Below are 51,875 nucleotides of genomic sequence, written 5' to 3' on the forward strand. Positions count from 1 at the left end.
TCAGGAAAATGACGACCAGGATTGTGCCGACATGCCCATAATTGAAGATGTCATAGCGCCCCTTCAGCTCCTGACCGATGCCGCCGGCGCCGACCAGTCCCACGACCGTCGCCATGCGCACATTACGGTCCAGGATATAGAGCGTGTAGGCGATGTATTGCGGCAGCACCTGGGGCAGCACGGCAAGCCAGAGAACCTTCACCTTGTTGCCCCCGATGGCCCGGAGTGCCTCTTGCGGCTTGTCGTCCGCGTTCTCGATGTCCTCACCGTAGAACTTGCCGAGGAAGCCCGCAGCGTGAATGCCGAGGGCAAGGATGCCGGCGATCGGCCCGAAGCCGTAGGCAAGCACGAGGAACAAGGCGCTGACCAGTTCCGGCACCGCACGGAACAGGCTCACGGCGCTGCGGGACGCAACATATGTCAGCCGATTCCGCGTGTAGTTCCTGGCGCCATAGAAGGCCAGCGGAATGCTGAGTGCAACCGCGAGAATGGTCCCCCAAAGGGCGATCTCCAGGGTTTCCAGCATCTTCACGAGGACATGTCGGAGATATCCGACCGGCTCGACGAGGTATTCCCTCGTCTCGACGGACTCCTCCATGGCGAGCGTCGTCGGATTGAGAGTCCGTTCCCGGTGCTCGACCGTTTCGATATAGGAGAGCCACGGTAGATCGGTTGGGTCGAAATTTTCGATCCGAGCGGTTTCCGTACGCTCGGATATCTGCAGCGGAAAGAGCGAGCTTCCGATCTTCGCGAGACCCGAGCCGACCTGCGAATGCTCCCGGAGCCCGACCGTCGCGAGGACGCCTTCGGCGGTCAACGCCACCATGCGGTCGATTTCGACTCTCTTTCCGGTGTACCACAGCAACAGCGCGGCGAGCATGACGACAAGCACCGTGCGGGCGCCGTAAGGCGGGTCGAGGCGCCATGCCGATGCCGGGCGCGCCGTCTGCTGCATGGTTTGAATATCGGCCATCGTGAGTCCCTACGCCCTGGCGACGATCTTGGGGCGGTCCCTTTGGATCAGGAGATCGCCCGCGATGATTTCCCCATAGATCGAGTCCGTCGCCGCCTCGTCGAGGTCGGCCGGTTCGCCGTCGAAGGCCACCTCGCCTCCCCGCAACGCCACGATCCGGTCGGCGAACTCGCGGGCAAGATCCATCTGATGCAGACTGCAAAGCACCGTTGTGCCGCGGTCACGCGACTCGCGCTTCAACAGTGAAAGAATATCGCGGCTGATCTTCGGATCGAGGCTTGCGACCGGCTCGTCGGCCAGAACAATGGCCGGATCGAGCATGAAGGCGCGGGCGATTCCGACCCGCTGCTGCTGCCCGCCGGAGAGACCGCTGACACGCCGCCGCAAATGCTCCTCGCCGAGCCCGACGGCGGCGACAAGCTCGCATGTCCTGCGCCGATACCGTTCCGGGAACAGGTGCGTAACGGCGCGCCAGGTGGAAATCGCCGGCAGCGCGCCGGAAAGAATATTCGTCGCCACGGACGAACGCAGGACCAGGTTGAACTGCTGATGAATCATGCCGATGCGCGGTCGGATACGCGGAAGCGTCTTCTCCTCGACCGGAATGCCGTCGACGACGATGCTTCCGCCTGTCGGCGCCACGAGTCCGTTCACCATGCGAAGCAGTGTGGACTTGCCAGCACCCGACGGACCGAGAATGACGCAGAACTCACCCTGAGGAACCTGCATGGACACGCTCCTCAGGGCCACCGTTCCGTCCGGGTACCGCTTTTCCACGCTGTCGAACGCCAGCATCCTCGGGTCCCGGACACCATTCATCGCTCAGACGCCTTCTTGAGGATCTCGCCCTTGAGCTCGTTGCTGATCATGGCGAGCTTTGCGGCCGCGACGCTGAACTCGTCGTCGGAAAAATTGGCGTCATAGGCGTCGACCATCTTTCCGCCGTAACCACGGATCATTTCCGGGGTGATGCCGGGTGCCTCGTGAACCGAATTGAAGGCCGCCTTAAGCTTGGCTTTCAGCTCCTCTGGCAGCTTGGTGTTCATCGCCAGGGGCGGATTGGGAATGGGAATGCTCTTGACCAGGACCTTGATCTGTTCCGGATCGACGGCCCCTTCGCGCACGGCCTTTTCATAGGAGTCGAATGAGAGGCATGCGACATCGACCAGCCCCTGGGCCAAGGCAGCAATGCTGTTGGCGTGGCTTCCGGTCATCCGGATTTCAGCAAGATCCTTGATCGGGTCCAGCCCGGAATCGAGGATCATGGCCATCTGGAACGTGAAGCTGGAGGTCGAGTTGATATCGCCGAAAGCGACCCGTCGACCCTTGAGGTCCTTGACCGCCGTAATGGGCGCATCGGCCTTCGCGAACATGCCCGCGTAATAGACGGACTCTCCTTTCTGGACGGCGACCGCCAGGAGCTGGGCACAGCCACGTTCGTTCGCCTGGATGTACGAGACAGGCCCGAAGAACGCGATATCGGCCAACTGATTGCACATCGCCTCGACGACGGCGCCGTAGCTCTGACCGACCTTGATGTCGAAGTTGAGTCCGGTCATGCGCGAGATCGCATTGAAGACCGGCTCGTAGTCCGCCCTTGTCCCCGATTCGGTCCCACCATCGGCGGGGATGAGCATCACGCGCAATGGACGGTCCTTCGTACCATCCTGCGCAAATGCAGGCGTCGCCAGCATCAGCGCGACGACGAGAAGCAGCAGCCTTTTCATTTTCACATGTCCTTTCCAGCAGCGGCAGATCCAACCGGCAACGGCACCGCTCTCGTCTCAAGTCCGTTGCGCCCGAACATCAGGAGGGCGGCCCGGGAGGAGACTAGCCGCGACATGTGACAGTGAAATGAATCTTTCTCAACTTTTACTCGGATAATAAATGAATTATCTTCAACGCCCCGACACACCATCATGAACCGTATGCAGGCTAACATCCGCGATGACCGAATTCGGAAGAGCTCAAAACCGAAATGCCCCCCGGAACGCCGCCACCCGGGCCACGAGCGCCTCCGTCCGAGCGCGGGCGTCGTCATGGATCGACGATACCCAAGGCTTCATCGTCGATCTCGACGGAACGCTCGTAAGAGGGAACTATGTGATCGCGGGTGCGGTCGAACTGCTCGAGCGGATCAAGGACCGCTATGTGATCCTGTCCAACAATTCTACGGACACTGCCTTCGGCCTTGCAACGACGCTGCGCAAACTCGGGCTGCGCGTGGAAGCGGATCGACTGATTCTCGCGGGCGAACACGCGATTCGCTTTATGGCCGAACACCATGCACAGGCGCGCCTCAAGGTGATCGCAAGCCCGGCCATTCGGAAATTTGCAGAACGGCAGGGTCTCAGATTGGTAGACCGCGACGCCGACTTCGTGGTTCTCGGCCGGGACCGGCGATTCAATTATGCGAAGCTCAACGAGATCGTAAATGAGCTTCATAGAGGCGCCAGCCTCGTCGTCACGAATCCCGATTTGAGCCATCCAGCCGAGGACGGCGGCTTGATCCCGGAAACGGGGGCGCTGATGACGGCGGTGACCGCATGCGCCGGCATCCAACCCGATCGAGTCGTCGGGAAACCCGAAGACACCTTGTTTCTTGAGGCACTGAAGCGACTCGGCACTCGCCCTTCCGACACACTGGTCATCGGTGACAATCCGGCTACGGACGCCATCGGAGCCGTCCGACTAGGCATGCGATATCTGCTGGTCGGAACGACGCCCTACGCCGACGCGACGTCACCAAAGGGGCTGCTCAGTAGCCCCTGTCTTGGGCACGCGCAGGTCCCGTTCGCCTCACCGGTGGCGAGATCGTGGAGCGATTCGCTCGACGATTCGGTCAGAACCGCTTGAGCGAGAGAACGTCGAAGGTGTGCTTTATGGTATCGACGGCCTTGTCATAATCGGTCAGCGCGAGACAGGCGATAAGGACATCGATAATCGCGAGTTGGGCCAACCGGCTTGTCATCGCCTCGGTGCGAAAATTCGTTTCGCGCGCCATCGTGAAGAGCACGACATCCGCGAATGCCTGGATTGGCGACTTCCCGAAATTGGTGATGCAAATCGTCTTCGCGCCCGCTTCCTTCGCCAGTCGCGTTGCGGTCACGGTTTCATGCGTGCTGCCCGAATGTGAAACGGTGAGTACCGCCACACTCGGCCCGGTCAACGAGGCGCTGATCGCCTGAATGTGGGAATCGATCACGGCCTTGGCGTCTAATCCGATTCGCAACATCCGGTAATGCGCATCTTCGGCAATCGGGGCGGCGCTTCCGATTCCATAGATTTCCACCCGTTTCGCCTTCTTGATGACGCGAACTGCGCGCGCCAGCGCGCCGACGTCGAGCGTGGATTGGGTGTCGTGCAGCGTCTGAACGTTGCTCTGGAAGATCTTCCGAATAACGGTCGCCGCATCGTCGCGAGGCTCCAGATCCTCATGGATGAACTGGACAGGGCGAACCGACTCCTGGGCCAGGACGATCTTCAGCTGTTGAAAGCCTGTTGCACCGAGACTTTTGCAGAGCCCCACCACGCTGCCCTCGCTGGCACCGGTCCGTTCCGCGACCTCGCTGACGGACATATGGACCACGTCCTGCGGATTCTGAACGATAAAGTCCGCGATTCGCTGGCCGGCAGGGCCGAGCGACGGACGCACGCTTTGGATCCGGGACAAGACGGCTGAAACGGAGGGCGACACATCCGGGCCAATTCGCTTTCCCGCCATCTTCATCCGGCTCTTATTGGAAAATCCCCAGCGGCTCGACATGCGGGCCGACGTGATCTGATTCAATTCCAAATTGCGCTTCGTGTCGAGAGAGGACCCGTCTACAACGATACCGGCCCATACAGCCAGACCAGCCAAGTGCCAAGGGCGAGATAGCTTCCGAACGGAACCCGGTCCATGGCCGAGATGGATCCGCCTGCAAGCGATTTCGCCAAAACCGCAGAAAGGGCGCAAAGTGCTGCCAGGAGCACTACGCTCGGCAATCCGCTCCAGGATACCCAGGCGCCGGCGCCGGCCAATAGCTTCGCATCGCCCATGCCCAGGCCATCGCGCCCGCGAACATACCGATAGGCTGAAGCCAAGCCGGCGAAAGCCAGATAGCCGGCGAGTGCGCCGATCAGATGCTCCGCCAGGACCGTCGGCTCCACCAGATGAGCCACGGCAAGACCGGTGGGCACGAGCGACAGGGTCAAGGCGTCGGAGAGCACGAAGGCGCGCCAGTCCATGACAGCCAAGGCAAGCAGCAGCCAGCCCAGCAGGCAGGTCGCCCATAGCAGCCAGCCCGAGAGGATACTCACCGACCAGACTGCGACTCCCAACGCGGCCAACTCGATGAGCGGATAGAATAAGCCGATCCGCTCGCCGCAATATCGACAGCGGCCGCGGTTGCAAACCCAACTCAGAAGAGGAGCAAGATCGCGGGCGCCGAGTTGGCGGCTGCAATATCGACAGGCCGAGCGGCCGAAAACCACGGCATCTCCCGCCGGAAGCCGCAGCACCAGCACGCCGATGAAGCTGCCGACGAATGGACCGGCCAACAGCGGCATGATCCAGATGGACATCGTCTCTTGCATTGGTTTCCCCAACAAACCGAACCCGGCGCGGCAGCGCCGCCCCTGTAACGGATCAGAAGCGGGCGGCGTTTTCGGTCCGCTTCTGTCACAGGCCTATATTGCAATTGTTGCCGATTTTCGGGTGCGGCCTTCGATTTCCGGAGCGTGGGCGTTCCTCGAAGGACGCCGTCGTGAAGGGGCAATCAGGCGCTGGATGCGCTGCTCGAAAGCGGCGGCATCGAACGGGCCTGCCTCTCGATCGGCAGAGGGTCATTCGAACACACCCGAGTAATTTCAGAGCCTTCTCTGAATGCCTCCGACGCCGATCCGGGCCATTAAGCGAATGTGTGGAAGCGGCCCGGGCACGTATCGATCGTTCGGCGCCCCTCACCCGCTTCGGGTCCGGTGGTAAGCCCCTATAATTCGGCAACCAGGGCGCATGGGCGCGCGTTCCAGCGTCTCCTCAAGAACGGGCCCCCGCCCGCGAGGCGGCGACGCCCTTGATACGTTCGACTTGGGCTTCGCTGATCAAGTAATGATCTGACATAGACAGGTCCTCAGGTCCTCCTACCCACTTGAATCACGACTTGCGCGAGAAGGGAATCCTCAAGGTGATGATGACCGGATTGCGGGCTTAGCCGCCACTTGACATGCAGGCATTTACCTGCATATTGTATTCTCACATATGAGTGAGACCGATGCACGCTGACAAGGTTTTCAAAGCGCTAGGCGACCCGACACGCAGAAAGCTGCTCGACCTTCTCTGTGAAAGGAACGGGCAGACGCTCGGCCAGCTTTGCGAAAACCTGGACATGGCCCGGCAATCCGCCACGCAGCACCTCGGGATATTGGAGGCGGCCAATCTGGTGAGCACGGTTAGGCGTGGCCGGGAAAAGCTGCATTTCATCAACCCCGTGCCTCTCCACGAGGTCTACGAACGGTGGGTGCGGAAATTCGAACGTCAGCGGCTCAGCCTGCTGCACGATCTGAAGAAAGAACTCGAAGGAGAGTAACAATGACCAAAGAGACGACCAGCTTTGTCTACGTGACCTATGTTCTCTCGACGCCGGAAAAGGTGTTCGAGGCCATAACGAAACCGGACGTCGCAAGGCGCTACTGGGGCCACGAGAACGTCTCTGACTGGAATCCCGGATCGAAATGGGAACATATCCGTGCCAATGATGAACGGACTGTCGAACTCGTCGGCAAGGTCATTGAGGTCTCGCCACCCACCCGTCTCGTCATCACCTGGGCGAACGCTTCGCAGGCCTCCGATCCGGCAAGCTACAGCCGGGTGACGTTCGAGATCGAGGAATACGAGAACATGGTCCGGCTGACCGTCACCCATGACGAACTCGAAGCCGGCAGCGGGATGGCGAACGGCGTCAAACAAGGTTGGCCGGCCGTCCTCTCCAGCCTGAAATCCTTCCTGGAAACCGGCCGCGGCATTGACCTTTTTGCCAAGCCAAAATCGGCCTGATCCCTTGCCGTGCCAATTGAGAAGTCTGCCAGCGGGAGAATGACAATGACCACCCCCTATACCGGCGGATGTGCGTGCGGCACGATCCGTTATGAAACGAGCAGCGAACCCATCGTCGAGAACCACTGCCAATGCCGCGATTGCCAGAAACGAAGTGGCACGGGACATGGATCCTATCTGACCTTCCCCCAGCGAGCCGATGTGACAATTACGGGCGAAGCGAAAAACTGGCGGGTAGCGGACGACAGCGGGAACGAAAAGGTCCACGCCTTCTGCCCGACCTGTGGAACGCCGGTCTACCTGACATTCGTCGCAATGCCGGAACTGGTAGCGGTCCACGCGACCAGCCTTGACGACCCAAGCCAATTCAATCCGCAGATGGTCACATACAGCATCCGCGGCCATGCGTGGGACACGATTGATTCCTCGTTGCAGAAATTCGAGCGAATGCCGCCCGGATAAATTCCGCTGAGAGCAATACGAAACTGCCGACAATGTTAGCGGGTCGGCTAAGGGCTCGAAGCGGTCGTGAAGTGCTGCAGGGTTAATGGGCCCTTAGCCTAGGCCTTCGTCGTTGTGAGTGACGGCCGCTTCCGGGCCCGGGTTGCGCTAGCCAACCTGAGCATGCGCTGGAATGTCGGGCATTCCATGTGGCTCGGTGCCGGACACGCGGCGGTGTGGCGCAAGGCGTCTCGCATCGCGCCGAGCCTACGGATAACGCGGTTCAGCTCATCGGCCTTGGCCGCAAGCTGGGCCCGATCGATCCGGGGGCGCCCGCCCTCGGTGAACATGTCGGCGATGTCGTCCAGCGAAAAACCCGCGCTGCGCCCAAGCGCGATGAGCGACAGACGCTCCAGCACGCTGTGCTCGAACACCCGGCGCAGGCCGCGGCGGCCAGCCGACTGAATGAGGCCTTTCTCCTCATAGTACCGTAGAGTCGAGGCAGGCAGACCCGACCTCTTCGAGACTTCGCCGATATCCAGAATCATGGCTTGACTTCAAGTTGACTTGAAGTGGCAAGCTCTCATCGAACAGCGACGGAATCAAGCGCAAACGTCTTCCTGGCGCCCGCCGCGATGCGAGTTCCGGGCGGCAGGGAAGCCCCGCACGGAGAGGTTTTTCGCGCAGGAGGCCGCGCTGGTTCTTTCAGGAACGATGGGAAACGATTATGTCCGATGTGACGGTCATCCTTGCTTTTGCGATCCCGGTCGGGATCATCGCCACACTGTTCATGGACGGCGTGGTTTTTCTCCGCCAACGGATTTGGGGCGCAGCCGTGCTCGACTACCGCATGGTCGGACGTTGGATCGGCCACTTCCCTAAGGGCCGCTTTTCGCACACCCCCATAACGGCTTCCTCGCCCATTGCAGGCGAAGCAGTCATTGGGTGGACCGCGCATTATCTCATCGGCATGACCTTTGCCTTGGGGCTTATTGCCAGCAGCGGGTGGCCACCTTCCTTCGGCGGGTGCCTGCTGACGGGTCTTTTGACCAGCGCCGCGCCATTTTTGATCATGCAACCGGGCATGGGCAGGGGCATCGCCGCCTCGAAAACGCCGCAGCCAAACACCGCCCGAAAGAACACGCTGGTCACGCATCTGAGCTTCGGCATCGGGCTCTATCTCGGCGTGCTGATTTGGTCAGCGTTTTCCTGATCATCATCAAACAACCCGAGCGCGGTCCAACGGCAAGCTGCGTGTTCAAGTGGTCGACCGTTCGGCACCGTTCCTCGAGGTGGCTGCGGGAGCTCGGCCGCCTCGACCTTGAACCGCCGAACCGGGCGCGCGGCGCGGCGCGCCTCCGAAACCGTCCCGGACAGGTCCTGTTTCAGCCGTGACCATTTTCCCGACTCCTGAAATTATCCCGTAGCACCGCTCGTCGACAGTCGCAGTCCGGCCAAACCATGCATTGGCCAAAAAGCGCAACCGGTGAAAGGAGGTGGCAGCCTGTGCCCGGGCCGCTTTCAGGCATTCGCTTAATGGCTCGGACGCCGCGGGGGCATTCGGACGCACTTGTTCCCAGCATCGCAGATATCAGAACAATCGGCCGGGCCCTCTCACGAGCGCGGCGCGCTGCTTCCAGCCGTCTTCCTGAACACGCGCGCGTCCCCGGAATGCCAACACAGTGTTAGCGCCGCTCCGGTGCCGGCGTGCGACAGCGCTTCGGCATCGCCGGTCTGGCGTACCATGAGGCATTGGCCCCATGGCGTTACGACTTCGCGTTGAAGGCTATCACCGAGATAGGTGCTGTCGCGTAAGGTCACGTCGACACGACAATCGTAATTTGCGTCCGGAGCATCTCGACCATTCACTAGAAACAGCTTCTCAGGCCGGATCATGAGACTCGCCTCACCGCCGCTCGCAAGCGCGGAGTCGGTCCGACCGGCGACCACCGCACCATTCGGCAGCTCCACCGCGGTCCGCTCCGCGTCCACGCCTCTCACCCTTGCCGGCAGGAAGTTTGAATTGCCGATGAAGCCTGCGACGAAGGCATCGGCTGGCCGTTCATAGAGATCGGCCCCGCTGCCGACCTGGACGACGCGCCCATGACTGAAAACCGCGATCCGGTCGGAAAGCCGGAGCGCCTCCTCCTGGTCGTGCGTGACGTAGAGGATTGTGACACCCAGCTCTCGGTGAATACGCCGGATCTCGATCTGGATCTCCTCCCGCAGCTTCTTGTCGAGGGCCGCGAGAGGTTCGTCCATCAGGAGGATGCGCGGCTTGTAGACGAGCGCCCGCGCGAGCGCGACACGCTGTTGCTGCCCTCCCGAAAGTTGACCAGGCTTGCGGGCTGCGAACTCCTCAAGCCGGACCAGGGCCAAGGTCTCCTTAACCGCCTGCTCGATCTCGTGGCGCGGACGGCGGCGTACGGCAAGCGGAAAGGCCACATTGTCGAAGACCGAAAGATGTGGAAACAGCGTGTAGCGCTGGAAGACCATCCCGATATTGCGCTTGTTCGGTGCGACGGACAGCACCGAGCGCCCATCGATCAGAACGTCACCGCCGGTCGGATCCTCGAATCCGGCGACGATGAACAGTGTGGTGGTCTTGCCGGACCCGCTCGAGCCGAGAAAGGTCAGGAATTCGCCTTGCGCGACGTCGAGAGAAACACCGTCGACAGCCGTCGTCGGGCCGAAGCGTTTGACCAGATCCCGGATGCTGACGAGGACGGGAGCGGTGCTGCTCATGGCTCGGACCTCCGACGAATGAAGGCGGCCAAAGCCATAACGGCCATGGTCACCACGATGAGAAGCGTCGACGCCGCCGCGATCACAGGAGAGAGGTCCTGTCGCAGCGTCGTCCACATCTTGACTGGCAAGGTTTGAAGAGACGGGCTCGCCATGAAAATCCCGAGTACCACCTCATCCCACGAAATGAGAAAGGAGAACAACGCGCCCGCGAAGATCCCCAGCCGGATCGACGGCAGAGTGATCCGGCAGATCGCCTCCAGCTTCGAGGCGCCGCAGACGATCGCCGCCTTCTCGATTGCCTCGTCGAACCCCTCAAGGGCATTCACGATGCAGATGATCGAGAACGGCAGCGCCAGGATCAGATGGGCGGCGACGAAGCCGATGAAGGTACCGTTGAGGCCGAGGCGCAGGAACACGGCATAGAGCGCGATCGCCAGGATCACGATCGGCACGATCATCGGGCTGGTGAAGAATGCCCGGAGCGCCACGCGTCCCGGGAAGCTGCCGCGCACCAGGGCGAAGGCGGCCGGAAGCCCGAGCGCGATCGACAGGGCCATGACGCAAAGACCGACCTTCAGACTCGTGAGGATGGCCGCGATCCAGCGTGGATCGTCGAAGAAGTCCCGGTACCACTTCAGCGTCCAGCCGGGTGGTGGAAACTGCAGCCACTGCGAGGAGCCGAACGAAAGGAGGGCAATGAACAGGATGGGGAACAGGAGGAACAAGGCCACCAGCACGCCGATGCTGTAGAGGGCGTATCGTCCGGGGCCCATGCGGTTGAGCGAGAGCAGCATGCGGAACTCCTACTGCGGCCGGCCGAGACCAATCGCCCTGACATAGATCGCGTACAGGATGAGGGTCACCGTCAGGAGGATGAACGCGGCGGCGCTGCCGAGCCCCCAATTGAGAAGCGACTGGACCTGCTGCGCGATGAGTTCGGCCAGCATCGTCGTGGACGCGCCGCCAAGCAGCGCCGGCGTGACGTAATAGCCGAGCGCCATGACGAACACCATCAAGCAACCTGCCCCGATACCGGGTAGGGAGAGCGGCAGAAGGACCCGGAAGAAGATCTGCCGGGGCCGGGCTCCTGCAATGGACGCGGCCTGCATGATGGCCGGATCGATGGCCGACAGGGTCGCGTGCAAGGGCAGGATGATGAACGGCAGCATGATATAGGTCATGCCGATGGTCACGCCGGCAAGGTTGTTGACCAGCGGCAACGGCTCGCTTATGAGGCCGAGATCCATCAACGTGCGGTTGATCACGCCTGTGCGCTGCAGCAGCACCATCCACCCGTAGGTGCGAGCCAGGAGATTCGTCCACATCGACAGAAGGATGATCGCGAACAGCCATCGCGCCACGCGGCTTGGCAGAATCACGAGCAGCCATGCGACGGGATAGCCGAGCGCCAGCGTGACCACCGTCACGACGGTCGCCACGGTGAAGGTATTGAACAGCACACGACCGTAAGTCGCATCGCCGAGTAGCTCGGCGTAGTTGCCAAGGCCCAGCGTCGGCTCGGTCACACTGCGTAGAAACAGGACCGCAAGCGGCGCTACCATGAACACGAACAGGAAGACGAGCGCCGGGAGAGCTGGGCCGAAGCCGCGCAGCGGCCATGCGCGCCCTCGCCTCAGGGTCGATCGCATGGCAGGCAGTTCGTCCGGTTGGGCTATTTGCGCCTGACTCGTCACAACTCGATTCCGAAATGGCTTCGGGGCAGCCGCAAAGGCTGCCCCGATACGGTCGTCATGGTCTCACTTTACTTGCCAGGCGTACCACCGCTCGCCGATGGCATCCCGGTTCTCGGCCCAATACTGCATATCCGGCGTGATCTGCGTCTCGGTATGCTCGAAGGGCATGAGCGGCAACATGCCCTTGTCGAGTAGCGGCACCGCAGCGGTGTTGATTGGCGCATAGGCGGTGGCGTTGGCGAATGCCGCCTGACCTTCGGGGCTGGAGGCCAGGGCGAGAAACTTCATCGCCGCGTCCTTGTTCTTGGTGCCCTTCGGAACGACGAGGATGTCGGCAAGCGCCAGGTTCTGATTCCAGGAGATGCCAATATTGTCCATCCCCGACTGCTGAATGGCGTAGATGCGGCCGTTCCAGAAGCTGCCGATCGGCGCTTCGCCGGAGACGAGAAGCTGCTGCGACTCCGCGCCGCTTCCCCACCAGAGAATGTCCTGCTTGATCGTGTCGAGCTTCGCGAACGCCCGATCGAGATCGAGCGGATAGAGCTGATCGGCCGAAACCCCATCGGCGAGCAGCGCCACCTCGAGCACCCCGGGGCTGGACCACTTCCAGAATGTTCGCTTGCCGGGAAACTTGGTGGTGTCGAACAGGTCGGCCCAGGTCTCGGGCGCCTTGTCGCCGAACGCATCCTTGTTGTAGCCGAGCACGAAGGAATAATAGAAGCTGCCGACGCCATGGTCGAAGCTGAACCGCGGATCCAGGTTCTCCTTCTTCACGATCGAATAGTCGATCGGCTCCAGGAGTCCCATCTGTGCGGCCTGAAAGGCGTAGTCGCCTTCGACGTCGACGACGTCCCAGACCGCGTTGCCGCTCTCGACCATCGCCTTGAGCTTGCCGTAGTCCGTCGGGCCGTCCTGCAGGACCTCGATGCCCGTCGCCTCCTGGAAGGGATCGGCCCATGCGGCCGCTTGGGCATCCTGCGTCGTACCGCCCCAGCTTGCAAAAGTAAGCGGACCGGAGGCCGCGAGCAGCCGACCCGTTGATGCTGCGCCGAGGGCCAGCGCGCTGGCGCCGACCCCAACCGTCCCGAGCAACCGTCTGCGTGTGATCATGAGTGAAGCTCCTGTTTCTGGTTGTTGGTTGGACAACTCGATCTCCACTGTTTCAGCGAAGCGGCGAGAACGAAGCAGGCTTGAGAATCTTGCATTCCATTGTCTCGATCAGCGCCTGGATCTTCGGCAGAAAGGCCTGCCAGACCGGGTCCTGCAGCAGTGCGGCCCGACGCTGGTCGCGGTCTTCGAGGCTTTCGAACGCCCAGATATGCACGATCTGGTTCAGCGGCCCGATGTCCGTCGAGAAATAGCCGACGAGCTGGCCGAGATAGCCCCGCTGAATCGCAATCCCCTCCTGCTCGACCAGCCGGAGATATGCGGGCACGGTGCCTGTCTTCAGCCGATAGGTCCGCTCTTCGTAGATCATCGCCCCCTCCTCACCGCATCACGAACGGGTCGCCCATCGGCGCGTCGGAGGTGTTGATCCACACCGTCTTCGTGCGCGTATAGTCGAGGAGCGTCTCCTGCCCCGCCTCACGCCCGTAGCCGCTCGATTTGTAGCCGCCGAAGGGCGCCACGGGAGACACGGCACGGTAGGTGTTGATCCAGACGACGCCTGACCGGATTCGGCGCATCACCCGCAGGGCGCGCGCCACGTCCCGCGTGAAGATTCCCGCGGCAAGGCCGTAATCGGTATCATTGGCGGCGGCAATGGCCTGTTCCTCGTCATCGAACCGGAAGGCGCTCAGCACCGGCCCGAACAGCTCCTCGCGCGCGGCGGCGATGTCCGCCGTGGGACAGGAGAGGATCGTCGGCTCGTAGTACCAGCCCCGCAGCCCCGCCGGGCGGCGGCCTCCGGTCACGAGCGTCGCGCCGGCGTCGAGGGAGCGAGCCACCGCGCTCTCGACATGCTCGAGCTGCGGCGCGGTGGCGAGCGGCCCCATCTCCGTCCCGTCGTCGAGCGGGTCACCTATGCGGATGCTCCGCGCGCGCGCGGCGACCCGCTCCATAACCGCATCGAAGACGCGTGCATGGACGAATACCCGCGATCCGGCAACGCAGCTCTGACCGGTGGCGCCGAAATTGCCGGCGATGATGCTGTTTGCCGCGGTATCGAGATCTGCATCCTCAAACACCAGGATCGGCGACTTGCCGCCGAGCTCGAGCGATACGACCGCCAGATTCTCGGCGCTGTTGCGGATCACGTGCCGCGCTGTGGCCGGCCCGCCGGTGAAGGCAATACGGGCGACGAGGGAATGGCTCGTCAGCACCCGCCCGCATGGCTCGCCGAGTCCGGTCACGACATTGACGACGCCGGGCGGGAAGCCGGCCTCGTCGCACAGCTTCGCAAGCTCCAGGAGGGGCGCCGGCCCCTGTTCCGATGCCTTGAGCACCACTGCGTTGCCCGCGGCCAGGGCCGGGCCGATCTTGACCGCCGCCAGCATCAATTGCGAGTTCCAGGGCACGATGGCGGCGACGACGCCGATCGGCTCGCGCACCGTCATGACGAAAAGATTGGGCTTGTCGATCGGCAGCGTCGCCCCTTCGAGCTTATCCGCGGCGCCGGCGAAATAGTGGAAATACTCGGCGACATAGCGGATCTGGCTTCGGGTCTCGCGGATCAGCTTGCCCGTGTCGGTCGTCTCCGCCCGGGCGATCATATCCGCCCGCTCGGCAACGAGATCGGCGAGCCGCCGCAGCAGCTTGCCGCGCTGGGTTGCACTCATTTGCGCCCAGGGACCTTCCGTCATGGCGCGATGCGCCGCGCGCACGGCGCGATCGACATCGCCCGCCCCGGCATTGGGAAAGCGCGCCCACGCCTCCCCGGTCGCCGGATTGACGCTCTCCAGCCGCGCTCCGCCCTCGGCATCGATCCAGGCGCCGTCCACGAACATCTGATATTCGGTGAGTGTCGTCATGACGCAGCCTTCTTGTCTGGCGCTCCGTTCTCCGCGGACAGGAACGCGTCGATAAGCGCCGCCACCTCGTCCGGCACCTCGATCGGTGTGAGGTGACGCTGACCATCGATGATCCGGCAGATTGCGTGGGGCACGCGATCCGCCAATCTCCGGGCCATCTCCGGCGTGGAGCGCTGATCGTCCGCACCGGTCGCGACCAGCGTCGGCACCCGGATCTCCTCTACTTTCTGCGAGAGCTCACGGTCGGCCGTCGCGAACACCGTATAGGCGGCGGCGTAGGCAGCCACGTCGTTGGCGCTCATATGCCGCCGGACGGCAGCAACGATTTCGGGATGTGCAAGGCGGAATGAGGGCGTGAACCAACGCTCCAGCGCAGCTTCGACGCCGGCCACATAGCCACCCGCTCGCACGTCGCGGACCCGCGCCTCAATCGCGGATCGCTCCGCCGGGTTTCGGTCGAAGACCGTATTGAGCAGCACGAGACGGCCAAGCCTGCCGCCATGCGCAATGGCGAAGGCCTGCGCCACCAGACCGCCCATCGAGAAACCGACGAGGTCGAAACGCGCAAGCCCCAACTCGTTGGTCAAGGCCGTAAGCTGCGCGACGAAATCATCCAATCGGTACGGGCCGGGCGGTTTCGTGCTGCCACCATGGCCGAGCATGTCATAGCGTAGGATGCGGTACCCGTGGCCAAGCCGCTCCACGACCGCTTCCCACATCCCGAGATCCATCCCGACCCCGTGTACCAGCACCACAGGCGCCCCCTCGCCGGAGACGCGGTAGCGCGTTCCGTGGGTCAGGCCATCCCGGGCAGGCGCGGCGAGATTCATGCCCCACCCTTCTCGGCCGCCATGTCCTTCATGTCCTGATAGCGGTCGCCGATACGCGGATGAAGGCGACCGCCGGTGGCGGCCCCGAGCGCCACGACGATCTCGTCCGGGCCCGGCGCGTCATTGATGGTGAACTCGACGGTCAGGTAGTGCGAGCGCATGCCCTCGTCGAGCTTGTGCATCATGGGGATGGCGATGGCACAGCCCGGTGCCCCGCGCTTGTTCGTAAAGCTCAGATAGGATTTTCCGCCGACCGCCTCGCGATAGATGTTGCCGAAGCGCAGCGTGTGGATGAGCGCCGAGGCGTGCTCGACCTCGCCCGCCGTTCCGACCACCGCGGCCTTGCCATAGGCCTCGACTCCGTCACCACCGCCGCAGGCTTCCAGAATGATCGGAACGAGGCGGCGGCCAAGCTCCGGCGCGACGGACAGGATGTCCGGCCGTAGATCGTCGACGAAACCGCGCCCGGCCCAGGGGTTGCGAACCACGGCCGCCGCCGCCGCCATCCGGACCGGACTGCCCCCAGGCTTGCCCCCCTCGACATGGGTGTCCTCGACATAGCGGACGATCTTGCGGATTTCGACGGTCATGATGCCCTTCCCCGATTTATGTATGCCATAATCTATAATACAATCTGTTTGAGGCTGCCAGTGAACTGATGCCAGCCGGGATCCTTCCTTGGTTACTGCTGGGCCTCGGCGCTGCGCTGATGCAACACATCCAACGCTGCCGCGCAGGCCCGCCGGACATGGTCCTTACAGGCCTCCTCCGCCGCGTCGGCATCGCGCCGGCTGATCGCCTCCATGATCCGGTGCATTTCGGCAAGGCTGCCGGGAGCCCGCCCCGGCTGAGACATCGAGGTGGCGCGCAGATAGACCACCCGCGCGTGCAGCGAACGGATCATGTCGCGGATCAGCGCATTTCCGCAGCCATCGAGGAAGACGTCATAGAAGCGCGTCGCCTCGGCGACGATCTCGCGCGTGTCCTTTGTCGCGAAAGCTCTTTCGAGGCGCTCGGTCGCGGCTCTCAACTCTGCGATCTGGTGATCCGTCGCCCGTTGCGCGAAAAGCCGCCCGGCCACGCCCTCCAACGCCTCGCGCACCTCATAGATGCGCTGCGCCTCCTCCGCACCCACCGTCGCGACGATCGGCCCTTTGTTCGGGACGTTGTGGACCAGCCCCTCGGACTCGAGGTGACGCAATGCCTCGCGCACGCTCGTGCGGCTGACGCCCGTCAGTTCGCACAACTCGCGTTCGATGAGGCGGTCGCCGGGCTTGAAGCGGAACTCCAGGATCGCGTTGCGCAAGGCATCGAGCACCTGCTGGCGCAACGTCACCTTGCTGCGATTGATGCGCAACGACTCGAGGTTGTCGCGCGCCGCCGTCCCCTGGGCCATGGCCCGATCTCTCCCGTAATACGGTATTAGCGATTAGCGCTTCTATCCTGAAAGAGTGGTGGGCTCAAGGCTGCCTCGGCACACCACTCTCTGAAGAGCGACGGTCCCGCCTTTCATCCATTATGCAACCGCCACGCGCTCCTTCGAACTCGGTTCGGCGAAAGCGGGCATGACCTCATTGATGAACAGCTTCAGCGATTTCTTTTGAAGCTCCATCGGCAGGCCATAGCTTGCATAGTAGAGGAAATCGTCGACGCCCAGCGCCTCATACCGCTTCAGCTTCGCGATCACCTCGTCCGGCGTTCCGAACATCAGATTGGTCCGTAGCATGGTCGGATCGTACTCGGCCCGATGCTCCAGGCTCGCGAGGTCGATCTCCTCCGGGAAGCCATTGTCGACCGCACCCAGCTCCCGGAACAAATTCTCGAACTGCGCCGCGACACGCTGAAGAGACTTCACATAGGGTTCCCAGTCATCGGGCTTTTCGTAGACCGCGCTGTGGCGCATCGTCATGAAACGAGGGCGCTTGGTTCCCGCGGGTGCATTGGCCAAGGCGGTTTCGAAACGCTCCATATAGGTTTCGACCTCGGCGAACTCGCGCGTCAGCGCCCAGGTCATGATGTTGCAGCCGCTGTCGAGCGCCCACTGGAATGAAACCGGATTGCGCGCCGCCACCCAGAGCGGAGGATGCGGCTGCTGCAGCGGCTTCGGGCAGGAGGTCGCCTTCGGAAAGGACCAGAATTGCCCGTCATGCGCATAATCCCCCTGCCAGAGCTGCTTCAGAATCGGCAGCATCTCGAGCATATAGGGCACGCTTTCCTGGGTCTTCAGGCCGCGCGCCATCCGATTGAACTCGCGCTGGTAGGCACCGCAGCCGAGGCCGAACTCTAGGCGACCGCCGGTCAGCAGATCGAGCATGGCGGCTTCGCCGGCGAGCTTGATCGGGTGCCAGTAGGCCGCCACGACCACGCCCGTTCCCAGACGAATGCGATTCGTGTGCGCCCCCCACCAGGCCAGAAGCTGGAACGGCGCCGGGGCGATCGTCATCTCTATTGCGTGATGCTCGGCCGCCCAGGTGATGTCGAAGCCCGCCTCGTCCGCCATCTGAACCATCTCGAGCGTGTGGCGCGCGACCTCCTGCATGTCGGTGCCGGGGCTCATCCGCTCCATATTGATCGCAAGACTGAACTTCATTCTGCATCCTCCTGGCTGCTCTCGGGACATTAGTTCCGGCGCGCGAGATTGTGCGGGCCTGCTACCGAAGACCCATCGTTGGCGGTTTCTCGCGCTTGGGTTTCGTCATATCGGCCGAGCGGAAGGTAACTGCCCTGACAGTAGGCGAGCGGCCGTCGCGCGCTCCGCTCGAACGCCAGCACCTCGCCGATCAGGATGATGTGGTCGCCGGCCTCGAGACGCTGTCGGACCGCGCAGTCCAGCCAGGCCAGCGAGCCCTCGATGATGGGAGCACCGGTTACCCTGACACTGTGGGAAACGCCGGCGAACTTGTCGGGCCGCTTCGACGCGAACCGCACCGATAGTGCTTGCTGGTCATCGCTGAGGATATTCACCGCAAAGCCGCGCGCCGCCAGGAAAGCCGGGCAGCTTCCAGCCGTGCGCGCAATGCACACGAGGACGAGCGGCGGATCGAGCGACACCGAAGTGAACGAGTTGGCGGTTAACCCCCGCGGCGCCCCATCGTCACCAATCGTCGTGACGACCGTCACGCCGGTCACGAACGTGCCCAGCGTCCGACGCAGCGCGCCGATACCCTCCTCGCCTCCACCGGACTTCGCCATGCGCAGCCTCACAGCTCGGAAAACCAACGGAGATCAGCTTAGCGATCTTGGAGTTCCCCGACCTGCTCGGACTCGGCGGAATAATACGATATTATTTCCTCCGAGTCCGAGGAATACGGTCAATCGGCGCTGTTCACGACCCCTCGGATCCGGAGCGCCAGCAGGAGAGCCAGCCGGGTGTCGGGAGCATCCAGATCGACGCCGAACAGCTCGTTCAGCCGCTTGAGACGGTAGCGGAGTGTCGTGACGTGAATGCCCAGGGCATCGGCACATGCCTGATAGCGGCATAGATGGGTGAGAAAGGTGTCGAGGGTGGGCAGGAAGTCGGAGCGGTGCTGGCGATCGAAAACCTCGATCGCGCCGAGGGTGTCGGTGACGAATCGGCGAAGCTCCGCCCTGTCGGCGGCCGCGAGCAGTTGCGCCAAGGGACCAAAATCGGCCTCTTTGACCATACCCCGTCGCCCGACGCGCTGACCGAGCTCAAGCAGCCGGGAGCAGTCCTGCCGCGCCGCCTGGTAGTCCTCGGGCTTGGTGCAAAGTCGGCTGAGAACAGCGATCGGCTTAGACTCCGAAACCCAAGCTATCTCGTCTATCAGGCGCTGAACCAACAGCTCCGCGGATGTCTCGTCACCCGCGGCCTGCGGCAGGAACACGACGAACGCATCACCGTCGAAGAAAGCGGTAACGCCGGCCGTCCGCTGGCCCGCCGTCCTGAGCAAGCTGCGCAGCAGGTCGGCGCGCCGGTTCGCCGGCAGCGAAGATCGGTCCTCGGGCGCGAGCGTGAGCACGGCGAGGCGCGCCGGCATGTCCACCGCCAAGCCGAGATGACCGGCACGCTCCAGAGTTTCGGTCCGATCGCGCCAGTTGCCGCTGAACAGCCGGCCGAAGAACTCGCCGTGGGTTTCCGCCTGCGTGATAAAGCGCACATGAGCTCGCATGAGCTGAACGGTCAGCGCGAACCGGGCTTCCTCGGCGACCAGCGCGTCGAATGCGTCAAGATCGCCGGCGTCCGTGAAGAGCATGAGGCCGCCTAGCACGATGCCGTCGACGACGAACGGCTCGACGAAAGCTTCGGCCTCGACATCGAAGCCGAACGGGGCCAGACCGATGCGCCGCCGGCTCGAGAAGCGGGAGGGCTGCATCGAATGCAGGAGATGGGCGAACGCCCGTGCCCCCTGCTGTGCGACGATCGAGGCCCACTCGGCATCGCACACGCCCGTGGGTGCCGGCGAACCCTGCGCCAGAGCCTGGTTTGTCGTCAGATCGACGAGGAGAAGCGGATAGGGGAGCCTCGCAGCGACGATTTCGAGAACGGACGACAAGCTCCCCCCTGCCAGGACCTGCTCCATCGACGTCGCGTGGACATCGAGCGTTTGGCGCAGCCGAATCACCTGCTGTTGCTCGACACGAAGGAGGTGGGCCTTCTCGACAGCCAGCGATGCGAGACGGGCCGCGGTTTCCAGGAAGACCAGCTCGTCCGGCTCGACGGTTCGACGCTCATGGGCATGAACCGACATCACCATCGCACGGCCGCGTTCGTCGGTCGCCTGCAGGGGCAGCAGCACGACGGTCCGGTAGTCGCGCTGCCTCGCATCGCGCTGGTAGCCGGGATAGTCAGCGGCCTCCTGCGCATCGGCGATGACGAGGGAGGTCCCGGCCTCCAGAACCTGCCGGGTCGGGCTCGTCTCCAGCAACCAGCGCTCGTCGGCGACGGCGTTCGTTTCGAAATAGGGGTCGTGGCGGGCGACCAGAACCGAATAGCCGCTCGTCCGGTCGAGGGCCATGATGGCGCTGCTCGACCAGAGGGAGCGTTGGCACACCGCCATGGCGATTCGCCGCAGGACGTCCGTGAGCTCGGTTCCGGAGTTGACCAGGCTGGCGATGTGGCCGAGGCCTTTCAGACGATCCTCAAGGCTCGATGGCATACCGGCTGTCCCGCTCTCTTGGCGACCCGCAAACATGCGGCTACTGGTGAAGGAGTTCATCGCCGAGTACCACCGGGAGGTCAACCGACTTGCTGCCGGCGCACCTGGAGCGGAGCCGTCTATAGAGCGGCCTGCGGCGGGTCGAACGGGAGGTTCGCGAGATCATCGATGCCATCAAGACAGGCCTTCGCAGCCCGAGCTTGGCGGACGAGCTGGCTTGCACCTGTCGCGGGCGAGTCGGCGCGGGAATTCGTGACCACCTGTTCCCCTGCCCTCTTCCCGTGATAAGACCATCCCGCCTCGGCGTCGCGAATGCGGGGCGTCGCGGATGGGCCGTGGCGATGTGTCGTTACGGTCTTGCCGTCCCGACTCCATCCACCGATCAGAGATAGTCACCATGAGCCGCTCATCCGATGCGCCCAAATCCGACGGCGCGGTCAAGCCCGATGGCGCGATTCCATTCGGGGAGTTCGTCACCCTCATTGCGCTGATGATGGCGATGACGGCCTTGGCGATCGACATCATGCTACCGGCTCTGCCGAACATCGCCCAGGTCTTCGACATCGTCGAGCCGAACGACCGCCAGCTTCTGGTCACCACCTACATGCTGGGCTTCGCCGTCGGTCAGCCGCTCAGCGGCCCGCTGTCGGACCGGTTCGGGCGCAAGCCGGTCCTCTATGTCGGGCTTCTGCTCTACGCCGTCGGATCGCTCGGGGCGCTAGCGGGGGCCGGGTTCGAGGTGCTGCTCTGGAGCCGCGCCCTGCAGGGGCTTGGCGCCGCGGCGCCGCGCATCATGGCGATCGCGATCGTGCGCGACCGTTTCGGCGGCCGCGACATGGCCCGGGTGATGTCTCTGGTGATGATGGTCTTCATCATCGTGCCGGTGCTCGCGCCCGCAATCGGCGAGGCGATCCTGCATTTCGGCCCTTGGTCCTGGATCTTCTGGTTCCTGCTTGTCGTGTCGCTGATCGTCCTTCTCTGGACGGCGCTCCGCCTGCCGGAGACGCTGCCGAGCGGCGATCGCCTGCCGCTCTCCGCCACGGCGCTGGGTGCGGCGATCACCACCACCGTCAAATCGCGCCCCACGCTCGGCTATACGGTCGCCGTCGGCTTCATGTTCGGCAGCCTGATGAGCTATATCGGCAGCGCCCAGCAGATCTTCGTCGACATCTACCAGATGGGAGAGCTCTTTCCGCTGGCCTTCGGCGCCATCGCCGCCTTCATGGCGCTCGCCTCCTTCACGAACGCGCGGCTTGTCGGCCAGCTCGGCATGCGGCGCGTCTCTCACGCCGCGCTCCTCGGCTTTCTCCTGAGCTGCGGCCTCATGGCGCTCGCCGGCTTTCCGGAGAAGCCCCCGCTCTTCGCCTTCTGCGCCTTCCTGGCGGCGGCGTTCTTCTTCTTCGGGTTGATGGCGCCGAACTTCAATGCGCTCGCCATGGAGCCGTTAGGTCACATCGCCGGTGTCGCCTCCTCCTTCGTCGGCTTCTATGCGACCGCCGCGAGCGCCTTCTTCGGATGGATCGTCGGGCAGGAGTTCGACGGCACGGTGCGGCCGCTCGCGATCGGCTTCACGGTGATGGCCGTTCTCGCCCTTTTCACCGTCCTGTGGACCGAACGCGGCCGGCTCTTCACCAGCCGCGATATGCCGGCCCGCGGCAGCCGTTAAGCAACGATGATCGGCTCTTCACATCAGGAATTCCGCCACGCAAAGCGCTTGATCGCGCATCACGGGTGATCGAATCAGCATCGGGAACGCTTTCGTAACCATATCACCTAATAAATACTTAGAGGATATCACTGACATATCAGCTGCTCATGCCTGCTCCAGATGATCTGGAGCGAACACACTACGGAGGATAAGGCAGTGAAGAAGCTGATTGCCGCATTGGCGCTGGTCGCCTCCCTGTTCTCGTTGTCCCCGGCCTACGCCGTGGAGAACGCTACGCCTGCTGAGGCGAAGGAACTGGCCATTCGGGCCGCCGAATATCTAAGAGCCAATGGCCCGGCGAAGGCCTATGCGGCGTTCAACGACGAGAACGAAGGCCCTTTCAAGGATCGCGACCTGTATGTCTTCGTCTATGACAATGCGGGCAAGGCCCTCGCCCGGGGAAACAATCCCGCTCTCGTCGGCAAGAACCTGATCGACCTCAAGGACGTCGATGGCAAGGCCTTCGTGCGGGATTTCGTCGCCGTCCAGGACGCTGCCTGGGTCGACTACAAATGGCAGAACCCGCAAACCAAGAAGGTCGAAGCCAAGACGTCGTACATCGTCCGCGTCGGCGACGTCATCGTCGGGGTCGGCGCCTACAAGCGGTAACCGATTCACTGAGCTCGGCTCGATCGCGGATCGCCGCGGTCGAGCCCGCCGACCAACCAACAATCACGGTACTCCCATGCGCCATCTCCACAACGCCTCGATTATGGTCAAGTCGCTCGTTTCCCCGCTCGTGAGTGCGGCCATTATCGCCCTGATCGTGGGTCTGTTCCTGTCCGTCTATGTCGGCGTGCAGCGCGCCTCCGATTCGCTCGATATGGCGGTAAGCGCGATGTCGGAAGCGAAGGACGCGCAGCGGGATTTCACCCAAGCTCATGCCACCCTCTACCGGGCAATGAGTCTAAAGGCCCAGGGTGTGGAGGCCGCCATCGTCCGCGCCGAGAAGAATCGCGCGCTCGAGGCGATGGCCATGTCGGAGCAGATCCTGGAGTCCCTGGACATGGGTTCCTTTGGTGACTCGGATGTGCATGGCCGGGTGCTCGCGGCCCTCCAGCAATATATCGATAGCGCGACCCAAACCGCGGGCGTCATCGAGGAGGATGCGTTCACGGCCACGATGCTCATGACCGACGCCGAGGTCAAATTCGGGGAAGCCGAGAAATTGTTCGACGAGCTAGTCGCGGTCACGACCGAGCAGCGCGCGAATGCGGCGGCACGTTCCGCCGCGACGATGAATTCTGCGCTTTACCAGATCATCGGCGCGGCGGGCGTCGCGATCGTCCTGGCGCTCGGCATCGCGGTTTTCTGCTCGCGCCTGATCACCCTTCCGATTCAGCAGATGACCGAGGCCATGGGCCGTCTCGCCCAACGCGACATGAGCGTCGAGATTGTCGGGTCCGAACGGGCCGACGAGGTCGGGCGGATGGCCGCCGCCGTGCAGGTCTTCAAGGAGAACATGATCACGGCCGACCAGCTGGCGGCCGAGCAGCAGGAAGAGCAGATCCGCAAGGAAGCTCGCCAGAAGCAGATCGAGAGTCATATCGCGGAGTTCGATGGTTCGGTCCGCGACGCACTCCAGTCGCTTTCCGCAGCGTCCGACGATATGCATTCCACCGCTGAAGGCATGTCGGCAACCGCCGAGGAAACCAGCCGACAGGCAACCGCCGTCGCCGTCGCGTCCGACCAGGCTTCGGCCAACGTCCAGACGGTGGCCTCCGCGACGGAGGAACTGTCCTCTTCAATCCACGAAATCGGTCGGCAGGTCTCGCAATCGACCACGATCGCGCGTAAGGCCGTCGACCAGGCCGAACGCACCAACGCGACGATGCAGGCATTGGCCGAAGCAGCACAGAAGATCGGCGACGTGATCGTTCTCATTCAGAGCATCGCCAGCCAGACCAACCTTCTGGCTTTGAACGCGACGATCGAGGCGGCGCGTGCCGGCGAAGCGGGGAAAGGCTTCGCCGTCGTGGCGAGCGAGGTCAAGACGCTCGCCAACCAGACCGCCCAGGCGACGGAAGAGATCGCGGTCCAGATCGCGCAGATCCAGGGCGAGACGGGACAAGCCGTCGGCGCCATCCGGGAAATCGGAACGACGATCACGGAGATCAACACGATTGCGGCGGCGATCGCATCCGCGATCGAGGAGCAGGGCGCGGCAACGCAGGAGATCGCACGAAACGTGCAGGAGGCGGCGCTCGGCGCGAATCAGGTGACCAGCAATATCGCCGGCGTGAACAACGCGGCTGAAGAAACCGGCGGCGCCGCGGGTCGTGTGCTCAAGGCCGCCGACGAGTTGGGCCAGCAGGCCGAGCGCCTGCGGACCGACATCGATACGTTCCTGGCGCAGATCCAGGCAGCATGACCGGAAGTGCAGCGCAACGGCGCGTGACCGCCGCTGACGATTGAAGGAACAACGCCCCCTCGCCGCTGTTCACTCTTCGAGAGGCATGATGAGAACGGGAGCAGCGAGCACTATGCACAATGGACGAGGATGGCTTTCGACGGGAAACATGGCGGCGTTCGCCGGCGGGGCGGTGGCGGCCGTCGTCGCCAGCCGGATGCTGCCGCCGCTTATGGCGCAGGCGGTCGGCTCGGCACGCGCAGCGGCCGGCCGGGACCCCTTCGAGGCGCTGATCAAGGATCACCGCCAATTCGTAGCACTTCTGAGCGAGATGGAGCGGAGCCCGAACGACGCCGTGTTTCAGCGCACGCAACTCCTGCTGCGGCTGAAACGCCGCCTGACCGCCCACGCTCTGGCGGAAGAGGACGTGATCTATCCGATGCTGCACGACCGGGCGAACGCGGTGGAGGACGCCCGGCATCTCTATGGTGAGCATGCCGAGATGAAGATGCATCTCCACGCGCTGGAGCAGATGCCGAAGGGTGATCCCCGGTGGCTCGACCGGGTCGGCGCGCTAAAAGCGCTGATCCAGACGCATGCGCGCCAGGAGGAGGAGATCGATTTTCCGAAACTGCGGCAGCTTCTGAGCGACCGGCAGACCGCGCGGCTATCGGGCAGCCTGCAGCGGGAGAAAGCCTTCGTGCTCTAAATCATTTCAGGCTGTAGCGGGGCAATCCTGAACCAGGTTAACGGCCCGAGAACGTTAACGTGAACGCACGACATCGCAACGCCCGGAGCACCCCGCTCCGGGCGGCTATTTGATCCGTTCGTCGGATTGATCAGGCAGAGGCTAGGCCGCGATTCCGCCGCCGTCGCGCCACGCGCTGGACGACTTGCAGTTTCCGCAAACCCGCTCACCAGGCCAGGAACTCTCGAAGGACTGCCGGCACATCAGGCAGTCCCGGCGCTTCGGCTTCTGCTGAACCTCAGACTTCGGTTTCTTGTGGTATGGGTCAGACATAATGACCTATTTAGGCGCGTTCCAATCGCGGTTCAAGTCCATTCGACTCGGCATATTAGTTAAGATCGTCGGGACGCAGCGCGGATGCTGACCTCGCGCAACTTTACAGCACCCGATAGGTTGAATAGGGTGAAAATTGCGGCAAAAGGGCTTGTTTCGCAAAGCCAAGACGGCTCCCGGACAGGCAGAACGCATCGCGTACCAGTCCGCTGAACCCGATCATCGCCGCTTATCGCGTGTGCCGGCCCTGCCACGCGACCGGGTGCTTGACGTGGGAGGCGGGCAATGGCTGCTGAACTGTTCGGTCTGTCCGAGAACCCCTTCAAGATTACCCCCGACCTCCGCTTCGTCCATGGCGGGAGCCGCTTCCAGGCCACCCTCCGCGAGGTACGGGACACGGTGCTCGCGGGTCACGGGATCGCCGTCGTCGTCGCCCGGCCAGGCATGGGGAAGACCATGCTCCTCAACCTGCTGGCGGAGGAGTTGAGACGCGATCGGCCGGGCTGGGCCGTCGCGCTGCGGAATTGCGGGCCGGACAGCCGGGTCGAGGATTTCCTGACCGACCTCGGCGCGGCTCCGGCCGTTCTTTTACTGGACGAGGCGCAGAACCTCGCCGCGGATGAGTTCCGCCGCCTCGACCAACTGACCGATCCCCCCGAAAGCACAGGAGAAACTTCAGGCGGGGCACCGCTGCGGATCGCCTTGGCCGGTACGCCCTCCCTGGACGCGCTTGTGGCGGCGGATCGCACATCGGCGCTGCAACGCCGAATCGCCCTCTACCGACGACTCGATCCGCTAACCGAGCCGGAGGTCGAGGCGTTCATCGGCGATCGCCTGAAAGCCATCGGCCGCCGCCGCGTCGACCTTTTCTCCGATGCCGCGGTGGCCGCGATCGTGCGCTATTCGTCAGGCGTGCCGCGGCTGATCAACAATCTCTGCGCGACGGCACTCTTCCTCGCCGAGTTCGAGGGCATGCGGCGAGTGTCCGCCGAGTTTGTGACCGAGGCAGCAAAGAGCCTCGAACTGCTTCCGGCCAACCTTGCGGTCTTCGAGGGGGCGATTGCCGACGAGATGATCGTCGATGGGACCGTCGAGGCATCATCGCCTTCTCCGCCCGCGGCGCCGTCGGCCGAGCGGCGCCGATCGCGGCTCCGGCTGGGCTTGGCAGCCGCTGTCGGCGCGACCGCGGCACTGGTGTTATTCGCCATTCAAGATGACTTTGTCAGCGACAGCGTTGCCGTCGACGAACCGACGCAAACCGAAACGCAATGGCTCCCGACGCCTTCACCCGCCCTGGCCGGTCTTTGGCTGGAGGAAATCGGTGACCTGGATTCTCGGCTGAATGCACTGCTGGCACGCGCCCGCGAGCAAGTGGCGGCCTTGGCTCTGACGACGCCGGCCGGCGACAACGCGTTCGAAACCTATCAGGAGATCCTGACTCTGATGCCCGGCAACGGGGACGCGCTTCGCGGCATCTATGATCTCGGCGGCAGCTACGCGAATCTCGCGGAGACGGCGGCCCGACGAGGGCGGCGCACCGCGGCACGGATCTATTACGAGAGGGGACTGGCGGTTGCCCCGCAGCATCCGGCCCTGCTGGCGCTGTCCGAGCGAAGCTGGGTGGAACCGAGGCGACGCCGGACCCAGGAAGCGCAGGTCGACACCACCGCTCCCCTCTCCGTCACCGAGCCTTGGACCAATCGGGGCAGTCGGCGATAAGGCGATAAACCGACGGACACTCCATCCGTCCGCCGAGTGCGTCACACGGACAGGCCGACGGCACGCTGTGCCGGGCGCGTGATCGACTGGCGGGTCTTGGAGAGGCCTTCCCAGGGATCGCCCCCCCCGGGATCACGGCCGAGACCGGACAAGCGCCGCGGAAGAGTCGCCACGGTGAAGTCGCCGGGCCGAAGCGCCGGTTGTTCCAGCTCCGCCCAGGCGAGCGGCGTGGCGACCGGCGCACCCGGACGCGCTCGAGTCGAATAGGGTGCGATCGCAGAGGCGCCGTGGGCGTTACGGAGATAATCGATGAAGATCTTGCCGGGCCGGGCCGCCTTGGCCGCGGCGCTGGTGAAGGCCGACGGGCGGTCCCGCGCCATCGCCTCCGCCATCGCCTTGGCGAAGCCCCGGGCCTGCTCCCAATCCTGCCGGCGGGCGAGCGGCAGAACGACATGGAGGCCCTTCCCACCGGTCGTCTTGACGAAGCTTTCCAGTCCGAGCGCGGTCAGCCGGGCACGCAACTCGAGCGCCGCCTCGACGACACGGTCCCAGGACAGGCCCTCCGCCGGATCGAGATCGAATATCAGCCGGTCGGGCCGCTCCGGATCGTCGGCACGGGCACCCCAGGGGTGGATCTCCAGGACACCCATCTGCACGAGCGAAACCAGCCCGGCAAGGTTGTCGACGGCGAGATAGATCGCCGCGCCGTTCCGTTCGGCGACCGGCAGCCGTTTCAAGTCGTCGGGTACGCCCGAACCGGCATGTCGCTGAAAGAAGCATTTGCTTCCCTGCCCGGCCGGACACCGCACCAGGCTCAGCGGGCGCCCGACGAGATGCGGTAGGATCCAGTCGGCAACGGCCGCGTAGTACTCGGCGAGCCCGCGTTTTGTCAGCCCCTCCCCCTCGCCACCCGCATAGAGCAGGCGGTCGGGATGGGTCAGTCGCACGCCGGCGATCTCGATGGCGGCACGGTGCGGAGAGGCCCTGCTGGCCCGCGCTCGCGGGACCGGTGCTTGATGTGTCATCCGAAGTCACCGCTCACGAGGGCTCGAGTCTGGACATTACGCGCTCCGTCGGCGGGCGCCGGACCGGCCACCGGGCTTGGCGCGAATCCTGCCCCTTCCCGCCCGTTCGGCCGCCCTCGCTTTGCGCCCCCGGCCCTCCGACAGGCTGCGCCGGAGCGCCTCCATCAGATCGACGATATTGTCGCCGGCCGGTTCCGGTTCGAGCATTTCGGGCTCGCGGTCCTCGATCTTCGCGGCAACGAGATCGCGCAAGGCGTCCTGATACCGATCCTGGAAGGCCGCGGGATCGAACGGCGCCGTCCTGGTCTCGATCAGCTTGACGGCGAGCGCAAGCTGATCCTGGTCGACCGGCTCGTCGGCGATATGCCGGAAATACGTACTGGCCTCGCGCACTTCGTCCTCGTAGCGCAGGGCTTCGAGCAGCAGGCCGCGACCGCAAGGCCGCAACGCCACGATGCGCTCGCGGCCGCCCAGTACCACCTGCCCGAGCCCCACCGTCCGGCTTTGCCGAAGCGCCTCGCGGATCAGGCGGAACGCCTCGTCCGCCGCCGCTCCATCGGGCGCGAGGAAGTAGGGCCGGTGATAGTAGATCGGGTCGATCTCGCCGGCCTCGACGAATTGCAAGAGGTCGATCCGATGGACGGATTCGAGCTTGAGATGGTCAAGCTCCTCGTCAGTCAGGGTGACGTATCGGCCATGCTCGTACTCATAGCCCTTGACGATCTCGTCCTCGTCGACCGGGCCCTGATGCGGCACGACCTTCTGATAGCGCACGCGCTCGCCGGTCGGCTCGTGGATCTGGTGCAGCGCCACCCGGTGGCCGCTGTCAACCGCGGGATAGAGACGCACCGGCACCGTCACCAGCGAGAGCCGAAGCGTGCCCGTCCAGTAAGCGCGGAGAGCCATAGTGGAAACTCCTTGTTTCCTGCCAACGAATCGGACCAATGAACCGGGCGCTGCTCAGCCCTTCGCGACCCAGTCGTCCCCCTGTTTCTCGTACTTCTTCTTCACGGCCGACCAAGCCACGCGATGGGCCGTTTCCTCTCGCGACGAATCGCCGCGCCGCTCCTTGGGCGATTCATACTCTTCCCAGGCACTGTTGAAGGCCTCGCGATAGATGTCCTGCGCGTGGCCCGGCAAATGATCCTTGACCCGATCCGGAAGATCCGCGTTTTTCCGATAAGGCATCGGGACGTCCTCCTAGGCTGCTCGAAGCAGTCGAACCGCACGCGCAGGCATCTTCAAAGCGTGAGACGGTCGCACGATCGAGAAACAGCACGAGGATTGGGAAGTTCCGAACCGGGCTGCCGGCCGGCATTCGTCCCAAGCGTTAAGGCTGGCGTCCGAAGCGTTAACGCCGGCGTCCGAATTGTTAATGCTGGCTCGAGCCGTTGCGCGCGACATATACGTTCACTAGAATATATCACTCTGATATATGCTATTGCGATCTATTTCAGGTCGATATATCAAACGCCCGCGAGGTGTTGAATGGATGCAAGAACCCTATGTCTCGGCGTGCTGCAGCTCGGTGACGCGAGCGGCTATGAGATCAAGAAGGTCTTCGAGGAAGGCGTTCTAAGCCATATCTACGAAACGAGCTTCGGCTCGATCTATCCGGCCTTGAACAGGCTGGTCGAGGACGGTCTCGCCATCTGCACCGAAATGCCGCAGGACAAACGACCGGACAAGAAAGTCTACAGCATTACGCCGGCGGGCCGCGCGGCGCTGGCTGCGGCCCTGCAGCAGGTCCCCGCACCGGACCGGATCCGGTCGGATTTCCTGTTCATCCTGATGTTCGGGCATCTGGTTCCACGCCCGCATCTGGAACGGCTGATAGACCAGCGGATCAACTGGTACCGGGACACCCTCGCCCGGATCGACAAATGCGACACCGCGAATTGGTCGGCCAGCGCCCAGTTATTTGCCGGGCTCGGCCGGACCGTATTCACGGCCGCCGCCGAGTATCTTGAGCAGAACAGGCATCTCCTCGAGCAACAGGAGAGCCCGACAGACCGGAACGGGCCTGCCGCGGCCGTAGCCGAGTGACCATCGCCGAGTGACAGAGTGCCGGTCCGCCCGGCGCCGAACCCAGACGATAGGGCCACCAGACCATGGGGCCAAATGACAGGAAACCAGATGAAGCTCTCTTATGTCATCGCCGGTGGCCTTGCCCTCGCCTCTATCGGCTGGATTCTGTCCGGTCAGCTTGGGACCGAGGATAAGGCGGCGGCAGCACCGCCCCCACAGGCCAAGGCCGAGGCCGCCCTGCCGCAGGTGCGGGTCCGCCAGCAAGCCGCCGAAGCCCGCACGGCGGAAATCGTCCTGCGCGGCCGCACGGTGGCCTCGCGAAGCGTCGAGATCAGCGCCGAGACACGCGGTCGGGTCGCAGAAGTCTTCGTCGAGAAAGGGGCCGTCGTCGCGGCAGGAGACCCGCTGGTGCGGCTGGATCGCGAGGACCGCGAAGCGCGGCTTCGTCAGGTCAAGGCGCTGGAAGCGCAGCGCCGCATCGAGTACGAGGCCGCCGCGCAACTCTCCAAGAAGGGCTATCGGGCCGAGACCGCGCTCGCCGACTCGAAGGCGAAGCTTGAGGAGGCACGGGCGGCGGTCGCCGGCATGGAAATCGACATCGCCCACACCCTGATCCGTGCGCCGTTCGACGGCGTCGTCGACGCGCGGCAGGCGGAAATCGGCGACTTCGTCGATATGGGCGATCCGGTGGCCCTGCTCGTCGACCTCGACCCGATCCTCATGGTCGGGCAGATTTCCGAACGCGACGTCAGCAAGATCGCGCCGGGCGATCCCGGAACGGCGACGCTGGTCAGCGGCGATATGGTGCACGGCAAGGTGCGCTATATCTCAAGCGTCGCCGACGAAACGACCCGAACTTTCCGGATCGAGCTGGAAGCCGACAATTCCAACCGGCAGGTCGTCCAGGGACTCTCCGCCGAGTTGCACCTGCCGGTGAAGGAGCTGCCGGCCCATCGCATATCGCCGGCGATCCTGACGCTGTCCGAAACCGGCGAGATCGGCGTCAAGACGGTGAACGCCGACAACATCGTCGAGTTTCAACCGGTGCAGATCATCGACGACGGCCCGGACGGGCTGTGGATCGCGGGGCTGCCGCCGACAGTCACCCTTATCACCGTCGGCCAGGAATATGTGACGCCCGGTCAGCGCGTGGAGCCGGTTCCGGAAAGCGGAGTCGGCCAATCATGAACGCGATCATCGACGCCGCGCTCAGCCACGCGCGCACGGTCATTACCGGGCTGGTCCTGCTGCTGATCGCCGGGATCGTGACCTATCGGGACATGCCCAAGGAATCCGATCCGGACATCAACATCCCGATCATCTACGTATCGATGTCGCTGGAGGGCATCGCCCCCGAGGATGCCGAACGCCTGCTGCTGCGGCCGATGGAGCAGGAGCTCCGGCAGATCGAAGGGGTGAAGGAGATGCGCTCGACCGCCTATCAGGGCGGTGGCAATGTCGTGCTCGAATTCGGCGCCGGCTTCGACGCGGACAAAGCGCTCACCGACGTGCGCGAGCAGGTCGATCTCGCCAAGGCCGAGCTTCCGGAAGACGCCGACGAGCCGACCGTCAATGAGGTGAATGTCGGCCTGTTTCCGGTCCTCGTCGTCAGCCTGTCGGGCGACGTGCCCGAGCGCACCTTGCTGACCTTGGCGCAGCGGCTGCAGGACGAGATCGAGGGGCTGAGCGGCGTGCTGGAGGCGAATATCTCCGGTGACCGCGAGGAAGTGGTCGAGCTGATCATCGACCCGCTGCTGATGGAAAGCTACGGCCTGGATGCCGACGACATCGCCACCCTGGTCGGGCGCAGCAACCGTCTGGTCGCCGCCGGCACAATGGACACCGGCCTCGGCCGGTTTGCGATCAAAGTCCCGGGGCTGTTCGAGGAAGCCGACGATATCCTCGGCATGCCGCTGAAGGTCAGTGGCGAGGCCGTCGTCCGCGTCGGCGACATCGCCGAGCTGCGCAGCACCTACAAGGATCCGGAGAGCTATGCCCGGATCGACGGGCAGCCGGCGATCGGGCTCGAGATCTCGAAGCGGACCGGCGAGAACATCATCGAGACGATCGAACGGGTTCGCGCGACTGTCGAGGCCGAGCGCCGGTACTGGCCGGAGCAGATCGAGGTGACCTACTCGCAGGACCGCTCGACCGATATCCGTACCATGCTGAAGGACCTCGAGAACAATCTGATCAGCGCCGTGCTGCTGGTGATGATCGTGGTCGTCGCGGCGCTTGGCGTGCGCAGCGCCGGACTGGTCGGCGTCGCTATACCGGGGGCGTTCCTGATCGGCATTCTGGTGCTGGCCCTCGGTGGACTTACCATCAACATCGTGGTTCTGTTCAGCCTGATTCTCGCCGTCGGCATGCTGGTGGACGGTGCGATCGTGATGACCGAGTTCGCCGACCGGAAGATGGTCGAAGGGCTGCCGAAGCGCGAAGCCTATCGCCTCGCGGCGCAGCGGATGGCATGGCCGATCATCGCGTCCACGGCGACGACGCTCGCCGCCTTCATTCCGCTGATGTTCTGGCCCGACGTTGTCGGCGAATTCATGAGCTTCCTGCCGATCACGCTGACGGCGACGCTGACAGCATCGCTGCTGATGGCGCTGATCTTCATTCCGACGCTGGGCGCGGTCTTCGGCAAAGCCGGCTCCGCCGGCAGCGCGACGATGAAGGCGCTGGCGCGCGGCGAGGAGGGCGACCTGCGGGAGGTCGGCGGCTTCACCGGCGGCTATGTGCGCGTGCTGAACGCCGCGCTCCGGCATCCGGGCAAGGTGGTCCTCGTGGCGGTCGCGATGCTGGTCGGCGTGCAACTCTATTACGCGACGCACGGCCACGGCGTCGAGTTCTTCCCCGATGTTGAGCCGGAGACCGCGATTCTTCAGATCCACGGCCGCGGCAACCTGTCGATCGACGAGCGGGACACGTTGGTCCGGCAGGTGGAAGCCGACATCTTCGCCATGCAGAAAGAGCGCGGCGAGTTCGATACGATCTACGCGGTGTCGCTGGCGAACGCCGGCACCAGCGGCCAGGACGTGGCGGAAGACGTCATCGGCACCATCCAGCTCGAGTTCACGGAGTGGGACCAGCGTCGCCCCGCCGATGCGATCATTGCGGAAATCCGCGAACGCACGGCCGACCTCGCCGGCATCATCGTCGAGCCGCACGAGCAGGAAGGCGGGCCGCAGGCCGGCAAGCCCATCCATGTCGAGCTGTCCTCACGCTTTCCCGAGTTGCTGGCTCCGGCCGCCGCGACGGTGCGCGCCCATCTGGAGGGCATGACCGGGCTGATCGACATCGAGGACAGTCGCCCCGTTCCCGGCATCGAGTGGCAGATCGAGGTCGATCGGGCCGAGGCCGCGAAATACGGCGTCGACGTGACGACCGTGGGAAACTACATCCAGCTCGTCACCAAAGGGCTGAGGTTCGCCGACTATCGACCCGACGGCAGCGACGACGAGGTCGACATCGTCGCCCGCTTCCCGGAACGGGCGCGCAGCATCAGCGAACTCGATCAGATTCGCGTCCCAACCGGTGACGGCTTTGCGCCGATCAGCAATTTCGTCACCCGCGCCGCCAAGCCGAAAGTCGGGCTGATCAACCGCGTCGACGGCGAGCGCGTGCTGAGCGTGAAGGCCGACGTGCAGTCCGGCGTACTGGCGGACGACAAGGTTCGAGAGATCCGAAGCTGGCTGAGCGGAGCCGGGCTCGACTCGCGGATCGACGTGACGTTCAAGGGCGAGGACGAGGACCAGCGCAACTCGCAGGCCTTCCTGATGAAGGCCTTTGTCGTCGCCCTGTTCATCATGGCGATCATCTTGATCACCCAGTTCAACAGCTTCTACAGCGCCGGGCTGATCCTGTCGGCGGTGATCATGTCGACGATCGGCGTGATGGTCGGGCTTCTGGTCACGAACCAACCATTCGGCATTGTTATGAGCGGCATCGGCGTGATCGCGCTCGCCGGGATCGTCGTCAACAACAACATCATCCTGATCGACACCTTCGATCAGCTGAGGGATTCCGCTCCCTCGCCGTTCGAGGCGCTGCTGCGGACCGGCGCGCAGCGCCTGCGCCCGGTGATGCTGACCACGATCACGACGATCCTGAGCCTGATCCCGATGGTCCTCGGCATCAATATCGACTTCGCCAGCCGCGAGGTGGCGATCGGGGCGCCGTCGACGCAGTGGTGGACGCAGTTGTCGACGGCGATCGTGTTCGGCCTCGCCTTCGCCACGCCTCTCACCCTGATCGTCACGCCGTCCGCTCTGATGGTCCGGGAAAACCTGCGGGCCTGGCGCGCCCGGCGGCGTGCCGCGCGTGGCGGGACGACCGACGAGATGCCGTCGGCGCCTTCGCCGATCCTGCATCAAGAGGCCGCCGAGTAGGGGCGGGTTTCAAACCCGCCCTACCGATCGAGGGCGGTCCGGATCGTCTCCGCGAGATCGGCCGGGCGGTAGGGCTTCCTCAGAATCTCCACGGCCTCGGCAAGCCGCTCCCGCTCGACGAGGCTGGAAGCATAGCCGGTCGTGAGCACCACGCGCAGGGCCGGGTGCCGTTCGCGTGCCTGCTGGGCGAGGTCGACGCCGCTCAGAGAACCGGGCATCACGACGTCCGTGAACAGCAGGTCGATATCCGGCCGCGCCATCAGTAGCGGCAGGGCTGCGTCACCCGTCGCCGCCTCCAGCACCTTATAGCCGAGGTCGCCCAGGACCGAGACGGCGAGCGCCCGCACGTCGGCATCGTCCTCGACGACCAGCAACGTCTCGCTGCCGGACCGCGACTCCCCCTGTGGCGCCCGGCTCTCGGGCGCCTCGCTTGCGCTCGTTCCGGCAAACGGCAGATAGATCCGGACGGTCGTACCCTCGCCTTCAGCGCTCTGAATTGTGACATGCCCATTCGACTGCCGGACGAAGCCGTAGACCATGCTGAGGCCGAGCCCGGTGCCCTTGCCGACATCCTTGGTCGTGAAGAACGGCTCAAACGCCCGCAGCACCATGTCGGGCGGCATGCCCAGGCCGGTGTCGCAGACAGCGATCTGCGCATAGCGGCCCGGAGCCAGATCGGGATGTTGCGACGCATTCTCGGCGTCGAGCAGGAGGTTGGCGGTCTCGATCGTGATCCGACCGCCGTCCGGCATCGCGTCGCGCGCGTTGATCACCAAGTTCAGCACCGCGTTCTCGAGCTGGTTCTGATCCGCCATCGCCGGCCACAGATCCGGCGACAGGATCGTGCGAACCTCTATCCGTTCGCCGGCGGTCCGGCGGAACAGGTCCTCCATTCCGGTCACGACTTGGTTCAGATCGATCGCCCGCGGTCGAAGCCTCTGCCGGCGCGAGAAAGCAAGGAGCTGCTGGGTCAGCTTCTCGGCGCGATCGGCGGCGAGCGACGCCATGGAAACGAGTCGGAGCAGGCGCGGCTGCTCGCCCAGCTTGCCGCGCAGTAGATCGAGATTTCCGGCGATAACGGTGAGCAGGTTGTTGAAGTCGTGCGCGATGCCGCCCGTCAGCTTGCCGACCGCCTCCATCTTCTGCGACTGCCGAAGCGCCTCCTCGGCCTGTTGGCGCTCGGCGACTTCAGTCGTCAGCTGCCGCGTCCGCTCCTCCACCAGCCTTTCCAGATGATCGCGATGCCGCGCCAGCTCCCTCTCCGCCCGCTTCCGCTCCGTGATGTCGCGAAAATAGACCGAGAGACCGCTCGAGCTGGGATAGATGTTCAGCTGAATCCACTGGTCGAGCACCGCGGAAACCGTCTCGATATCCACGGCGGATCGCTCCTTGGCGGCGCGGCGAAGCGCCCGCTCGGATTTACTGCCCAGGGATTGCGGGAACTCCTCCCACAGGACCTTCCCGATCAGCGACTCCCGGGGCCGTCCCCATACTTGTTCGGCCCTGCGGTTGACGTAAGTGAAGCGCCAGTCCGCATCGAGCGCATAGAAGGCATCGCTGATGCTCTCGAGGATCTCGACGGTGCGCTCGTGCGAGGCGCGCAGCGCCTCCTCCGCCCGGTCGCGCTCGTCGGCGCGTTGCCGAAGACGTTCATCGGCCTTGCGGAGTGCCCATCCCACCGCGTCGACTTCTCGAACGCCAGGTGTCGGATCGCCTGGCGTGCGGCCACGCCCGAGCGCCAGCGCGGCAGCCGACAGCGATCCGATCGGACGGGCGATCCGCCGCCCCAGAAGCAGGGCAAGCCCGATGCCGGCCAAGACGAGTACCGTTCCGCCGGCAATGAGCATTAGCAGCGACCGGTACAGCGGCGTGTCGATCGCCGACTCGGGCACGCCGATCGCGACGGTCCAGCCCGAGATCGGCGAGCGGGCGAAAGCCGTGTAGACGGGGATGCCTTCCCTGCTGACATGCGGGAACGAACCGTCGACAGCCTGGCCCATCTTCGCCAGAAGAGACGGATTCACCGGCTCACCAATGAACCGCTCCGGGGAGATCGACCGTGCCACGATCGTGCCCTTCCGATCACTGATCGACGCGAGCCAATCCGGCGGAAGCTGTTGCTCCGCCAGCAGAGTGGACAAGCGGTCCGGCGTGATGGCCGTGCTGAGGTCGTAAACCACCTCGCCATCGCGAAACACCGGCACGTCGATGGCGAGGAGCCGACGATTGGTCGGAACGCCGACATAGAGGTCGGAGATCTGCGGCTGGCCGGTTTCGAACACCCGATCGAGCAGTTCCAGATTGGGTCGGCGCGGGAGCGGATCGCCGAACGGCCGGCGCGTGGTGACGAGCTGTTGGCCCGTGGCGTCGAAGAGGACAATGCCCCCGTCGACATCAAGGACTCTTGCCGCTTCCGTCGCTTGCTGGTGAAAAGTGACCAGATCACTATCCTGGAGTGACGGCGAGGTGGCGAGCAGCTTCATCGCCGCCTTAGTGTTCTCCAACTCGCGATCCACGGCGGCGGAAATCAGATGGACCCGTTCGCTCAATTGGTTCTCGGCCACGGCGAACTCGGACTGGGAGAAGCGCAGCAGGACGAACGCCGAGAACGCCAGCACGGGAAGCATGGCGACGATGACGAGAAGGATCAGGTGAGAGCGGAGCGCAAGACTGCGCCTCTTCGGCCAAGCGGACAACTGCGTTCCTCGATGACTCTAGATGTCCTAACCAGCCGCGATTTCATCGATCGCCGCAAGATGCATGGTTGGCCGACCGAGGGTGTCGGAAGATACCATCGCCTTCGGTCGAGTCTAGCTGTCCGATGGCAAAACATTGCCGGGCGCCGGGATGTCGCCCGGTCGAGGGTCGGCAATTCGGGCGCCGGCACACCCCATCGGTGTCGATCATGACTCCGGCGACGTCTCGCCGCCACCGATCGATACGGCTAGGAGGAACGCCTGCGCGGCCGCCGCCCGTGACAAGGGCTAGCTTCGGGCCGAGCCCGACGTGTTGAGCAAGGCCAGCACCTGCTCGCGCCGCGGAATCGGGGTCACCGCGCCATAGCCCTGCGTCGACAAGGCTGCGGCGGCATTGGCATAGCGCGCCGCCTCGAACGGATCCCGGCCGGTCGCCAGCACGGCCAGAAATGAGCCGTCGAACGTGTCGCCGGCCCCCGTCGCATCGACCACCTTGACCGGGTGCCCGGCAATGCGCCGACGCTCTGCGGCGGTCGCGACAAGCGCCCCCTCCGGTCCGAGCTTCAAGGCCACGAGCGGTGCGCCTAGCTTGAGATAGAAGTCGGCGATCGCATCGGCATCGGTCAGCCCCGTCAAGGCTTCGGCATCCTCGAGACTCGGCAGCAGAACATCGCATAGCGGGACCGTCGCATGCGTGATGGCGCGCGCGCGATCGAGCGGCCAGAGCTTCAGGCGCAGATTGGTGTCGTAGGACACCTTCACCCCCTTGGTCCGGGCGTGCCGCACGGCGGCGAAGACCGTATCCGAAGCGACGGCGCTGATCGCTTGGCTGATGCCCGAGACATGCAGGAACTTGGCGCCGGAGATATAATCGAGCGGCAGGCTCTCGGGCTTCAGGCGGCTCGCCGCAGAGCCTGCGCGCATATAGGTGAAGACGTGCCCCTTGGGGCCGTGCGAGACGAAATAGATGCCGGTGTGGGCAACCGGGTCGCGGAGGACCCGGCTCGCATCGACCTCCTCGCGCTGCCAGAGCGTGATGAACGAGTCGCCGAAGGAATCTGCGCCGAGCGCGGTGATATACCCCGTCCTCGCGCCCTGCCGGGTAGCGGCGATCGTCACGTTCGACGTATCGCCGCCATGGCCGAGCCGATAGATCGGCTCACCCGTCCGGCTCGGGTCCTGGTTGAACTCGATGAGCGGTTCGCCGAGCCCGATGATGTCGAGCGCCATTGACCTACCCCCTCACATGCGTCTGCACTTGATGAGGCCCTCGCGCAGCGGTCCGGCCTCCATGAGAGGAAGGCGGTCGATGCCGCTGAACAGGCGCTGCGGCATCGGCATCGGCGAAAAGCTGCCGCCCCAGCGGAGTGCAGCCATGTCCGCCCCGCCTATTGCGATCGAAACGGGAATGCCGATGATCAGGGCGACGGCAAAGACGGAGATAAGAACGGCGATCATGAACGGCCCTGACCGTGCGTGGTAATCGTAAGGACTTCAAGGTCAGTTCCTCGACCCAGGTGAGTGAGCTGCTGAACAGGTAGCACAGCACGACATTGGTGAAGACGAATACCGTCATCACCAGCATAAGACAGTCGACAACGAAGCGGTTGATCGAGACCGAGCCCCGGTCCAAGCGTTCAAGCATGCTGCCCCCTTCGGATACCCGTTTCGTACGCAGGGCCTCCTTTGGCCCTCACGCGCTGCATGGAAGCCGGCGGAAGTTGTAGCGCTACGCCAAGGGTCAGCACATCGAGATGGATGCGATGTGCTCGAGCAGCATGTCCGAACGCCCCCGAAACGACTCACAAGGCCGTCTTGGTAAAATTCTACTACATGCTTCACGGGCCCGCAAAGCACAGTGCCGATGAATCATGCCGACGTGCCCCTTTCGCATTCAGCGCTTCTCGCTCGTTTTCAATTAGCCTCGAGATGGACAATGCGCCGACGCTCCGTGAACGCAGATATCAGGGATCGATTCCGGTCTGTTTCTCATCCGGCGGGCTCGCGAATGTGCGACGAGCGGTGATAATCCGTGACAGCGTGGTGAGCCAGCAGAGTAGGCCGAAACTGTAGGCGATGAGCGCAAAAGCATTTGGGAACAGACAAAGCGCGGTGAAGGCCGCGATCGTCTCCGTGCCTTCGGTCAGCCCACTGATGTAGTAAAACGACTTGCCACCGCGTATCGAAGTCGCCAATCCGCGCTTGGCCGCGATCACCGCGAAGGCGAGGAACGAAGCGCCGGTCCCGACGAAAGAGAAGATCAGGAAGGCCGCCGGCAACGCGTTCTCCGGCCGGGCCAGGGCGAAGCCGAAGACTACCGCCGCGTAGAACAGGAAGTCGCAGACGATGTCGAGATAGCCGCCGAGATCGGACGGTCCACGCCAGCGGGCAACCGCACCGTCGAGGCCGTCGGCGAAACGGTTCAACAGAATCGCCGCGAGCGCGGCGCCGTACAATTCGAAAGCCAGAAGCGGCACGGCCATCAGACCGACGGCAAAACCGGTCAAAGTGACGGTGTCTGCCGTGACGCCCCATCCGGCAACCCGGCGCCCGAGAGCGTTGAGCGGCGGATCGATGATCCGGCGCATCACCCCGTCGAGCATGGCGGCGCTCGTTCCGATCAGAGCAGCGGCGTGTCGGTCGGCTCTTCAACCTCGGCGAAGTCCTCCGGACGCCGCCGCCGCTCGAGCTGCCGATAGGCGATATAACTCAGCGGAATCGACGCGACATAGACCACGCCGGCCGTCATCAGAGTGACCCAGGGCATGCTGACGAGGAAGGCCGCGAACACTCCCACCCCGATCAGGGTCGGCACGACATAATGCTGCGGCACCTTCACCCGCTTGAAGGAGAAGGTGGGAACGCGGCTCACCATCAGCAGCGCGACGCCGAGCATGACGGCGCCGGCCACGATCGGCAGGTCGAAGAAGCCAGAGCCGAACTGGAAGGTCGCAAGCAGCGGCAGGAGCGACAATCCGGCGCCGGCGGGCGCCGGAACGCCGGTGAAGAAGCGACTCGTCCAAGCCGGCAGATCGGCGTTGTCCAGCTTGGTGTTGAAGCGCGCCAGCCGCAGCGCGCAGCAGACGGCGAACAGGAGCGAGATCGCCCAGCCAAGGCCGCCGGCCGCATACATCGTCCAGTAATACAGGACGAGCGCCGGCGCCACGCCGAAGCTGATGAAGTCCGACAGCGAGTCGAGCTCGGCGCCGAACTTGCTGGCGCCGTCAAGCAGGCGGGCGATTCGTCCGTCCAGACCGTCCAGGATGCCGGCGATCACGATGGCAAGGACGGCGAGTTCCCAACGATCCTGCAGGGCGAAGCGAATGCTGGTGAGGCCGGCACAGAGCGCCGACACGGTCAGAATGTTGGGGATCAGCCGGTTGATCGACTGGTCGCGCAGGCGAGGGCCGGGTCTCCGGCGCATCTATCGGGCTTCCCGCATCAACATGTTTCCCTCAACGAGTCTCTCCCAGGCGGGGACCTTCATCGGATCGCAGGTCGGCGAGCACGGTTTCGCCGGCGACCATCCGCTGCCCGACGGCGACCAGGGAGGATACGCCCTCCGGCAGATAGACGTCGGCCCGGCTGCCGAACCGGATCAGCCCGAACCTCTCGCCGGCCCGCACCGCCTGACCGTCGCGCAGATCGCAGCGGATTCGCCGCGCGACCAGCCCCGCGATCTGGACGAAGGCGATCTCCCGCCCGTCGATCGTTCGCATCCGGACCGCCTGCCGCTCGTTGAGCTCGCTCGCCTTTTCCAGAGCGGCGTTGAAGAACTTTCCCGGGCGATAGGCAAGCTTCACGATATTGCCGTCGGCCGGCACCCGGTTCACATGCACATCGAAGATATCGAGAAAGATGCTGATCCGCGTCAGTGGTTGCGGCCCCATATCGAGCTCGGCCGGCGGCACGGCAGCCTGGATCATCTGCACGACACCATCCGCCGGGCTGACGAGCAGGTCGCCGCGCGCTGGCGTCACTCGCTGTGGATCGCGAAAGAAGAAGACGCACCAGATGGTCAGCGCCGCGCCGATCCAGCCGAGCGGCTCGGCGATGACCGCGAGAATCAGGGCAGCAACGGCGAATATAGCGATGAACGGCCAACCGTCGCGATGGACCGGAAAAATTATATAATCAAGAAATTTCATAGCGTTGGTCGGACACTGCCGAAAGTTGCGGAGAGGAGAGGTGTCAGGAACAGCGATAGAGGCCAACCCGCCGCCTTCGTCAAGCTCCGATACGGGCCGAAATCTACCACTATCTATTGTACCGAGTGGTTACTGGAAGGTTAAGGGCGTCCAACGCCCCCCTGTCCACGGTCTTTCGTTAGGGTCGCGGAGCCCGTTCCTCCCAAGCTTTTTACCGGCCTTTAAAAACACCGCACTACGCTTCGCAGTTACCGCAGCCAAGAGGGCAGCACGTGCAAAGCACGCATATAGCATTCATCGCGAAGCAGCCGATTCCGATCGAATTCAACACGATCGTCGTGCGGGAGGACGGCAGCGTCGAGCGGCATATTCCCGGGCGCCCGGTCACGTTTCAATTCGCCTATCTCGGCATTCCGTTCACGGCACATACGCAAACCGAGGACAATCGCCCCGTCCTGCATCTCAAAGGCGAAGTCGGCCCGGCGCCCTATTCGGCCGAATCGATCTCCGCACGTCGCGCCACCCATGCCATCCTGCGCGCAAGCTGGTCTCTGCCGCATGGCCGGCTGGTCGCCTGGCCTGGCGGACGCATCAGTGTGACCGGTCGTGTCCCGTTGCCACGGCCACTCACCCCAGTCGCGCTGATCAGCGCCGCCGTCTCGGTCCTGCTCGATCTAAGGCCCTATCTCGACCTGCTCGGCGAGTTCCTGCCGGGGCGAGCCGAAGCGGCCGTCGGTTGACGTAGATGGTGACCTCTCCGGAGCGTGTCCAGTGTCCCCATCGCGAAATCCGATCATTCGAACTTTGCGTGAATCGGCCCAAGAACTTGTTGAAACTAACGTGATGGTTCCAACGCTCGGTTCCCAAGCGTTGCGATCGGACCACTAGTTTTCGTTCTCTGCCTTCTCGATCGACGGGACGACGAACACCTGACCGGGATAGATGAGGTCCGGATCGGCGATCTGCGGCCGGTTCGCCTCGAAGATCACCGTGTACTGAATGCCGCGGCCATAGCTTTGCCGGGCGATCCGCCAGAGGCTGTTGCCCGGCTGCACGAGGACCACCGCCTTGCCCGTTGAATCGCTCGCCCCCTCACCGAGCGGTTCAGTGATCTCATCGCGCTGGAACGGCGATTCGACCCGGGCGACCACGCTGCCATCCGGCTCGACCTGATCCACCCGGAGCTGATGCAGCCCGGCACCCACCGGCTGCTCGGGGCTGACCTGCCAGCGTCCCGCCTCATCGGCCGCCGCGCGGCCGATCAGTTCGGTGCCGAGATAGACCTGCAGCATCGTCTTCGGCGCCGCCTGACCGCCGACCGTGACCCGGCCCTCCGCGTCATAGGTCACCGAGTCGAGCACCAAGCTCCCGTCCGCGATTCCCTCGCCGGTCTGCTGCCCGCCCTTCGTCGTGGGCGTCTGGAACAGGGTCGCGCCGCCGTCCCCGTGGCGCGGGACTGCCAGGGCCAGCGGCCTGCCTGTTTCCTCCCGCTGCCGGCCAGCGACGTCCCGCTTCGCCTCGGGCACCACCACAACCACGACATCGTCCGACTCGACGGGCGGCTCTCCCGGCAGGCTGGCGTTCAGTCCGATCTCGTAGCTGCCGGGATCAAGCGGCGCATCGGGCACCAGGACCCATTCGCCGCGGCGATCGGCCGTCACCATGCCGAAGGGCTGGCCGTTCTGCACGATGGTGACTTTGCTGTCCGGTGCCGCACGCCCGGCGATCACCATCCTGCCGCTCGGAGTGACCCGGACGACGTCGAAATCAGGTTGAACCGGCTGTGAATCGGCGGCCGCCCCTTCCCCGCCCGTCTGCGCGCCAGCGGCCGGATGGTCGAGCGACGCTTCTGCCTGCTGAACATGCGCGACCTCGTCGCGGGTGATCGCGTGATTCAGCGCTAGCGCCGCGACGATCACGGCCACTCCGACGATTCCAAGCAAAACGATCCGGCTCACCTCATCCCGCCATGTGCTTGCGGAAGAACAATCCGCGTACACTAGTACGCGCTTGGTTCCGAAGCAATTAACACCGATGCCGGTCTTTGGTTGCGGCATGGAACTAAGCGCGACTTTGCCACTGCGCAACCTTCACATCGGCTCGCGAGTCGGCTACAGACTTAACTATATCGCAACCCATACCGGGCGTATGGCGGCCGAGGAACGCTCGTGCCGCAGCGTGTGTTTGTCGGTCCGGAAGAATGGAGTCTCACCTCTGCCATGACGGCCCCCCGCTCCCTCTGTGTCTATTGCGGCTCCTCCGTGGGCGCCAACGCACGGCATCGCGAGGCCGCGCAACGGCTCGGCCAGTTGATGGCTGAGAACGGCATCCGGCTGATCTATGGCGGCGGGCGCGTCGGGCTGATGGGGCTTCTCGCCGACGCGGTAATCGCCGGCGGAGGCGAGGTCGTCGGCATCATCCCTGAATTCCTCGACACGCGCGAGGTCGGCCATCGTGACGTGACCGAGTTGCGCGTCGTCGACAGCATGCATGTCCGCAAGAACATGATGGTCGAGCTGTCGGACGCCTTCGCCGTCCTGCCGGGCGGGTTCGGTACCCTCGACGAGACCTTCGAGACTCTGACCTGGCGCCAGCTTCGGCTGCACGACAAGCCGATCGTCCTGATCAACTTCGACGACTACTGGGATCCGTTCCTGCGCCTCATCGATCATGTCGTGGCCGAGGGCTTCGCCCGGCCGGAATGCCGGGCGCTGTTCAGCGTCGTGGATCGGATCGAGGACGTGATCGCCGTCATCGCCCGCCAGCCGCAGCCGACCGTGCCGACCGAGCAGAAGCGCCTATAGCCGTCCGGAAGCGGGCGCGGCGGCGACCGTCAGGCGGCGTGCGCCTCGGTCGGGCCGCCGGCCTCCTTCCAGGCGTTCATGCCGCCGGTAAGATTTCGGACGTTCTCGAACCCCATCTCCTTGAGCGTCTTCGCGGCAAGAACCGAACGTCCGCCAGACGCGCAGGACACGACGAGCTGCTTGGTGCGATCCAAGGCCGGGTTGTGATACGGACTCTCCGGATCGGCATAGAACTCCAGCATGCCTCTCGTCGCATGCACGGCGCCCGGTATCTTGCCGGTCCGTTGGAGCTCGACCGCTTCCCGCACGTCGACAAAAAGGACGTCAGGGCTACCGACCAGCCGCTGCGCGTCATCCGCACTGATCGAACTGACCGCCGCGTTCGCTTCCGCAATCATCTCCTTGAATCCTTTTGGCATCACACGTCTCCTGAAGATTTCAGATGAAAACGCCTCATCTTAGCTGAAACGCCGATGTCAGGAACTCAGTTCTCGTTGCCAGGACAGAGCCTTGGGATGGTCATGCTTGCACCGGCTTGGCGCGATGCTATGTTCGGGGCCTTCCGCGGACCCGCCGCGCCCCCCTTTCCTGAGCCTTAACACGACGCGAGAGCAGCCATGAAGAAGATCAAGGTCGCAAACCCGATTGTCGAACTCGACGGCGACGAGATGACGCGGATCATCTGGCAATTCATAAAGGACAAGCTGATCCTGCCCTATCTCGACGTCGAGCTGCTCTATTACGATCTCGGCGTCGAGAATCGCGATGCCACTGACGATCAGGTGACAGTCGATGCGGCGAACGCGATCAAGCAGCATCGGGTCGGGGTCAAATGCGCGACCATCACGCCGGACGAGGGCCGGGTGAAGGAGTTCAATCTGAAGAAGATGTGGCGGTCGCCCAACGGCACGATCCGGAACATCCTCGACGGCACCGTCTTCCGGCAGCCTATCATCTGCCGCAACGTCCCGCGGCTGGTGCCGAACTGGACGCAGCCGATCGTGATCGGCCGCCACGCCTTCGGCGACCAGTACCGCGCGACCGATTTCATCGTGCCGGGGCCCGGCCGGATGACGATCCGCTTCGAGCCGACCGACGGCGGCGCGCCGATCGAGCACACCGTCTTCGATTTCCCGAGCAGCGGCGTCGCGCTGGGCATGTACAATCTCGACGAGTCGATCCGCGGCTTCGCGAAGGCCTGCTTCAACTATGGGCTGATGCTCGGCTGGCCGGTCTATCTGTCGACCAAGAACACCATCCTGAAGACCTATGACGGACGCTTCATGGAGATTTTCCAGGAGGTGTTCGACAGCGAGTTCGCCGAACAGTTCAAGGCCAAGGGGTTGATCTACGAGCACCGGCTGATCGACGACATGGTGGCCAGCGCGCTGAAATGGAGCGGCGGATTCGTCTGGGCCTGCAAGAACTATGACGGCGACGTGCAGTCGGACACGGTGGCGCAGGGCTTCGGCTCGCTCGGCCTGATGACGTCGGTCCTGATGACGCCCGACGGCCAGGTCGTTGAGGCCGAGGCGGCGCACGGCACCGTCACTCGCCATTACCGCGAACATCAGAAGGGCAAGGAGACCTCGACCAACCCGATCGCGTCGATCTTCGCCTGGACGCGCGGCCTCTGGTACCGCGGCAAGTTCGACGGCACGCCGGAGGTGCAGCGTTTCGCCGACACGCTCGAGAAGGTCTGCGTCGACACCGTCGAGTCCGGCTTCATGACTAAGGACCTCGCCCTGCTGATCAGCCCGGAACAGAAGTGGCTCACCACCAACCAGTTCCTCGACAAGCTCGACCAGAACCTGCAGAAGGCGATGGCCTGACGCCCTTCTGGCCCCCATCCTGAGTCTGTCGAAGGATGGGGGCCGACTTACCACAAGCCGATAAGCTGGAGAGCGCCATGATGCTGCGTGCCCTGAAGCTCCTTCCCGCCCTTGCCCTCGTTGCCGGCCTCCTCGCCGCGGGGTCCGCCCGGGCGGTCGACCCGGAGAACATGCTCTATCTCGATCTCGAGGACGGCCGGGTCGTGATCGCGATGCGACCGGAGATCGCGCCCAACCATGTCGCCCGGATCAAGGAGCTGACACGGCAGGGGTTCTATGACGGTGTCCCGTTCCACCGCGTGATCGAGGGATTCATGGCGCAGACCGGCGACCCGACGGGCACCGGCATGGGCGGCTCCGGGCAGAAGCTGGACGCCGAGTTCTCGGACACGCCGCATCTTCGCGGCACCGTCTCGATGGCCCGCGCGGCGGACCCAAACAGCGCCGACAGCCAGTTCTTCATCGTCTTCGAGCCCGCACCATCTCTCGACGGGCAATACACCGTCTGGGGCGAAGTGATCGCGGGCATGGAGTTCGTCGAGCAGATCAAGAAGGGAGATCCGGCCCGAAACGGCATGGTCGAGAATCCCGACCGGATCGTGAAGATGCAGGTGGCGGCGGACGCGGAGGAATAGCGACATGGACTTCACGACCAGCGCCCGCGAAGCCTTCACGATCGTCGGGATCGCGGCGCGGACGTCTAACAGCGAAGGCGGCCGGATCGCGGCGCTATGGCAGCGGTTCTATGCCGAAGGCATCCAGCAACGCATCCCGGATCGGCTGAGCGACGATGTCTACAGCCTCTATACCGACTATGAGAGTGACCATACCGGCCCCTTCACGCTCGTCATCGGTTGCGCGGTAAGCAAGGCGGAGGCGCTGCCCGATGGGCTCGTCGCCAAGGCGGTGCCGGCCGCCAAATACGCGGTCATCGATGCGACGGGGCCGCAGCCCGACACGGTCATGCAGCAGTGGCAGGCGATCTGGGCGTCGGACCTGCCGCGCAGCTATAGCGGCGACTTCGACCTCTACCGGAACCGCAAGGGCGAGACGCCGCGGGTCGAGATCCACGTCGCGATCCGGTAAGGGCGATCAGCTAGCGGCGCCGACAGTCTCCCCAATGAGCGCCTGCTCGATCGCGGCCAAGGCCGCTTCGGCCTGGGCGCCGTCGGGGCCGCCGGCCTGGGCCATGTCGGGCCGTCCGCCGCCGCCCTGCCCGCCCAGGCTGCGACTGCCGAGACGGACGAGATCCACCGCATTGAAGCGCCCGGTCAGGTCCTCGGTCACGGCGACGACGAGCGAGGCGCGGCCCTCGCCGCGCGCGACGAGGGCGACGACGCCGGAGCCGAGCTGCTTCTTCAGCGCGTCGGCCATGCCCTTCAGCTCCTTCGCCGGCACGCCGTCGAGCAGCCGCGCGGCGAGCTTGACGCCGCCGACCTCCTTCGCAATGGGACCGGCCGCCGCGCCGTTCGAGGCGCCGGTGGCGAGCGCCTTGCGCGCCTCGGTCAGCTCCCGCTCGAGCCGCCGGCGCTCTTCCATCAGGCTGACGACCCGGCCCGGCAGCTCGGCCGGCTGAACCCTGAGGGCGGCCGCGGCGCGGGCGAGCGCCTCCTCCTCCTCGCGGACGAAGCCTTCCGCCGCGGCGCCGGTCAGCGCCTCGATGCGGCGGACGCCGGAACTGACCGCGGTCTCGCCGATGATCTTGAGGAAGCCGATATCGCCGGTGCGCTGGACGTGGGTGCCGCCGCAGAGCTCGGTCGAGAACTCGCGGACGTCGTCGGTTCCGCCCATCGAGACGACCCGAACCTCGTCGCCATATTTCTCGCCGAACAGCGCGAGCGCCCCCGCCTCGATCGCCTCGTCGGGCGTCATGAAGCGGGTGGTGACCGGCGCATTGCGGCGGATGCGGGCGTTGACCTCGACCTCGACGTCGCGCAGCTCGTCGGGCGTCATTGCCCGCGGGTGGCTGAAATCGAAGCGCAGTCGATCGGGCGCGACGAGCGAGCCCTTCTGCGTGACATGGCCGCCGAGCCGACGGCGCAGCGCCTCATGCAGCAGATGGGTGGCGGAGTGGTTGGCGCGCAGCTTGGTGCGACGCCCGCCATCGACGCGCAGCTCGATCACGTCGCCGACGGCGATGCGGCCCTTGCTCACCCGGCCGAAATGGACATGCAGGTCGCCCAGCTTCTTCTGGGTGTCGCGGATCTCGATCTCCGCGCCGTCGTCGGTCAGGAGCGTGCCGGAATCGCCCATCTGGCCGCCCGATTCGCCGTAGAACGGCGTCTGGTTCGCGACCAACGCGATCTCGTCGCCGGCCTCGGCCGCCTCGACGGCCTTGCCGTCGCGGACGATGGCCGAAACCACGCCCTCGGCGGTTTCGGTCGCATAGCCCAGGAAGTCGGTGGCGCCGACCGTCTCGCGCAGCTCGAACCAGAGCTGCTCGGTCGCCGCCTCGCCGGAGCCGGCCCAGGCCTGCCGCGCCGCCGCGCGCTGCCGCGCCATCGCCTCGTCGAAGCCGGCCTGATCGACGGTGCGGCCCTGGCCGCGCAGGATGTCCTGGGTCAGGTCGAGCGGGAAGCCGAAGGTGTCGTAGAGGCGGAACGCCACGGCGCCGGATAGCGGCTGCGCGCCGCCGAGCTGGGCGGTCTCCTCGTCGAGGAGGCGCAAGCCCCGGTCGAGCGTCTGCTTGAAGCGGGTCTCCTCCAGCTTCAGGGTCTCGGCGATCAGCGGCTCGGCCCGCGTCAGCTCCGGATAGGCCTGCCCCATCAGGCCGACCAGCACCGGCACCAGCTTGTAGAGCAGCGGCTCGTCGGCGCCGAGCTTGTGGGCGTGGCGCATCCCGCGGCGCATGATCCGGCGCAGCACATAGCCGCGCCCCTCGTTCGAGGGCAGCACGCCGTCGGCGATCAGGAAGCTGCTGGAGCGCAGATGGTCGGCGATCACCCGGTGCGACACGCGGGTCGCGGGATCGTCGGGCTCGGTGTTCGAGGCCTCGGCCGAGGCGAGGATCAGCGCCCGCAGCAGATCGACGTCGTAATTGTCGTGCTTGCCCTGCAGGATCGCGGCGATCCGCTCCAGCCCCATGCCGGTGTCGATCGAGGGCCGCGGCAGCGCGACGCGCTCGTCCTTCGAGAGCTGCTCGAACTGCATGAAGACGAGGTTCCAGATCTCGATGAAGCGGTCGCCGTCCTCATCGGGGCTGCCCGGCGGCCCGCCCGGAATCTCCGGCCCGTGATCGAAGAAGATCTCCGAGCAGGGGCCGCAGGGGCCGGTGTCGCCCATCGCCCAGAAATTGTCCGAGGTCGGAATCCGGATGATGCGGCCTTCGGGCAGGCCGGCGATCTTGCGCCAGAGGTCGAAGGCCTCGTCATCCTCGGAATAGACGGTGACGAGCAGCCGGTCCGCGGGCAGGCCGTATTCCTTCGTGACCAGGTTCCAGGCGAGCTCGATCGCGCGGTCCTTGAAATAGTCGCCGAACGAGAAATTGCCGAGCATCTCGAAGAAGGTGTGGTGCCGCGCGGTGTAGCCGACATTCTCGAGATCGTTGTGCTTGCCGCCGGCGCGGACGCATTTCTGCGCGGTGACGGCGCGGGCATAGTCGCGCTTCTCGGCCCCGGTGAAGACGTTCTTGAACTGCACCATGCCGGCATTGGTGAACAGCAGGGTCGGGTCGTTGCGCGGCACGAGCGGGCTCGACGGCACCGCCGTGTGGCCGTGCCGGACGAAATAGTCGAGGAAGGTGCTCCGGATCTCGTTCGCCGTGTGCATGTCTTTTTCGTCACCTGAAGCGGCCGAAAGCCGCGGGTTTCCTGCTTGAAATGGGGCCGCGGCGGCGGACAGGCAAGGTCGAGGGCCGGAGTGCCGCGACGCGAAGCCTTTGCTTTTACCCCGCTCGGCGCGGCCCTGTCCAGACGGGCTGTCCAGAGAAGAAAAGGCCGCGCGGGGTTTGCCCTCGCGCGGCCCTATATCGTCGGACAGGTCGTATAGAGGTCAGTCGCTCTCGGCTTCCGCTCCGACGCCGCCGTCCATCATGGCGCCGGCGACGAGGCCCGCATTCTCGCGGACCGCCCGCTCGATCGCCTGGGCGACCTCCGGGTGCTCGCGCAGGAACTGCTTGGCGTTCTCGCGGCCCTGGCCGATGCGCTGGCCGCCCTGGGAGAACCAGGCGCCCGACTTCTCGACGACGCCGGCGGCGACCCCGAGGTCGATCAGCTCGCCGGTCTTCGAGATGCCCTCGCCATACATGATGTCGAACTCGACCACCCGGAACGGCGGCGCCAGCTTGTTCTTGACCACCTTCACCCGGGTCTGGTTGCCGGTCACCGTGTCGCGGTCCTTGATCGACCCGATGCGGCGGATGTCGAGGCGGACGGAGGCGTAGAACTTCAGCGCATTGCCGCCGGTCGTCGTCTCCGGATTGCCGAACATCACGCCGATCTTCAGGCGGATCTGGTTGATGAAGATCACCATGCAGCGCGAACGCGAGATCGAGCCGGTCAGCTTGCGCAGGGCCTGGCTCATCAGGCGGGCATGCAGGCCGACATGGGAGTCGCCCATCTCGCCCTCGAGCTCGGCCCGCGGCACCAGGGCGGCGACGCTGTCGACCACCAGCACGTCGATCGCGCCGGAACGGACCAGCGTATCGGCGATCTCGAGCGCCTGCTCGCCGGCATCCGGCTGCGAGATCAGCAGATCCTCGACATTGACGCCGAGCTTGGTGGCGTAGCTCGGATCGAGCGCATGCTCGGCATCGATGAAGGCGCAGGTCCCGCCCTTCTTCTGGGCCTCGGCCACGACATGCAGGGCCAGGGTCGTCTTGCCCGAGCTTTCCGGCCCGTAGATCTCGACGACCCGGCCGCGCGGCAGGCCGCCGATGCCGAGCCCGATATCGAGCCCCAGGGAGCCGGTCGAGACGACCTCGGTCTCGACCACGTTATCGCGCTGGCCGAGCCGCATGATCGAGCCCTTGCCGAACGCCCGTTCGATCTGGCTGAGCGCGGCGTCGAGCGCTTTTCCTTTATCCATCATATCCTTGTCGACGAGGCGCAGTGGAGATTGCGACATGACCTAGGGCCTCTCTTATTCCATAGCAAGGAGTGCGGTGCAATCCGGAAGAATGTACCCGTTTTGTTCTCGTTTGCAAACGGAAAAATGCGGCCGATCGGAGAACATCCGCCTTGGAGCAAATTCCGGACGATGGACCCCATGTCCAGCGGGACTCCGACGTCCCATGACGCGCCCCGCCCCCTGCCCCACGGCTGTCAGCAGGCGGAGCCGGCGGGCGGAGCGCGCGGCGGCGCGGCGCAGGGCGGCGAGCGGGACCGAGCGGGCGCCGTGGCGCAGG

General features: G+C 64.5%; 49 protein-coding genes (1 of these 49 running past the window's edge). 18 read left to right on the plus strand and 31 right to left on the minus strand.

What is annotated here, in order from left to right; genetic code table 11:
* The 3 genes in view from phnE to DT069_RS07495 are tightly spaced (at most 9 nt apart) and all read right to left on the minus strand, a layout consistent with a single transcriptional unit that may run on beyond the window.
* Positions 1 to 973 carry the 5' portion of a phosphonate ABC transporter, permease protein PhnE gene (gene phnE, locus DT069_RS07485; RefSeq protein WP_425450080.1) on the minus strand. The gene continues 53 nt to the left of window position 1, outside the view, so only the first 973 of its 1,026 coding nucleotides appear in the window; its start codon is at positions 971 to 973; its stop codon lies off the left edge, out of view.
* A 9-nt stretch (positions 974 to 982) separates the two neighbouring features.
* Positions 983 to 1,792, minus strand: a complete 810-nt coding sequence (locus tag DT069_RS07490; RefSeq protein ID WP_425450081.1) for a phosphonate ABC transporter ATP-binding protein — start codon at positions 1,790 to 1,792, stop codon at positions 983 to 985.
* Entirely contained in the window at positions 1,789 to 2,700 is a 912-nt protein-coding gene (locus DT069_RS07495) for a phosphate/phosphite/phosphonate ABC transporter substrate-binding protein (protein ID WP_119459647.1), read from the minus strand. The genes DT069_RS07490 and DT069_RS07495 overlap by 4 nt, the downstream gene beginning before the upstream one ends.
* 220 nt (positions 2,701 to 2,920) lie before the next feature.
* On the opposite strand from DT069_RS07495, the gene DT069_RS07500 reads away from it, so the two are divergent.
* Entirely contained in the window at positions 2,921 to 3,829 is a 909-nt protein-coding gene (locus tag DT069_RS07500; RefSeq protein WP_119459648.1) for an HAD-IIA family hydrolase, read from the plus strand.
* On the opposite strand, the gene DT069_RS07505 is transcribed toward DT069_RS07500, so the two are convergent.
* Both DT069_RS07505 and DT069_RS07510 read right to left on the minus strand, forming a co-directional pair.
* Positions 3,816 to 4,835 carry a MurR/RpiR family transcriptional regulator gene (locus tag DT069_RS07505; protein WP_425450082.1) on the minus strand — a complete coding sequence of 340 codons (1,020 nt, stop codon included), beginning with the start codon at positions 4,833 to 4,835 and terminating at the stop codon, positions 3,816 to 3,818. The two genes, DT069_RS07500 and DT069_RS07505, sit on opposite strands and share 14 nt — an antisense overlap.
* Positions 4,799 to 5,539 carry a prepilin peptidase gene (locus tag DT069_RS07510; RefSeq protein WP_119459733.1) on the minus strand — a complete coding sequence of 247 codons (741 nt, stop codon included), beginning with the start codon at positions 5,537 to 5,539 and terminating at the stop codon, positions 4,799 to 4,801. The genes DT069_RS07505 and DT069_RS07510 overlap by 37 nt, the downstream gene beginning before the upstream one ends.
* Before the next feature lie 689 nt (positions 5,540 to 6,228).
* Here DT069_RS07510 and DT069_RS07515 point away from each other — a divergent pair.
* From DT069_RS07515 to DT069_RS07525, 3 genes are read left to right on the plus strand one after another with little or no spacing between them, the layout of a single operon-like run.
* Positions 6,229 to 6,543 (plus strand): ArsR/SmtB family transcription factor, encoded by a 315-nt coding sequence (locus tag DT069_RS07515; RefSeq protein WP_119459649.1) that lies wholly within the window; start codon positions 6,229 to 6,231, stop codon positions 6,541 to 6,543.
* Positions 6,544 to 6,545: 2 nt separating this feature from the next.
* A complete protein-coding gene (locus DT069_RS07520) occupies positions 6,546 to 7,010 on the plus strand; it encodes an SRPBCC family protein (RefSeq protein WP_119459650.1) in 465 nt (154 codons plus the stop codon).
* A 45-nt stretch (positions 7,011 to 7,055) separates the two neighbouring features.
* A complete protein-coding gene (locus tag DT069_RS07525) occupies positions 7,056 to 7,472 on the plus strand; it encodes a GFA family protein (RefSeq protein WP_119459651.1) in 417 nt (138 codons plus the stop codon).
* A 98-nt stretch (positions 7,473 to 7,570) separates the two neighbouring features.
* Here the strand turns inward: DT069_RS07525 and DT069_RS07530 are convergent, their stop codons facing one another.
* Positions 7,571 to 7,999 (minus strand): helix-turn-helix domain-containing protein, encoded by a 429-nt coding sequence (locus tag DT069_RS07530; protein ID WP_119459652.1) that lies wholly within the window; start codon positions 7,997 to 7,999, stop codon positions 7,571 to 7,573.
* A 179-nt stretch (positions 8,000 to 8,178) separates the two neighbouring features.
* Between DT069_RS07530 and DT069_RS07535 the strand changes: the two genes are divergently transcribed.
* Positions 8,179 to 8,664, plus strand: coding sequence for a DUF2938 family protein (locus tag DT069_RS07535; RefSeq protein ID WP_119459653.1), 486 nt, complete (start codon positions 8,179 to 8,181; stop codon positions 8,662 to 8,664).
* Positions 8,665 to 9,065: 401 nt separating this feature from the next.
* Here the strand turns inward: DT069_RS07535 and DT069_RS07540 are convergent, their stop codons facing one another.
* From DT069_RS07540 to DT069_RS07595, 12 genes are all read right to left on the minus strand, one after another.
* Entirely contained in the window at positions 9,066 to 10,196 is a 1,131-nt protein-coding gene (locus DT069_RS07540) for an ABC transporter ATP-binding protein (protein WP_119459654.1), read from the minus strand.
* Positions 10,193 to 10,993, minus strand: coding sequence for an ABC transporter permease (locus tag DT069_RS07545; RefSeq protein ID WP_119459655.1), 801 nt, complete (start codon positions 10,991 to 10,993; stop codon positions 10,193 to 10,195). The genes DT069_RS07540 and DT069_RS07545 overlap by 4 nt, the downstream gene beginning before the upstream one ends.
* 9 nt (positions 10,994 to 11,002) lie before the next feature.
* A complete protein-coding gene (locus DT069_RS07550) occupies positions 11,003 to 11,848 on the minus strand; it encodes an ABC transporter permease (protein WP_119459656.1) in 846 nt (281 codons plus the stop codon).
* A 108-nt stretch (positions 11,849 to 11,956) separates the two neighbouring features.
* Positions 11,957 to 13,003: an ABC transporter substrate-binding protein gene (locus DT069_RS07555; protein WP_119459657.1), complete on the minus strand. Its 1,047-nt coding sequence runs from the start codon at positions 13,001 to 13,003 to the stop codon at positions 11,957 to 11,959.
* A gap of 52 nt (positions 13,004 to 13,055) precedes the next feature.
* Complete coding sequence (locus tag DT069_RS07560) at positions 13,056 to 13,370, minus strand: NIPSNAP family protein (RefSeq protein ID WP_119459658.1); 315 nt, start codon at positions 13,368 to 13,370, stop codon at positions 13,056 to 13,058.
* A gap of 10 nt (positions 13,371 to 13,380) precedes the next feature.
* Positions 13,381 to 14,862 carry an aldehyde dehydrogenase gene (locus tag DT069_RS07565; protein WP_119459659.1) on the minus strand — a complete coding sequence of 494 codons (1,482 nt, stop codon included), beginning with the start codon at positions 14,860 to 14,862 and terminating at the stop codon, positions 13,381 to 13,383.
* Positions 14,859 to 15,692, minus strand: a complete 834-nt coding sequence (locus tag DT069_RS07570; RefSeq protein WP_119459660.1) for an alpha/beta fold hydrolase — start codon at positions 15,690 to 15,692, stop codon at positions 14,859 to 14,861. The genes DT069_RS07565 and DT069_RS07570 overlap by 4 nt, the downstream gene beginning before the upstream one ends.
* Positions 15,689 to 16,282: an amino acid synthesis family protein gene (locus DT069_RS07575; protein WP_119459661.1), complete on the minus strand. Its 594-nt coding sequence runs from the start codon at positions 16,280 to 16,282 to the stop codon at positions 15,689 to 15,691. The genes DT069_RS07570 and DT069_RS07575 overlap by 4 nt, the downstream gene beginning before the upstream one ends.
* A 92-nt stretch (positions 16,283 to 16,374) precedes the next feature.
* A complete protein-coding gene (locus tag DT069_RS07580) occupies positions 16,375 to 17,088 on the minus strand; it encodes a GntR family transcriptional regulator (protein WP_119459662.1) in 714 nt (237 codons plus the stop codon).
* A gap of 120 nt (positions 17,089 to 17,208) precedes the next feature.
* Positions 17,209 to 18,282, minus strand: a complete 1,074-nt coding sequence (locus DT069_RS07585) for an LLM class flavin-dependent oxidoreductase (RefSeq protein WP_119459663.1) — start codon at positions 18,280 to 18,282, stop codon at positions 17,209 to 17,211.
* 29 nt (positions 18,283 to 18,311) lie between these two features.
* Positions 18,312 to 18,884 carry a flavin reductase family protein gene (locus DT069_RS07590; RefSeq protein WP_119459664.1) on the minus strand — a complete coding sequence of 191 codons (573 nt, stop codon included), beginning with the start codon at positions 18,882 to 18,884 and terminating at the stop codon, positions 18,312 to 18,314.
* A gap of 119 nt (positions 18,885 to 19,003) precedes the next feature.
* The gene (locus DT069_RS07595; protein ID WP_162913041.1) at positions 19,004 to 20,809 is read right to left on the minus strand and encodes a helix-turn-helix domain-containing protein; all 1,806 of its coding nucleotides are present in this window, start codon (positions 20,807 to 20,809) and stop codon (positions 19,004 to 19,006) included.
* A gap of 397 nt (positions 20,810 to 21,206) precedes the next feature.
* Between DT069_RS07595 and DT069_RS07600 the strand changes: the two genes are divergently transcribed.
* From DT069_RS07600 to DT069_RS07620, 5 genes are all read left to right on the plus strand, one after another.
* The gene (locus DT069_RS07600; RefSeq protein WP_119459666.1) at positions 21,207 to 22,475 is read left to right on the plus strand and encodes a multidrug effflux MFS transporter; all 1,269 of its coding nucleotides are present in this window, start codon (positions 21,207 to 21,209) and stop codon (positions 22,473 to 22,475) included.
* Positions 22,476 to 22,673: 198 nt separating this feature from the next.
* Entirely contained in the window at positions 22,674 to 23,126 is a 453-nt protein-coding gene (locus tag DT069_RS07605; RefSeq protein ID WP_119459667.1) for a cache domain-containing protein, read from the plus strand.
* Positions 23,127 to 23,202: 76 nt separating this feature from the next.
* Complete coding sequence (locus tag DT069_RS07610; protein ID WP_425450083.1) at positions 23,203 to 24,888, plus strand: methyl-accepting chemotaxis protein; 1,686 nt, start codon at positions 23,203 to 23,205, stop codon at positions 24,886 to 24,888.
* Positions 24,889 to 25,036: 148 nt separating this feature from the next.
* On the plus strand, positions 25,037 to 25,576 hold the full coding sequence (locus DT069_RS07615; protein WP_425450084.1) for a hemerythrin domain-containing protein: 540 nt from the start codon (positions 25,037 to 25,039) through the stop codon (positions 25,574 to 25,576).
* A gap of 597 nt (positions 25,577 to 26,173) precedes the next feature.
* Entirely contained in the window at positions 26,174 to 27,607 is a 1,434-nt protein-coding gene (locus tag DT069_RS07620; protein WP_119459669.1) for an ExeA family protein, read from the plus strand.
* 41 nt (positions 27,608 to 27,648) lie between these two features.
* Here the strand turns inward: DT069_RS07620 and ligD are convergent, their stop codons facing one another.
* The 3 genes from ligD to DT069_RS07635 are packed head-to-tail and all read right to left on the minus strand — an operon-like array spanning position 27,649 to position 29,820.
* The gene (ligD, locus tag DT069_RS07625) at positions 27,649 to 28,632 is read right to left on the minus strand and encodes a non-homologous end-joining DNA ligase (RefSeq protein ID WP_119459670.1); all 984 of its coding nucleotides are present in this window, start codon (positions 28,630 to 28,632) and stop codon (positions 27,649 to 27,651) included.
* A gap of 36 nt (positions 28,633 to 28,668) precedes the next feature.
* A complete protein-coding gene (gene ku / locus DT069_RS07630) occupies positions 28,669 to 29,538 on the minus strand; it encodes a non-homologous end joining protein Ku (RefSeq protein ID WP_119459671.1) in 870 nt (289 codons plus the stop codon).
* Between the two features lie 54 nt (positions 29,539 to 29,592).
* Complete coding sequence (locus tag DT069_RS07635; RefSeq protein WP_119459672.1) at positions 29,593 to 29,820, minus strand: ChaB family protein; 228 nt, start codon at positions 29,818 to 29,820, stop codon at positions 29,593 to 29,595.
* Positions 29,821 to 30,120: 300 nt separating this feature from the next.
* Here DT069_RS07635 and DT069_RS07640 point away from each other — a divergent pair, with 300 nt between their 5' ends.
* The 3 genes from DT069_RS07640 to DT069_RS07650 all read left to right on the plus strand — a co-directional run bounded on the left by DT069_RS07640 (position 30,121) and on the right by DT069_RS07650 (position 35,051).
* A complete protein-coding gene (locus tag DT069_RS07640) occupies positions 30,121 to 30,678 on the plus strand; it encodes a PadR family transcriptional regulator (RefSeq protein WP_119459673.1) in 558 nt (185 codons plus the stop codon).
* Between the two features lie 90 nt (positions 30,679 to 30,768).
* Positions 30,769 to 31,848 (plus strand): efflux RND transporter periplasmic adaptor subunit, encoded by a 1,080-nt coding sequence (locus tag DT069_RS07645; protein WP_162913042.1) that lies wholly within the window; start codon positions 30,769 to 30,771, stop codon positions 31,846 to 31,848.
* Positions 31,845 to 35,051: an efflux RND transporter permease subunit gene (locus tag DT069_RS07650; protein ID WP_119459675.1), complete on the plus strand. Its 3,207-nt coding sequence runs from the start codon at positions 31,845 to 31,847 to the stop codon at positions 35,049 to 35,051. Before DT069_RS07645 ends, DT069_RS07650 begins: the two co-directional genes overlap by 4 nt.
* Positions 35,052 to 35,071: 20 nt before the next feature.
* Here DT069_RS07650 and DT069_RS07655 read toward each other — a convergent pair whose 3' ends face one another.
* The 6 genes from DT069_RS07655 to DT069_RS07680 form a co-directional block, all read right to left on the minus strand.
* Positions 35,072 to 37,747 carry an ATP-binding protein gene (locus tag DT069_RS07655; protein ID WP_119459676.1) on the minus strand — a complete coding sequence of 892 codons (2,676 nt, stop codon included), beginning with the start codon at positions 37,745 to 37,747 and terminating at the stop codon, positions 35,072 to 35,074.
* A 288-nt stretch (positions 37,748 to 38,035) separates the two neighbouring features.
* A complete protein-coding gene (locus tag DT069_RS07660) occupies positions 38,036 to 38,977 on the minus strand; it encodes a sugar kinase (RefSeq protein ID WP_119459677.1) in 942 nt (313 codons plus the stop codon).
* 12 nt (positions 38,978 to 38,989) lie between these two features.
* Positions 38,990 to 39,205, minus strand: a complete 216-nt coding sequence (locus tag DT069_RS07665; RefSeq protein ID WP_119459678.1) for a hypothetical protein — start codon at positions 39,203 to 39,205, stop codon at positions 38,990 to 38,992.
* 506 nt (positions 39,206 to 39,711) lie between these two features.
* Positions 39,712 to 40,350, minus strand: a complete 639-nt coding sequence (locus tag DT069_RS07670) for a CDP-alcohol phosphatidyltransferase family protein (RefSeq protein ID WP_119459679.1) — start codon at positions 40,348 to 40,350, stop codon at positions 39,712 to 39,714.
* 17 nt (positions 40,351 to 40,367) lie between these two features.
* Positions 40,368 to 41,171, minus strand: coding sequence for a CDP-diacylglycerol--serine O-phosphatidyltransferase (pssA, locus tag DT069_RS07675; RefSeq protein WP_119459680.1), 804 nt, complete (start codon positions 41,169 to 41,171; stop codon positions 40,368 to 40,370).
* A 31-nt stretch (positions 41,172 to 41,202) separates the two neighbouring features.
* Complete coding sequence (locus DT069_RS07680; RefSeq protein ID WP_425450090.1) at positions 41,203 to 41,952, minus strand: phosphatidylserine decarboxylase; 750 nt, start codon at positions 41,950 to 41,952, stop codon at positions 41,203 to 41,205.
* 215 nt (positions 41,953 to 42,167) lie between these two features.
* Here DT069_RS07680 and DT069_RS07685 point away from each other — a divergent pair, with 215 nt between their 5' ends.
* Complete coding sequence (locus DT069_RS07685; protein ID WP_119459682.1) at positions 42,168 to 42,635, plus strand: hypothetical protein; 468 nt, start codon at positions 42,168 to 42,170, stop codon at positions 42,633 to 42,635.
* Positions 42,636 to 42,779: 144 nt separating this feature from the next.
* Here DT069_RS07685 and DT069_RS07690 read toward each other — a convergent pair whose 3' ends face one another.
* Positions 42,780 to 43,853 (minus strand): LysM peptidoglycan-binding domain-containing protein, encoded by a 1,074-nt coding sequence (locus tag DT069_RS07690; RefSeq protein ID WP_162913043.1) that lies wholly within the window; start codon positions 43,851 to 43,853, stop codon positions 42,780 to 42,782.
* A 261-nt stretch (positions 43,854 to 44,114) separates the two neighbouring features.
* Between DT069_RS07690 and DT069_RS07695 the strand changes: the two genes are divergently transcribed.
* On the plus strand, positions 44,115 to 44,699 hold the full coding sequence (locus DT069_RS07695) for an LOG family protein (protein ID WP_119459684.1): 585 nt from the start codon (positions 44,115 to 44,117) through the stop codon (positions 44,697 to 44,699).
* A gap of 29 nt (positions 44,700 to 44,728) precedes the next feature.
* On the opposite strand, the gene DT069_RS07700 is transcribed toward DT069_RS07695, so the two are convergent.
* Positions 44,729 to 45,118 (minus strand): rhodanese-like domain-containing protein, encoded by a 390-nt coding sequence (locus tag DT069_RS07700; RefSeq protein WP_119459685.1) that lies wholly within the window; start codon positions 45,116 to 45,118, stop codon positions 44,729 to 44,731.
* A gap of 198 nt (positions 45,119 to 45,316) precedes the next feature.
* Here DT069_RS07700 and DT069_RS07705 point away from each other — a divergent pair, with 198 nt between their 5' ends.
* From DT069_RS07705 to DT069_RS07715, 3 genes are all read left to right on the plus strand, one after another.
* Positions 45,317 to 46,531 (plus strand): NADP-dependent isocitrate dehydrogenase, encoded by a 1,215-nt coding sequence (locus DT069_RS07705; RefSeq protein ID WP_119459686.1) that lies wholly within the window; start codon positions 45,317 to 45,319, stop codon positions 46,529 to 46,531.
* A gap of 80 nt (positions 46,532 to 46,611) precedes the next feature.
* On the plus strand, positions 46,612 to 47,166 hold the full coding sequence (locus DT069_RS07710; RefSeq protein WP_425450091.1) for a peptidylprolyl isomerase: 555 nt from the start codon (positions 46,612 to 46,614) through the stop codon (positions 47,164 to 47,166).
* A 4-nt stretch (positions 47,167 to 47,170) separates the two neighbouring features.
* On the plus strand, positions 47,171 to 47,617 hold the full coding sequence (locus DT069_RS07715) for a GyrI-like domain-containing protein (RefSeq protein WP_119459688.1): 447 nt from the start codon (positions 47,171 to 47,173) through the stop codon (positions 47,615 to 47,617).
* A 6-nt stretch (positions 47,618 to 47,623) separates the two neighbouring features.
* Here DT069_RS07715 and alaS read toward each other — a convergent pair whose 3' ends face one another.
* Both alaS and recA read right to left on the minus strand, forming a co-directional pair.
* The gene (alaS, locus tag DT069_RS07720) at positions 47,624 to 50,299 is read right to left on the minus strand and encodes an alanine--tRNA ligase (protein ID WP_119459689.1); all 2,676 of its coding nucleotides are present in this window, start codon (positions 50,297 to 50,299) and stop codon (positions 47,624 to 47,626) included.
* Positions 50,300 to 50,521: 222 nt separating this feature from the next.
* A complete protein-coding gene (recA, locus tag DT069_RS07725) occupies positions 50,522 to 51,595 on the minus strand; it encodes a recombinase RecA (RefSeq protein WP_119459690.1) in 1,074 nt (357 codons plus the stop codon).
* Between the last annotated feature and the right edge of the window lie 280 nt (positions 51,596 to 51,875).

The organism is Virgifigura deserti (assembly GCA_003576685.1).
Classification (GTDB): Bacteria; Pseudomonadota; Alphaproteobacteria; order Dongiales; family Dongiaceae; genus Virgifigura; species Virgifigura deserti.

What these genes read in the sequence shown, in the direction of transcription:
- DT069_RS07490 (WP_425450081.1), bottom strand. Translation starts at nt 1,792, where the DNA reads ATGAATGGTGTCCGGGACCCGAGGATGCTGGCGTTCGACAGCGTGGAA.
- DT069_RS07495 (WP_119459647.1), bottom strand. Translation starts at nt 2,700, where the DNA reads ATGAAAAGGCTGCTGCTTCTCGTCGTCGCGCTGATGCTGGCGACGCCT.
- DT069_RS07500 (WP_119459648.1), top strand. Translation starts at nt 2,921, where the DNA reads ATGACCGAATTCGGAAGAGCTCAAAACCGAAATGCCCCCCGGAACGCC.
- DT069_RS07510 (WP_119459733.1), bottom strand. Translation starts at nt 5,539, where the DNA reads ATGTCCATCTGGATCATGCCGCTGTTGGCCGGTCCATTCGTCGGCAGC.
- DT069_RS07515 (WP_119459649.1), top strand. Translation starts at nt 6,229, where the DNA reads ATGCACGCTGACAAGGTTTTCAAAGCGCTAGGCGACCCGACACGCAGA.
- DT069_RS07520 (WP_119459650.1), top strand. Translation starts at nt 6,546, where the DNA reads ATGACCAAAGAGACGACCAGCTTTGTCTACGTGACCTATGTTCTCTCG.
- DT069_RS07525 (WP_119459651.1), top strand. Translation starts at nt 7,056, where the DNA reads ATGACCACCCCCTATACCGGCGGATGTGCGTGCGGCACGATCCGTTAT.
- DT069_RS07530 (WP_119459652.1), bottom strand. Translation starts at nt 7,999, where the DNA reads ATGATTCTGGATATCGGCGAAGTCTCGAAGAGGTCGGGTCTGCCTGCC.
- DT069_RS07535 (WP_119459653.1), top strand. Translation starts at nt 8,179, where the DNA reads ATGTCCGATGTGACGGTCATCCTTGCTTTTGCGATCCCGGTCGGGATC.
- DT069_RS07540 (WP_119459654.1), bottom strand. Translation starts at nt 10,196, where the DNA reads ATGAGCAGCACCGCTCCCGTCCTCGTCAGCATCCGGGATCTGGTCAAA.
- DT069_RS07545 (WP_119459655.1), bottom strand. Translation starts at nt 10,993, where the DNA reads ATGCTGCTCTCGCTCAACCGCATGGGCCCCGGACGATACGCCCTCTAC.
- DT069_RS07550 (WP_119459656.1), bottom strand. Translation starts at nt 11,848, where the DNA reads ATGCGATCGACCCTGAGGCGAGGGCGCGCATGGCCGCTGCGCGGCTTC.
- DT069_RS07555 (WP_119459657.1), bottom strand. Translation starts at nt 13,003, where the DNA reads ATGATCACACGCAGACGGTTGCTCGGGACGGTTGGGGTCGGCGCCAGC.
- DT069_RS07560 (WP_119459658.1), bottom strand. Translation starts at nt 13,370, where the DNA reads ATGATCTACGAAGAGCGGACCTATCGGCTGAAGACAGGCACCGTGCCC.
- DT069_RS07565 (WP_119459659.1), bottom strand. Translation starts at nt 14,862, where the DNA reads ATGACGACACTCACCGAATATCAGATGTTCGTGGACGGCGCCTGGATC.
- DT069_RS07570 (WP_119459660.1), bottom strand. Translation starts at nt 15,692, where the DNA reads ATGAATCTCGCCGCGCCTGCCCGGGATGGCCTGACCCACGGAACGCGC.
- DT069_RS07575 (WP_119459661.1), bottom strand. Translation starts at nt 16,282, where the DNA reads ATGACCGTCGAAATCCGCAAGATCGTCCGCTATGTCGAGGACACCCAT.
- DT069_RS07580 (WP_119459662.1), bottom strand. Translation starts at nt 17,088, where the DNA reads ATGGCCCAGGGGACGGCGGCGCGCGACAACCTCGAGTCGTTGCGCATC.
- DT069_RS07585 (WP_119459663.1), bottom strand. Translation starts at nt 18,282, where the DNA reads ATGAAGTTCAGTCTTGCGATCAATATGGAGCGGATGAGCCCCGGCACC.
- DT069_RS07590 (WP_119459664.1), bottom strand. Translation starts at nt 18,884, where the DNA reads ATGGCGAAGTCCGGTGGAGGCGAGGAGGGTATCGGCGCGCTGCGTCGG.
- DT069_RS07595 (WP_162913041.1), bottom strand. Translation starts at nt 20,809, where the DNA reads ATGCCATCGAGCCTTGAGGATCGTCTGAAAGGCCTCGGCCACATCGCC.
- DT069_RS07600 (WP_119459666.1), top strand. Translation starts at nt 21,207, where the DNA reads ATGAGCCGCTCATCCGATGCGCCCAAATCCGACGGCGCGGTCAAGCCC.
- DT069_RS07610 (WP_425450083.1), top strand. Translation starts at nt 23,203, where the DNA reads ATGCGCCATCTCCACAACGCCTCGATTATGGTCAAGTCGCTCGTTTCC.
- DT069_RS07615 (WP_425450084.1), top strand. Translation starts at nt 25,037, where the DNA reads ATGGCGGCGTTCGCCGGCGGGGCGGTGGCGGCCGTCGTCGCCAGCCGG.
- DT069_RS07620 (WP_119459669.1), top strand. Translation starts at nt 26,174, where the DNA reads ATGGCTGCTGAACTGTTCGGTCTGTCCGAGAACCCCTTCAAGATTACC.
- ligD (WP_119459670.1), bottom strand. Translation starts at nt 28,632, where the DNA reads ATGACACATCAAGCACCGGTCCCGCGAGCGCGGGCCAGCAGGGCCTCT.
- ku (WP_119459671.1), bottom strand. Translation starts at nt 29,538, where the DNA reads ATGGCTCTCCGCGCTTACTGGACGGGCACGCTTCGGCTCTCGCTGGTG.
- DT069_RS07635 (WP_119459672.1), bottom strand. Translation starts at nt 29,820, where the DNA reads ATGCCTTATCGGAAAAACGCGGATCTTCCGGATCGGGTCAAGGATCAT.
- DT069_RS07640 (WP_119459673.1), top strand. Translation starts at nt 30,121, where the DNA reads ATGGATGCAAGAACCCTATGTCTCGGCGTGCTGCAGCTCGGTGACGCG.
- DT069_RS07645 (WP_162913042.1), top strand. Translation starts at nt 30,769, where the DNA reads ATGAAGCTCTCTTATGTCATCGCCGGTGGCCTTGCCCTCGCCTCTATC.
- DT069_RS07650 (WP_119459675.1), top strand. Translation starts at nt 31,845, where the DNA reads ATGAACGCGATCATCGACGCCGCGCTCAGCCACGCGCGCACGGTCATT.
- DT069_RS07660 (WP_119459677.1), bottom strand. Translation starts at nt 38,977, where the DNA reads ATGGCGCTCGACATCATCGGGCTCGGCGAACCGCTCATCGAGTTCAAC.
- DT069_RS07665 (WP_119459678.1), bottom strand. Translation starts at nt 39,205, where the DNA reads ATGATCGCCGTTCTTATCTCCGTCTTTGCCGTCGCCCTGATCATCGGC.
- DT069_RS07670 (WP_119459679.1), bottom strand. Translation starts at nt 40,350, where the DNA reads ATGCTCGACGGGGTGATGCGCCGGATCATCGATCCGCCGCTCAACGCT.
- pssA (WP_119459680.1), bottom strand. Translation starts at nt 41,171, where the DNA reads ATGCGCCGGAGACCCGGCCCTCGCCTGCGCGACCAGTCGATCAACCGG.
- DT069_RS07695 (WP_119459684.1), top strand. Translation starts at nt 44,115, where the DNA reads ATGACGGCCCCCCGCTCCCTCTGTGTCTATTGCGGCTCCTCCGTGGGC.
- DT069_RS07700 (WP_119459685.1), bottom strand. Translation starts at nt 45,118, where the DNA reads ATGCCAAAAGGATTCAAGGAGATGATTGCGGAAGCGAACGCGGCGGTC.
- DT069_RS07705 (WP_119459686.1), top strand. Translation starts at nt 45,317, where the DNA reads ATGAAGAAGATCAAGGTCGCAAACCCGATTGTCGAACTCGACGGCGAC.
- DT069_RS07710 (WP_425450091.1), top strand. Translation starts at nt 46,612, where the DNA reads ATGCTGCGTGCCCTGAAGCTCCTTCCCGCCCTTGCCCTCGTTGCCGGC.
- DT069_RS07715 (WP_119459688.1), top strand. Translation starts at nt 47,171, where the DNA reads ATGGACTTCACGACCAGCGCCCGCGAAGCCTTCACGATCGTCGGGATC.
- alaS (WP_119459689.1), bottom strand. Translation starts at nt 50,299, where the DNA reads ATGCACACGGCGAACGAGATCCGGAGCACCTTCCTCGACTATTTCGTC.
- recA (WP_119459690.1), bottom strand. Translation starts at nt 51,595, where the DNA reads ATGTCGCAATCTCCACTGCGCCTCGTCGACAAGGATATGATGGATAAA.